Here is a 57,671-nt window from a genome sequence, read left to right as displayed (position 1 = left end):
CCGTATCGCGTTTTTTATTGCCGGCTTCGGCATCGCGGCCTGGGCACCGTTGGTCCCCTATGCCAAGGCCCGCGCGCAGCTCAACGAAGGCACCCTGGGCCTGTTGCTGTTGTGCCTGGGAGTGGGGTCGATCATTGCCATGCCAATGGCCGGCGCGCTGGCGTCACGCTTCGGCTGCCGCCGGGTGTTGAGCGCCGGGACGCTGCTGCTCTGCGTGGCCTTGCCGATGCTGGCCACGGTCAGCTCGATACCCTTGCTGATGGCCGGATTGTTTCTGTTTGGTGCAGGCCTGGGCACGGTGGACTCCACCGTCAACCTGCAGGCGGTGATTGTTGAGCGGGCCAGTGGCAAAACCATGATGTCGGGCTTCCATGGGCTGTTCAGCCTGGGGGGGATTGTGGGGGCGGCAGGTGTCAGTGCGCTGCTCGGCCTGGGGCTGTCACCGCTTTCGGCCACCCTGGTGGTTATCGTGATTACCCTGGGCGCCTTGCTCAAGGCGGCCCCGCACTTGTTGCCCTACGGCAGCGAAAGCTCCGGCCCGGCCTTCGCCATCCCCCATGGGGTGGTGCTGTTTATCGGCTGCCTGTGTTTTATCGTATTCCTGGCAGAGGGTGCCGTGCTCGATTGGAGCGCGGTGTTTCTCAGCGACGAACGCGGCCTCGACGAAGCCTACGCGGGCCTGGGTTATGCGGCGTTTGCCTTGACCATGACCCTCGGCCGCCTGACCGGCGATGCCATTGTGCGCCGCCTGGGTGCCAAACGGGTGATCGTGATCGGTGGTTTGCTGGCCACCGCCGGCATGCTGCTGGCCACCCTGCTCCCGGCATGGGAAACCGCCCTGCTGGGTTATGCCCTGGTCGGTGCCGGCTGTTCGAATATCGTGCCGGTGCTGTACACCGCGGTGGGCAAGCAAACGGTCATGCCGGAGCACATTGCGGTGCCCGCCATTACCACCCTGGGATATGCCGGTATTCTCGCAGGCCCCGCGCTGATTGGTTTTATCGCCCACGGCAGCAGCCTGAGCGTGGCCTTTGTGTTGATCGCCGTGCTGCTGTTGGCGGTGGCGATCAGCGGCAAAATACTGCGGGTGTAAGGCCCCCAGGCGCTACAGGTCTCTAGTGTTTTCAAGCCAGCCGTCAAGGTCTTTGTTGCTCAGCCATCCCTTCTGGTAATGACTACCGTAAATACGTCGCCAGCCAGAATGGATGCGTTCCAGGGAACTCAAAAGCCTGGGACGGTCCACCAAGTTTTTTGACATATACACCAGTTGTTCGCTGTACATTTTTTTCGGTAACCCCGTGGCAGGGTCTCGGATAACGGCACCGTTCTGGTCCGTTTCATCCGGATCCTTACTGATTGACACAAGCCGTTCGATCTGGACGTAGCCGACACTCTCAAAAAAGCCCGTGCGGTCCCGGGATCTGTCACGCAGTTCATCAAAAGCGGCCCTGAACGCCAGCACCAACTCGACATTGGTCTTGGCGTGAAAAGGATCCGGACTGAAGGCATTGGGGTCGCTGTTGCCAAACACACCCTGTACCGCCCGCTCCAGGCTTTGCCGCGTTATAAACCCCTCTTCGTCAAGGATCGCGTCGATCAACCGCGGGCGCTGGACCAGTGCCCTGGCCAGCAGAATGGCGTTGTTGAGCGCCGGTGTGTCAGTCATTTTTGCACTGGCAATTCGCCGCAGCGACGACAGTTTCAGTCCTTCATTTTTCATGAAAATTTTCCAGCACGGAAAAATGGTCACCCAGCGCCTTGACTAACTGGCGGTCCGGCAATTGGGTGTAGGGGTTCACATTGGGGGTACGCGTCGAGGGCGCGTTTCTCAGCTCCTGATGATGCAGCATGACCTCATCGGGCGTGGCCCACCGCAACGGGCGGCGGAATCCCGAAGAGCGGATAGTGCTGGGCAAAGGTTGATTATCGGCCTGCCAGCCACGCGGCGTGGTCTCGCTTGAAGCAGCATGAGCTTTCTGTTGTGCGTCATCCGGTATCGCTTCATGGCGGCTCGTAACATCGGGCCGCAGGAGAGGTACCCCACCGTCAATTGCCATGTTCATATCCACCTTTTCTAGATCCATACTCAGACCGGCTGCCACCACCGTCAGTGCAAGGGTGGGTTTCCAGCAAGCGCAAAGTATGTGGCCAACCACCGGCAATGGTTCCGGGGCACCCGATCAATTTCGATGTCTGTATGTAAACAATGATCAGTCCTGGGCGCGGCCCTCAGTCAGGTTCTCGGGACGACAATGCTCCTGATCGGGAACCGCCCAGCAAGGCTTTTATGGCATTGATCAACCCGCTCGTCGTACCCGCAGACGTCTGCATGGTGGTGGTCGGGACGGCAGTGGCGCGGTAAGACTGCATGCCTTTGGCGAAGTCATCCGCCGCCGGGGCCTTGAAGGTGTACTGGCCGGAAAAATTCCTTACCCGTTGGGCTTCGGTGCCTTCCCCTCCCGGCACAGCCTGATTCTGGGCATCGAAAAGTTGTCTCTGCGTCGTGTTTTCGCAAGGTGGAGCAAGAAGGGATTGCGGCAGGCCGGGAGTTTGAGTTCCAAACGACGTTGAAGTCATGTCAACACCCTCTCTGTGAGTGAAACTGCCGGCGTCATAAAGGCCGTCAGATACACGTTATGTGGCAAACCGCTGAAAACAGTTCCTGATCAGCGAAGTGGCAGGCGATAAGTGGACACGTGCAGCCCCAGCCAGAGCGATCATCCGCAAGACTGGCAACCCTGGTCGAACCGGGAAATACCGCGAAAGACTCGCGGCGCTTCCCGGTTGTGTGTTCCCAGTGCAATACCGGCGGTTTAATGGGACAACTTCTTCAACCCACGCTTGCTGATCCTGCCGTCATAGTCGGGGCTAGCGACGTTGTCCATTTGTTGCAGCAGGTTGGAGCGGTTGAAGACCTCCCTCGCCAGGTGGGTGAGTTGGTCCCGATGAGGGTTACCTGTCAACGGGCGCTGGGCCCTGGCATTGAGATCGGCGACCTTGATGTCTTTGCTCCAGAAACTGCCTTTGAGCTGATTGAAATTCTTCAGCATGTCCTTGGCGAGTTGTTCATCGTCCTTGTACTTCAAGGGGTTGTCAGAGCGGATGACGTCATAGATGTTTTGACGGCTGATCTGAGCATCCAGCCCCCCCGTACGACCATCACGGTCAAGCGCTTTGAGCAGGTCCGGACGCTTCATGATTTCCCTGGCCAGCCGGATGTCCTGATTCTTGTGCGGGTACTTTGTCAGGGGTGTTTCAGCCTTTGCTTTCAACCCCTGCGGCGTAATGTAGTCCGGGTTTTTCGGATCGTTGAACGCCTTGAAATTATCCAGAAGTTGCTGGGCCAACTGATCATGGCTGCGCTTTGAATAGATCGGATCGGGTTGCTGCGGGAAGGGCCTTGGCGGCGGGCTCCCAGGGAGCGGGGGCCTGCCCCCCCGGGCGGCATCGGCCTGTACGCCGGCGGCGCCTTGTGCCATCGGCTGCGCAGCCGCAAACACCGGCCCAGATTTGCTCTCTGGCCCGTTGAAACTAGGCCCCTTGGCGGCTGGCCCGGCGGCCGACGCCGCAGCGCCCGTGGTGTTGGCCTCGGCCTCGTGACGCATGGCGTCATTCGGTAGATTGACGACAGGCTGATTGAACGCAGGTACCGACATAATGTTCTCCAGTGCGGCTTGTTGACACGATGTACCTCACCGTCCGAAGCACCCAGGCGATAAATTGATCACCGGATGTCTGTGCACAGTGGGCTAATTGTGTCTGTGGCGGACTGGGGGAGTTCGGTTCCGGAAAGCGACGAAAATCGCCTAAAAAAGGTAGGAAGCCCGCCAACGTCCCCTTCAACCTCGGCTGAAGGATCGTAAGGAGCAAGAGAAAGGCCAAGAGGAAAAGCGCGTGGAAGGGCGTCAGCAGCGACGCCCCCCATCAATAGAAAAATCGTCGCCGGCAGGCGACGATTCCCCGTCAGAACCCCACGCTCGCCTGTACAAAGAAGGTGCGTGGCTCACCCAGGTAAATCCCGGCGTTGTTGTCGCTGGAACGGGTGAAGTGCTGCTGGTCAAACACGTTTTTCACCCCGACACCCAACTTCAGGTTCGACAGTTGCGGGCCGAAGTCATAGCCACTGCGCACATTGACGGAAACATACCCCGGGATATCCCCGTACTGGCCGTCGGCGGTCGGTTCGGTGATATAGGTGTTGGTGGTGCCTGGCGCGCGCTGGCCGGACTGGGCATACGCGTCCAGGTTATGGGTCCAGTGATTGACGGCATAACGCAGCCCCAGGGTCGCCACTTGCCGGGAGTACAACGGCAGGTCACGGCCCTTGAACGCCACATCACCTTCAGCGGTCGCCTTGGTGTAGGTAAAGCCGGCATTGGCACTCAGGCCCTCCAGACGTGGGTCGAGGTCGGCCAGGTCGTAATGGGCCGAAGCTTCGATACCCGTGTGTTTGGTCGCGCCCAGGTTGGTCCAGCCCACGTCATTGCTGACGTATTGCAACTCATCGGAGAAGTCGATGTAAAACAGCGTCACTTCGCCGCCCCAGACGTTGTCGTTGTAGCGGGTGCCGATCTCGTAGGTCTTGGCCTTTTCCGGTTGCAGGCCGTTGGCCGTCTGGTCGCCATTTCCGCCCTGGCCCAGCTGGAAATACTGCAGGCTGCCGAAGGATGTTTCATAGTTGGCGAACAGCTTCCAGGCATCGGACACGTGGTACATCACGCTCAGCGCCGGCAACGGTTCGTTGTTCTTGATCGCGCGGTGCTTCTCCTGGGTGCGGGAACCATTGAGCGCCACCACCGGGCGGTCATGCCATTGGGTGCGGATGCTTTCAAAGCGGATACCGGGGGTAATCGTCCACTTGCCCACGTCGATCTTGTCATCAATATAGAACGCGTTGGCCTCGGTGCCACCGGTGCGGTCCTGGTACACATGGCCGTCACTCTGGCCACCCGGCGTCGGCACGTTGTTGATCAGGTTGAGACTGGTGGCCTGCTCGTGCATGCCTTCTTTCAAGTAGCGATAGCCGATACTGGCTTCCTGGGTGGTCGGGCCCAGCTCGAACACATGGGACACCCGTGGCTCGATGCCGAACGTGTGGTAGGTCCGCGGGTAGGAGCTGAGGGTTTTCAGGTCACGGTTGGCGATGTTGCTGCCCCGGAAACTGTCGGAATAATAGGTCAGCACTTCGGCCTGGGTGCGGTCGTCGATCTGGCGGATGTACTTGAAGGACACATCCTTGCGCCGGCCGCTGAAGTTGTCCCAGTCGCGCACCGACTGGTAAGGGTTGGCGTCGAACTGCTTCTGGGTCAGGCCGCCGGGCATATCGGCGCTGGCGTCGTAGTAATGGAAATTGAGGGTGAAATCGTCTTGATCGGTCGGCGCCCAGTGGGTCTTGAGGATCACATCGTCAATGTCGTTCCCGTTGTTGCTGTCGCGATAACCGTTGCCATTGACCCCGGAATACAGGAGCGCCATGCCAATGCCGTTGTCTGCGGTGCCGCCGATAAATGCGTTGTCGACATGTTTCCAGCCGCCATGGGACGAGGTCTGCAGGGTGGTGCCGACCTCACCGGAAAAGGTCTCGGGGATCGCCCGGGTCACGAAGTTGATCACGCCGCCGACGTTCTGTGGGCCATACCGCACGGAACCGGCGCCGCGTACCACGTCGATGCTCTCCAGGTTACCGGCGGAAATCGGTGCCATCGACAACTGGGGCTGGCCATAGGGTGCGAACGCCGCAGGAATGCCGTCGATCAACACTGTGGAGCGCGGCGACAAGCGCGATGTCAGACCGCGTACGCCGACGTTGAGGGAAATATCGCTGCCACCGGTACCGTTGGATTCCTGCACCTGCACCCCAGGCACCCGGCGCAGCACGTCACCGACGTTCATCGCGCCCTGCTCTACCATAGCCTCGCGCCGGATCACGGTACGCGCGCCGGGATGGTTCTGCACCACTTCGGCGTTGGCATCGCCCAGCCAGTCGCCCACCACCTGGATCGCGGTCGTGCCAAGTTCCAGGGGTGAACCGGCTTCACCGGTGCCAGTGGCGAGGGGATGCAATGTCACCGAGCCCGAGTCGATCTGGTAGTCCAGGCCGCTGCCTTGCAGCAACTGGCGCAGGGCCTGCTCCGGCGACAGGTTGCCATCGACGGCCGGGGCTTGTTTGCCGGCCACCATCGGCGGGCTGAAAAACACTTGCAGTGAGGTTTGCTGGCCCAATTGGCTCAGTGCCGCCCCCAGTGGCTGGGCCTTGATGTGGATGGCATCGTCGGCATAGGCCGCAGTACTGATCGCCAGGGCCAGGGCCAATGGCGCCCAGCGGGCAGTTTTATTGTTGTTCGCAGCGAGTTTTGTCACGTCGTAATCCCAAGAAAGCGCGGCTGTTAATGCAAACCAGTTGCAGTTGGACAAGAAGACGAAGAACTCGGAAAAAACCTGAACCTAGCGTGAAATTATTTCCTGGCTACCGTCGGGCAGCGTGCGCAGGGCCACCGGCAGAATGTGCGGCAGGGCCTTGAGCAAGGCATCGGTGTCATCGGATTTGAACACGCTGGTCAGGCGCAGCTCGCTGGCGGCAGCGCTGACCCGCAAGGGTTTTTCGCGGTAGCGCGAGACTTCCCGGGCCACCTCGGCCAGGCTGGCATCGTTGAACACCAGCTTGCCGGTCTGCCAGGCCAGCAGTGCCTGGGCGTTGACCGGGCGGGCCGCCGCGACCGCGCCCTGACGGTCGATCGAGGTACTGAGGCCGGCGGTCAGGGTGACCGCCGGCTGGGCAGCCTGCCCTTGTACCTTGACCGTTCCGGCCTCGACCACCACGCGGGTCTGGTCATCGTCGCGGCGCACGTCAAACCGGGTCCCGATGACCGTCACCTGCCCTGCCCCGGCCTGCACCACAAAAGGCCGGTGGGTGTCGTGCTCAACGCTGAACAGCGCTTCACCCTGCTTGAGTTCGATCCCACGCCGGCCCTTTTCGTAATGCACCGCCACCACGCTACGGCTGTTGAGGTCCATCAGCGAGCCATCCGGCAGCGCCACCTGTCGACGCTCGCCCAACCCGGTGCTGAATTCCGCATCATAGCCGCCCGGGTGGTCCAGGCCACTGAACAACCCAAGGCCGACGGCCACCGCCAACACGCTGGCCGCCATGGCATAGCCCACGGCCCCGCGACGCTTGCGCGGCACAGGCGTATCGAGCAGGGCCTGCAAACGCACCTTGGGCAGCAGGTCGGCGGCGCTCCACAGCCCCTGCAGCACCTCGAACTCATACTGGTGCGCGGGATGCTCCCTACACCAACTGTCAAAAAGACCCTGGTCCTCAACGCTCAGGGGCGGGTCCTGCAGACGCACAAACCACTGCGCCGCCTCGTCGCGCACCGTTGCGCTGCCACAGGCACACTCGCGGGTATCCATCATGGAAGGTCCTGTTTCAAAGCGGGCATTGGTCATGGGGCCAGCGCATCCAGGCGCTCGCGCAGATGCCGCAGGGTGCGGATCATATACTTTTCCACCATGTTTTTAGAAAGCCCCAGGCGCTCGGCGATTTCCTGTTGGGTCATGCCTTCGATTTTTTGCCAGATGAAAATCCTGCGGCAATTGAGGGGCAATTCGGCCAGGGCCCGCTCGATGGAGTCCGCCAACTGGACGGCGTGCATGAAATGCTCCGGGTCGCCACTGTGCGGCGCACTCTGGTCAAGGCCTTGCAGTTCCAGTGCTTCGCGCCGGTCTGCACGCCGATAGGCATCCACCGCGATATTGCGCGCCGTCTGGTGCAAATAGGCACGCGGCTGCTCGACCCGCGCCGACTTGGACTCCAATACCCGCACAAACGTATCGTGGGCCAGGTCCTCGGCCTGCTGGCGATTGCGCAAGCGACGCGTCCAGGTCCCGACCAACTCTTCGTAGTACGCGAAAAAGCCTGGTCTGCGGGGCGGCTGGGGAGTCATCGACGGTGCACTGGGTAGGCGGGGCGTGAATAGTAATGCTTCCTATTAATGGGAGCAATTACTGACCGTCGCCTCCCCCTCTCTAGACCAACCGCTTGATCTGCTTATGCCGCCACACCAACCGGTAATACGCCGTCTGCAACCCCAACATCACCAGGTAAGTCACCGGAAACGCCATCCACACCCCTTCCAGGCCAAAGCGTGCATTGAGCAGGTACGCCACCGGCAGTTCCACGCCCAGCACGCAGAAGATCGAGATCGCCACCGGCATCAGCACCACGCCACTGGCGCGCATGATGCCGCCAATCACTGCCTGGAAGCCGAACACCAGAATGCTCCAGAGCATGATGTGCAGCAGGTGTTCGGCCTGGACCCGCGCCTGATCATCGGTGATGAACAGGCCCAGTAGCCAGTGGGACAAGGCGTAGCCCAGCACGATCAGGCCTCCGGTCAGGCACAGGTTGATCGCAAGCCCGGTGCGCAGGATCGGCCCGATGCGTTCCAGGCGCCCGGCGCCAATGGCTTGGGCGCCGAGGATCGAGGCGGTGATGGCGATCGACAGCGCCGGGAACTGCACATAGTTGACGATCTGCGTCACCGCGCCATACGCCGCCGTGGCCTGGGAGCCGTGGCCGTTGACCAGCGCCAGGATCACCAGCTCCGACAACGACAGCACCACCATCTGCAAGCCGGTGGGCAGGCCGATGCGCAGGACTTTGCCGAGGATCGCCCGGTCCAGGCGCAAGGCCGCCAATAATGCGCGGTCCGGCGCCATCACATGGTTTTTATGGCGCAGGCGCAGCACCAGAAACAGCATGGCCACGGCGTTGGCCACCAGGCCAGCATAGGCCGCGCTCTGGATGCCCATGGGCGCCAGCCCCAGCCAGCCGCGGATCAGGGCCGGGGTCAGCAACAGGCCGACCACCGTTGAAACCATCAGCGCCAGCAACGGCGACACCGTATCGCTCACGCCTCGCAGCAATTGGGTATAGAGGATGAACACCAGCAGTAACGGCATGATCAGCATCATCACCTGGGCATAGCCGACGGCGTCGTCCAGCACATCCAGCGGCGTGCCCAGCGCGTGCATGGCCGGGCGGGCGAACAGGCTGCCGAGCACGGCGGCGAGAATCCCGATCAACGCCCCCAGGGTCAGGGTCGCGCCGGTGATGACCTTGACCAGTGCGGTTTCCCCCGCGCCCCAGGCCTGGCCGATCAGCACCGAGGCGCCCGCCCCCAGGCCAATCACCAGGGCGATAAAAAAGAACACGATGGGAAACATCCCCGACACCGCCGCCAGCGCCTGGGTGCCGAGCATCTGCCCGACATAAATGCCATTGAGGGTGCCGGAAAAACTCTGGAGGAAGTTGGACAGCACCATCGGCGCAAGAAAGAACAGGTACACCTGCCACAACGGGCGTTGCAAAGGGTTCTGCATGAAAAGCGGGGCCTCGGAATGACACAGCGACCGAGGGGTTATAGCGTATTGGATCCGATCATGCAGTGTTTTAAACCGCTACCCACCTATCCCAGCATTTCCCGAAGCCGGTACCACACCATGCCCAGCGCCAGTAACGGCGAGCGTAAAGCCTTGCCGCCGGGAAAGGTCATGTGCGGCACCCGGCTGAAGGTGTCCAGGCCCTGGCTGACACCTGCGTGGATCCCCTCGGCCAGCAGCCGTGCGCACCAGTGCGTGACGTTAAGCCCATGCCCGGAATAGCCCTGGGCGTAAAACACGTTGGGGTACTGCTGCAACCGCCCGACCTGGGGAAAGCGATTGGCGGTAATCCCGATCTTGCCGCCCCATTGGAAGTCGATGGCGGTGTTGGCCAGTTGCGGGAATACCTTGAGCATCTTCGGCCGCATGTACGCGGCGATATCGACCGGGTCACGTCCCGAATAATGACAGGCGCCACCGAACAACAGCCGACGGTCGGCGGAAAGCCGGTAGTAGTCCAGGCCGACTTTCTGGTCGCACAGCGCCAGGTTCTGCGGGATCAGTTCGTCGGCGAGCGCAGCCGGCAACGGTTCGGTGGCGATGATATAGCTGCCGGCCGGCAGCACCTTGCCACTCAGGCGCGGCTCCAGTTCGTCGAGGTGCGCATTGCACGCCAACACCAGGCTACCAGCCCGCACGCTGCCGCCGGCGCAGCGCACCTGCACGGTGTCGCCATGGATCAATTGCAGCACCGCGCTGTGCTCGAAAATCCGCACACCCAGCGCCTCGGCCACACGGGCCTCGCCCAATACCAGGTTCAGCGGATGCAAGTGGCCCGAGCCCATGTCCACCAGGCCCCCGGCGTACAGTTGAGAGCCGACCACCTGCGCCATATCCTGCGCCGCCACCAGGCGGGTTTCAGGCAGGTACCCAAGGGCCGCGAGGCTTTCCTGCTCCCCCTTGAACGCAGCAAATTGCGCCGGTGTATTGGCCAACTCGCAAAAGCCCCAGCGCAGGTCGCAGTCGATCCCATGCTCCCGGATGCGCTCACCGACCAACGCTACCGAGTCGATCCCGGCCCGTTGCAGGTAACGCACGCCCTCCTCGCCCACATGCCGGGCAAAACCCGAGACGTCATGGCCGATCCCCCGGATCAACTGCCCGCCATTGCGCCCGCTGGCGCCCCAGCCGATGCGCCGGGCTTCCAGGAGGATCACCGACAGGCCGCGCTGGGCCAGTTCAATCGCGGTGTTGACGCCGGTAAAGCCGCCGCCGATCACACACACATCGGCGCTCAGGTCCTCGGCCAGCGCCGCGCGCTGGGGCATGGCATTGGCCGACGCCAGGTAATAGGAACGGGCATGGTCTTGGGACTGATTCATCGGTTGGACTTCACTTTGCTCCAGGCCCGGGTCATCACACGCATGATGGCCGGGCTGGGGGTGGTGGAAATGTACAGTTTGTCGAGCACGTCCTGGGGCGGGTACACCTCGGGGTTATTCACCAGTTCCGGCGCCATGAAAGTCTTCGCCGCCAGGTTGGCGTTGGCGTAGCCGACATAGGTGCTGATCTTGGCGATGACTTCGGGGTCCAGCAGGTCGTTGATAAACGCGTGGGCCTGTTTCGGGTTGGTGGCGTCTGCGGGAATCGCCAGCAAGTCGAACCACAGGTTGCTGCCCTCCTTGGGAATTGCATAGGCGATGTTCACGCCATTCTTGGCTTCCTTGGCGCGGTTGGCGGCCTGGAACACATCGCCGGAGTAACCGAAGGCCACGCAGATATCGCCGTTGGCCAGGTCCGAGATGTATTTGGAGGAATGGAAATAGGTGATGTACGGACGCAGGGTCAGCAGCTTGGCCTCGGCCTTGGCATAATCGCCGACCGTCTCGCTGCGCGGGTCCATGCCCATATAGTTGAGGATCGCCGGGAATGCTTCATCTGCCGAATCGAGGAACGCCACCCCGCATTGCTGCAGTTTCTTCAGGTTCTCGGGCTCGAACATCACCGCCCACGAATCAATGTGGTCGATGCCCAGTACTTGCTTGACCTTGTCGACGTTATAGCCGATGCCATTGGTGCCCCACAGGTACGGCACCGCATGGGCATTGCCGGGATCGTTCTGCTCCAGCAGCTTGAGCAACTTGGGGTCCAGGTTCGGGTAGTTGGGCAGTTGCGCACGGTCCAATTCAAGGAACGCCCCGGCCTTTACCTGGCGCCCCAGGAAGTGATTGGACGGCACCACCACGTCATACCCGGTACGCCCCGCCAGCAGCTTGCCCTCCAGGGTTTCATTGGAGTCGAACACGTCGTAGACCACCTTGATTCCCGTCTTGGCCTGGAAGTCGGCCAGGGTGGTCTCGCCGATGTAGTCAGTCCAGTTGTAGACACTGACCGTCGGCGCGGCATGGCTGGCGCTGCTGAACACTGCGGCGAGGGCCAGTGGGAGGAGCTGTTTGACGAGACGCATATCGACACCTTTTTTTATGGTTGATGGTGGAGTCAGACACTCAGCAACAGGAACTCACGCTCCCAGGAGCTGATCACCCGCTTGAAATTCTCATGCTCGGCGCGTTTCACCGCGACATACCCGCGCACGAACTTGTCCCCCAGGTACTGCTTGACCGTGTCGCAGGCCTCCATGCGCGCCAGGGCATCTTCGATGGTGATCGGCAGGCGCAGGTTGCGCCGCTCATAGGCACGGCCTTCCACCGGAGCGCTCGGTTCGATCTTCTCGATCATCCCCAGGTAGCCGCACAACAGGCTGGCGGCGATGGCCAGGTAGGGGTTGGCATCGGCCCCCGGCAGGCGGTTTTCGACGCGCATCGCCTCGGGGCTGGAGGTCGGCACGCGCAGGCCGACAGTGCGGTTTTCTTTGCCCCACTCCACGTTGACCGGGGCCGAGGTGTCGGGCAGGAAGCGGCGGAACGAGTTGACGTTGGGCGCAAACATCGGCAGCAGCATCGGGATGTATTTCTGCAAGCCGCCAATGTGCTGCAAGAACAGCGGGCTCATCTGCCCGTCGGCGTCGACAAATACCGGCTTGCCGGTGGCGATCTCCACCACGCTCTGGTGCAGGTGCATGGCGCTGCCCGGCTCGTCGGCCACCGGCTTGGCCATAAAGGTCGCGGCCACATTGTGCTTGAGCGCCGCTTCACGCAGGGTACGCTTGAACACGGTGATCTGATCGGCCAGGTCGAGGGCATCGCCGTGACGGAAATTGATTTCCATCTGCGCCGGGCCGTCTTCATGGATCAGCGTGTCGAGGTCCAGGCCCTGGGCTTCGCACCAGTCATAGACATCTTCAAACAACGGGTCGAACTCGTTTGCCGCGTCGATGGAAAACGACTGGCGCCCGGTCTCGGCACGCCCGGACCGGCCTACCGGGGTTTTCAGCGGCAGGTCCGGGTCTTCGCAGCGCTGGGTCAGGTAAAACTCCATTTCCGGCGCGACAATCGGCTGCCAGCCCTGGTCGGTATACAGCTGCAGGACTTTTTTCAACACATTGCGCGGCGACAACTCAATGGGGTTGCCCTGCTTGTCGAAAGTGTCGTGGATCACAATGGCGGTGGGCTCGATGGCCCACGGCACCACGTAGGTGGCATTGGCCACCGGGCGGCAGATCATGTCGATATCGGCCGGGTCCAGCAGGTCGTAGTAGATATCGTCGTCGACAAAATCCCCGGTTACCGTTTGCAGCAACACACTTTCCGGCAGGCGCATGCCGCGCTCATGCAGGAACTTGTTGGTGGGCGCAATCTTGCCGCGGGCAATGCCCGTCAGGTCGCTGATCACGCATTCGACTTCGGTAATCTTGTGTTCTTTCAGCCAGGTGGACAGCTGATCGAAAGGGGCATTCATAAAGACCTCGGCATGGGTTGGGTGCTGCGCCGACTTGTACTCCCGGCGCATTGAGGTCTATCTTGGGCCAGCCTTACCCAGGCATCTATCCACTTTGCACGACCCACAACGCACCAATAGAGTGCGCACGGATCACCCATGACACAGGCAACAGCTTTGCGCGTACAGGCCTTCACCACCGGTGATGTGGCCGCCCAATGCAGTGCGACACCCGGTTGGGTACAGCAGTACCAGCAGATGTCCCCGGGACATTTTGCCGGGCAGATCCGCTACCTCGACCTGCAGGGAGTGCAGGTGTACGAAGAGTGCATGAACACCCGCGTCGAGCAGCACTTCAACGCGCCGCCAGGCGCCCTGGCGTTCTGTTTCGACGGCAGCGACAACGCGCTGTACGTGCTCAATGGCGAAAGCCGCAACACCTGGATCACCCCGGAAAACTACCGGGAAGTGGCCGTGGTGTTCGGCCCGCAGTTCGTGCAACGCCATGGCCTGGATGTGGCCAGGCTCGAAGGCCTGTTCATGGCGCCGTTGACCTGCCAACAGAACGCGCTGTTCAGCCGCTGGCTCAGTGGCACCCTGACGCGCTTGTCCAGTGAGATCGACCCGATCAGCCGCGACGCCCTCACCCGGCAACTGCTCGACGATTGCCTGTTTATCCTCGACAACGCCTGCGTGTGCCTGGATCGCTACTCATTGCAGCGGCGCAGTGAAGAACGCCGGCTGATGGCGCGCATCGGCGCGTGGGCGGCGGATGCGCCGGATGAGACCGTCAACCTGCTGCAACTGGCGCAGATTGCCGGCGTGCCGTTGCGCCAGTTGCAACAGGGCTTCAAGACCTACACCGGGATGAGCCCGGCGCAGTGGTTGCGCCTGCGCCGGTTGAACGGCGCACGGCGCGAGTTGTTGAGCTGCGACCAGACCACGGTGGCCGAGGTGGCGATGAATTGGTCGTTCTGGCATTTGGGGCGGTTTTCCAATAGCTACCGCGCATTGTTCAAGGAACTGCCCAGCGAAACCCTCAAGCGTCATGGTTGATACACGGTCAACCCTGTGGGAGCGGGCTTGCTCGCGAAAGCGGTGTATCAGGCAATGAATGTCTGACTGACCCACCGTATTCGCGAGCAAGCCCGCTCCCACATTTGATTGCTATCAGGCTTGAGATTTGAGGAAGAGACTCAGCAACTGATTCACTTGCTCCGCCGCCTCCAACTGCACCATATGCCCCTGCCCCGGCAAGACCTCCACCTGGGCCTGCAACCCCTGGGCATGCCGTACCGGGATAATGGCGTCGTCACTGCCCCAGATCACCAGGCTCGGCTGCTGCCCCACCACCGAACGCAGGTCAAGCATCTGTCGCCCGCCGTCAAACAGCTTGGCATTGAGTTGACGCAACGCCTGATCAACCCCCTCCAGGCGCTTGAACTTGAGCATGTCCTCCAGCATCTGCCGTGTGACCAGCGCCGGGTCGCTGAACAGTTGCACCAACTGCGGCTTGAGCGCGTTGCGGTTATTGGCCTCGGTGAATCCCTGCAGGTAATCACCGTTGATATCCGCCCCCAGGCCGGCGCTGGCGATCAATACCAGGGAGGCGACCCGCTGCGGTGCCTGGCGCGCCACCGTCAGCGAAACCAATCCGCCCATGGAGTGCCCGGCCAGGTGCACCCGGTCGAGCTTGAGGTGATCGAGCAAGGCCAGCACCGCCTGGCTCAATTCCTCAGCATCGCCACTGTGCAAGTGCTTGCCCGACTCGCCATGCCCCGGCAAGTCGAGGGCGATCACTCGGCGCTCGGCGGCCAGGGCCGGATGGTTGAACAGCCAGTTGTTCAAGTCGCCGCCAAACCCGTGGATCAGCACCAGCGGTAGGCCGCCCTCGCCAAGGTCGAGGTAGCGCAGCAGGCGCCCGCCCAGCTCGACTTTCTGCGCACTCGGCCCCGACGCCTGCGCCTCGGCGCTGCTGGAGACAAAGCCGGCATTGAAGCTGTCGATCACGCCGTCGATTTCTGCCTCGGTGGCTTCACCCTCCACCACAATCCCCAGTAATGCACCCACCGGTAAGGTCTCATCGCTCTGCGCCAGCACTCGGCGTAACACCCCACTGAACGGCGCCTCGACACTGCTGGAGATCTTGTCGGTCTCCACGTCGAGCACTTCCTCGCCCTTCTCTACCCGGTCGCCCGGCTGCTTGAGCCAGACATCGACCCGGCCTTCAGTCATCGACAGCCCCCACTTGGGCATGGTCAAGGTATGGATCATGCCGCAGTCCTCTTGTCAGCGATCTTGCGCACCGCGGCCTCGATCTTCGCCGCGTCGGGGATGTACAGGTCCTCCAGGGCATCGGAAAACGGCACCGGCGTATGCGGCGCGGTGACCATCTCAATCGGCGCACGCAGGAAGGAAAACCCACGCTGGGCCACCAGGGCGCTGATATCCGTGGCAATCGAGCAGCGTGGGTTGGACTCGTCGATCACCACCAGGCGCCCGGTTTTTTCCACGCTTTCAAGGATGCTGTCTTCATCCAGCGGGCTGGTGGTGCGCAGGTCCAGCACTTCGCAGTCGATACCCTGGCGCGCCAGGTTGGCCGCAGCTTCCAGGGCCACATGCACCATGCGCCCGTAGGTCACCAGGGTCACGTCGTTGCCTTCGCGCACAAAGTTGGCCTCGCCAAAGGGCACGGTATACAGCTCCTCCGGTACTTCGCCTTGCAGGCTATAGAGCATCTTGTGCTCAAGGAAAATCACCGGGTCGTTGTCGCGGATCGCCTGGATCAGCATGCCCTTGGCGTCATAGGGCGTGGCCGGGCACACCACCTTCAGGCCGGGGATGTGCGTCCACATCGAGGTGAGCATCTGCGAATGCTGGGCCGCAGCGCGCAGGCCGGCGCCGTACATGGCGCGCACCACCAGGGGCGTGGTGGTCTTGCCACCGAACATGTAGCGAAACTTGGCGGCCTGGTTGAGCAACTGGTCGAGGCAGCAGCCAATAAAGTCGACGAACATCAACTCGCACACCGGGCGCATGCCCCGGGTGGCGGCGCCGACGGCCATGCCCACGTAACCGACTTCGGACAGCGGCGCATCCAGCACGCGGTCAGGGAACTCCGGGTACAGGCCCTTGGTGACGCCCAGCACGCCGCCCCAGGCATCCTGCTCGCCAGGGGCCCCGGTGCCGCCGGACACATCCTGGCCGATGATAAAGACGCTCTGGTCGCGGCGCATTTCCTGGGCCAGGGCTTCGTTGATTGCCTGCTGATAACTGATTTTACGAGCCATGAAATTCTCTCCGGGTCTTGTTGTTATGAGCGGTAGGCGACGTAGACATCGCTGAGCAGGTCGGCGGCCTGGGGCTTGGGATCGGACTTGGCCAGGCGCACGGCGTCGTCGATCAACTGCGCGACTTCGGCGTCGATGCGCTCGAACTGCGCCGCCTGCAACCAGCCTTCGGCACTGCAGCGCTGGCGAAACAGCGCCAGGCAATCCTGGGTTTCGCGCAGGTTTTTCACTTCATCGCGGCCGCGATAGGTTTGCGCATCGCCCTCAAAGTGGCCGTAGAAGCGGTGCAGCTTGACCTCGACCAGGGTCGGCCCCTCGCCCTGGCGCGCCCGCGCCACCGCCACGCCCAGCGCTGCGTGGACGGCAAAGAAATCATTGCCATCGACAATCACCCCCGGCATGCCAAAACCCACGGCGCGCTCGGCAATGTCCTTGCACGCCACCGACCAGCCGGAACCGGTGGCTTCGGCATAACCATTGTTTTCGGCGACGAACAGGCACGGCAGTTTCATGATCGCGGCCAGGTTCATCGCCTCGAACACCGCGCCCTCGTTGGAACCGCCGTCGCCAAAAAACGCCACGGCCACGCCCTGGCTGCCCTTGAGCTTGGACGCCAGGGCCGCACCGGCCGCCAGCGGCGCACCGGCGCCGACAATGCCGTTGGCGCCGAGCATGCCCTTCTCCTGGTCGGCAATGTGCATGGAGCCCCCCTTGCCACCGCATACCCCGGTTTTCTTGCCGTAGATCTCGGCCATCATGCCGAACACATCCACGCCCTTGGCGATGCAATGGCCGTGGCCACGGTGGTTGGAGGCGATGCAATCTTCATCGTTGAGGTGGGCCATGACCCCGGCGGCGCAGGCCTCCTGGCCGGCATACAGGTGCACGAACCCGGGGATCTCGCCGGTGGCGAATTCCACATGCAGGCGTTCTTCGAAATCACGGATGGTGCGCATCACGGTGTAGGCATGCAGCAGTTGATCGGTGGACAGGTGAGTGGACATCTTGTTGTTCTCCAGGTTGTCTCGACACACAAAAGGCTGGCTGTGGCCAGCTGCAACCTGTTCAGCACAGCCTGTGCCAAGGCCCGCTAAAACCTGGCAAAGCCTTGACCCAGAGCAGTGCCGTGCGGTTGTGCCGGTGCGGCATGCCACCGCACAATGAGACGGCGCATTGCAGCGTGCAGGTTGCGTCTCAGGCAGGATGAGACGCTGCGTCTCAAGGCGGGCAGTTGGTCAGGCCGCCCTTGTCCCCCTGCGCCCCTGGGCGCTTAATGGCGGGCATAACAACAAAGATCGAGAACCGGAGGCCTTATGCTCGCCGCGAACTCCAGAGAGCACGTCGACTGCGTCAGTCGCGTGGTCCGCAATGCCGAGCGCCTGCCCCAGGCGCCGGTGCCGTCGCTGATTTTCGATTCATGGCGCCGCTCCATGGAGCAGCACCACCTCGATCCCGGCTCGCTGCAGGGGCCACGGATCCTCACCGAGCCGCTGCTCAAGGAATGCCGCGAACGTGCCGAACTGTTCATGCGCATTGCCAGCGAGCAAGTCAGCCAGTTGCACCACCGCGTGCGCCACGCCGACTACTGCGTGATGCTCACCGATGCCCAGGGCCAGACCATCGACCACCGGGTAGACGCGGCCATCCGCAGCGACTGTCGCAAGGCCGGCCTGTACCTGGGCACTTGCTGGTCAGAGGCCGAAGAAGGCACCTGCGGCGTGGCCACGGTGCTGACCAGCCAGGCGGCGGTGACGGTGCACAAGCGCGATCACTTCCGCGCCGCCTTTATCAACCTGACCTGCTCCGCCGCGCCGATCTTCGACCCCCAGGGCAACCTGCTGGGGGTGATGGACGCCTCGGCACTGCAATCGCCGGATGACCGCCGCAGCCAGCACCTGGTGCGGCAGATGGTGGCGCAGAGCGCCCAGGCCATCGAAAACGCCTTCTTCATGCACAGCGCTGCGCGGCACTGGGTACTGCAGGCCCACAGCACCCCGGGTTATGTCGACAGCCAACCCGACCTGCTGCTGGCCTGGGACCAGGACGGACGCCTGCAAGCCTTGAACAGCAAGGCGCGCCAGGCACTGCGCCGGCGTTTTGGCCAGGTGCCGGTGCATATCGGCGAGGTGTTCGACCTCGATGCCCTACGCGCGGTGACCGATCAATCGGTCCAGCAACTGCAGTGGCGCGGCGAAGCCGGGGTGCTCCATGTGCGACTCAACACGCCGCAACGCCAACCGGCGCGGGTGGCGCCCAACCCCCAGGTCGACCCCCGGGTGGAAGAACACCTGCGCCTGGCGGTGCGCGTCAAGGACCGCAACCTGCCGGTGCTGGTGCAGGGTGAAACCGGGGCTGGCAAGGAAGTCTTTGCCCGCCAACTGCACGCCCGCAGCGCACGCCGCGACGCACCATTCGTGGCGGTGAACTGTGCGGCGATCCCGGAAAACCTGATCGAAAGCGAGCTGTTCGGCTACGTCGCCGGGGCCTTTACCGGCGCGTCCAGCAAGGGCATGACCGGGCTGTTGCAGCAGGCCCATGGCGGCACGCTGTTCCTCGATGAAATCGGCGATATGCCCCTGGCCCTGCAGACCCGCTTGCTGCGGGTGATGGCCGAAGGTGAAGTGGCGCCGCTGGGTGCGGCGAAAACCCGCGCGGTGGATATTCAGGTGATCTGCGCCAGCCACCGTGACCTGGCGAGCCTGGTCAGTGAGGGGCGTTTCCGTGAAGACCTGTACTTTCGCCTGGGCTGCGCCCGCGTCACCCTGCCGCCCCTGCGCGAGCGCACCGACAAACTGGCCTTGATCAACCGGCTGCTGGAGCAGGAAGCGCGCAGCAGCGGGGTCACGGTCGGCATCGGCCAGGCTGCGCTGGAGCGGCTGCTGGGCTACGCCTGGCCGGGTAATGTGCGGCAACTGCGCCATGTGCTGGCGTATGCCTGTGCGGTGTGTGACGGCGGCACGATCCAGTTGGCGGACTTGCCGCTGGAGGTGCGTGGTGAACGGCTGGAGGTCGAGCTCGAGCACAGTATGAGCCCGGAGCGGCAGGTGCTGCTGGATGCGCTGGTACGCCATCGCTGGAAGCCATTGCCGGCGGCGCAGGCGCTGGGGATTTCCCGCGCGACCCTGTATCGCCGGGTCAAGCAGCTGGGCATTGATATGCCCGGTAAACACCCCTGACACAATGCAATCCAAATGTGGGAGCGGGCTTGCTCGCGAAAGCGGTGTGTCAGGTAGCTTGCTTGTTACTGATACACCGCTTTCGCGAGCAAGCCTGCTCCCACATTTTTACCGAGTCGACTCTGGGGTTTAGCGGTAGACGAGGCCACCGTCGATCAGCGGCGCCTGGCCGGTCATGTAGTCCGAATCCGGGCCGGCCAGGTAGGCCACCAGGCCCGCCACATCCTCCGGTGTTTCTGCACGGCCCAGGGCAATGCCATCCACGTACTTCTTGTACGTTGCCCCCACTTGCGCGCCGGTAATCTCGGCCATGCGCTTGTCGATCTCGACCCACATATCGGTGCCCACCACGCCTGGGCAATAGGCATTCACCGTCACCCCGGCGCTTGCCAGTTCCTTGGCCGCTGCCTGAGTCAGGGCACGCACGGCAAACTTGGTCGCCGAATACACCCCCAGCAGTGCAAAGCCTTCGTGCCCGGCAATCGAGCAGGCATTGATGATCTTGCCATTCTGTTTGAGCGCCTTGAATTTATTGCCCGCCGCCTGGATGCCCCACAACACGCCCTGTACGTTGATGCCCAGGGTGCGTTCGACCTGTTCCGGGGTCACGTCCAGCAGCGAGTCAATCTGCGCCACCCCGGCGTTATTGACGATGATGTCAAAGCCGCCCAGGGTCTGGTGCGCATGCTCGACCGCCGCGACCACCTGCTCGCGCTTGGACACGTCGGCGGTAAACACCGAGGCCTTGCGCCCGAGTGCCACGACCTCGGCCGCCACGGCTTCGAGCTTGGCGCTATTGATGTCGACCAGGGCGATATCCGCCCCGTCCCGCGCCAGGCGCAGGGCAATGGCCCGGCCAATGCCCTGCCCGGCGCCGGTCACCAGTGCAACTTTTCCAGCGATACCCATGATGATCTCCTGCAACGATAAGCGAAGCCTTGTCTATCGCAGGTGCGGGGTCACGCTGTCGAGGCCCGGATGAATTGGCGCAGGGCTTGAGACGCAACGTCTCAAGCAGCAGGACTGAGGCGAGTACTTGTAAACACGCGCACTTATGCCTAGCTTATGCGCCCCCGCCCCGCGCTTTAAGGCCTTGCCCCCATGGTTTTGCGTTTTCGCCCCGTCGTCACCTCACATTTGGCCCTCGGCCTGCTGCTCAGCGGCGGCATCGGCAACAGCCTGGCGGCTGAGCTGGAACTGCCGGCGCTGAACATCCAGGGCCAGGATGAGTCCGGTTATCGTGCGCAAAGCGCGTCGGTCGGCGGCTTCAATGAAGCACCGCTGCTCGACACCCCGGCCTCGATCACCGTGATCAACGCCGCGCTGATCAAGGACCAGCAGGCACGCCTGCTCAGTGAAGTGCTGCGCAACGACGCCTCGGTGGGCGAAAGCTACGCGCCGATTGGCTACTACGAAAATTTCGTGGTCCGGGGTTTTTCCCTGAATGCCGCCAGCAGCTACAAGATCAACGGGCGCACCATCACCGGCGAGCAGAATGTAGCCCTGGAAAACAAGCAGCGGGTGGAGTTGCTCAAGGGCCTGGCGGGCCTGCAAAGCGGGATTTCCGAGCCCAGCGGCGTGATCAACTACGTGACCAAACGCCCGGAAGACGTGCGCTCGGTCACGGTGTCCACCGATGATCGCGGCAGCGGCTATATCGCCACCGATGTCGGCGGCTGGTTTGGCAGCGAGCAGCAATTTGGCTTGCGCGCCAACGTCGCCCATGAAGACCTCAATTCCTATGTCGAACATGCCAATGGCCAGCGGGACTTTGTATCCCTGGCCTTCGACTGGAACATCAGCCCCGACGCCGTGCTGCAACTGGATGCCGAATACCAGGACAAACAACAGCGCTCGGTGCCCGGCTACCAGTTGCTCGGCGGCACCGAAGTGCCCCATGACGCCTCGCCGAAAAAACTGCTCGGCCACCAGAGCGGCTCCAAGCAGGTGGGGATCGACTCGCTGAACCTCAACGGCAAGTTCGAGTACCGCTTCAGTGACCAGTGGAAAGGCAGCGTCAGCGCGGCCCGCAGCAAGGTGGTGATTGATGACTACAGTTCGTTTGCCTGGGGTTGCTACGGCTCCCCCAGTTGCGCCGGCGTCAAAGTGCCGAACTACTTCAGCCCGGAAGGCAACTACGACATCGCTGACTACCGCAGCCCTGACGACACCCGGCGCAATGATGAAATCCAGGCGGCCATGACCGGCCTGTTCAGCACGGCCGGCCTGAGCCATGAACTGACCTTCGGCACCAGCGCCTTCCGCCGGGTGATCGACAAGCGCAAGTCGGTCAATGAATACGTCGGCAGCGGCAATATCAATCAGGACCCGGAAACCTTCCCGCCCACCGACAAGCCCCTGAACGACAGTCACCGGCGTCTCGACAGCCGCCAGTACGGGCTGTTCGTCACCGACCGCATCAGCTTCAACGAGCAATGGCAAACCGTGCTCGGTGGCCGCGAAGTGCGCCTGGATGAAAAATCCTTCGATCAACATGGCGTGCAGGAGCGTCACACCCAGCAGTACGAGTTCCTGCCCAACGCTGCGCTGATCTACAAGCCAGTGGAAAACATCTCGTTGTACACCAGCTACAGCAAGGGCCTGTCACTGGGCGGTGAGGCACCGTGGTATGCGAACAATGATGGGGAAATCCTTGCGCCGACCGTCTCCCGGCAGATCGAAGCCGGGGTGAAATACGACTGGCGCCGCATCAGCTTCGCCGCCGCGGTGTTCCAGACACGCCAGGCCTACCAGTACGCCAAGCCCGACAACGCCGGAGGCTTCACCTACGTGCAGCAGGGCCAGCAGAAAAACACCGGCCTGGAGCTGTCAGCCAATGGCTGGGCCACCGAGCGTCTGCAGATTGCGACCAGCGTGGCGGCGATTCGCGCCCGGGTGAGCGGCAGCGGCACGCCGCAATACGAAGGCCACCAGACGATCAACGTGCCCAAGCTGCGCGCCAGTGTATACGCCGACTACGCCCTGCCATGGGTCAACGGCCTGGCGGTACTCGGCGGCGTGCAATACAGCGCCAGCAAGAACGCCAACCGTACCGGCAATGTGGAAGTGGGGGATTATGCGCTGGTCAACATCGGCAGCCGCTACACCACCCAGGTCGACGGCTATGAAACGGTGTTCCGCCTGAGCGTCGACAACCTGTTCGACAAACGCTACTGGCGTGATGCGGGCGAATACATGGGCGATGACTACCTGTTCCAGGGTGCGCCATTGACAGCACGCCTGAGTGCTTCCATCAACTTCTGACCCCCGCCCCAATGTGAAACCTGGCTTATGTGGGAGCTGGCTTGTGTGGGAGCTGGCTTGCCTGCGATGCAGGCGCCTCGGTGAATCAGCAATACCGAGGTGATGCCATCGCAGGCAAGCCAGCTCCCACACAAGCCAGCTCCTGCATTGGCCAGCGCCTACCCTTGAATGTCGTTACTTAGGCATCTTGCGAAAGCCCACCGCCAGGCGGTTCCAGCTGTTGATGGTGGCAATGGCCACGCTCAAGTCGACCTGTTCGGCGGCGCTGAACTCGGCATTGAGCAACGCATAATCTTCGTCCGAGGCGTGGGTCTGGCTGATCAGCGTCAGGCTTTCGGCCCAGGCCAGGGCGGCGCGTTCGCGCGGGGTGAAGAACGGCGTTTCGCGCCAGGCCGACAGGGTGCACAAGCGGCGCTCGGTCTCGCCGCCCTTGCGGGCATCGGCAGTGTGCATATCCAGGCAGAAGGCGCAGCCGTTGATCTGGGAGACGCGCAGGCGCACCAGCTCCAGCAGCGGCAGTTCAATCGACAGTTTGCCGACGGCGGCTTCCAGGGCGAGCATGGCTTTCATCGCATCGGGGGACGCGGTGTAGAAATCAATGCGAGCAGACATGGTGTTACTCCAGGACAGTGGGAATTGGCGCCCAGCTTAATCACCCCACTGCCTCGCACAAATAGCCAATCCTGACGAAGAACAGGTAGCCAATGCCAGGCGCTTCAGGCCCGGCGGCGCAGCCACTGTAAAAAGCCCTTTTTCACCGGCACGATCGGTGCGTCCTGGGTCAGGTGCTGGGCGGTGTGCAGGCGGAAATCCAGGAGGTTCTGCATGGCTTCACTGATATCGTGGCGCGCATCCAGGCACGGCTTGAGGTATTCCTTTTCGATGCGGTAGAGGGTGCAGTAGGTCTTGGCCACAAAGTCCGCCGGCACGCTTTGCGCCCCCAGAATCCCGGCTTCGCCAATCACTTCTCCTGGCCCCATGCGCCCGGCTTCGAACGCGTGCCCGGCCTTGACCAGCATCACCGAAACCACCCCGGACTCGATGATAAACAGGTGATCGCTGACCTCCCCCCTCGGCAGGATCATCTCACCGGCGCGGAAGGTGTGCAGGGTCATGTTCTGGCTGAAGGTTTCCTTCTCTTCCTGACGCAAGGTCGAGAAGATACTCGAGCTTTCCAGCAGTGCCCGTGCGGGTGTAGTGGCCGGCGAGGTCGGGCTTTCGGCGCTCGACAACAGGCTCACACCGGCCGCCTGCAAGTGCCGGTAGGCCAGGTCATAAAGCTGGTTGCGCACCTCGCGCTTGAGGGCCATGGCCGGCACGAAGCCGCTGATTTCATACTCCACGCCACCACCGGTAGAGGTTTTGAAGGCCACGCTCGGCGCCGGCTTGGCCAGCAATTGCCGGCAACCTTGCATGGCCCGTTCCAGGGCTTCCAATACTGTTTGCGGACGCGCATGGGGGCTGACTTGCAGGCTCACCGCCAGGCCGAACATATCCGCCGGGCGTGAGAAATTGATGATCTTGGCCTTGGCCGCCAGTGAATTGGGGATCACCGCCATACTGCCCTGGGACGTTTGCAGGCGCGTGGCGCGCCAGTCGATATCCGTCACCCGGCCTTCGGTGCCGTCGATGGAGATCCAGTCATCCAGTTGGTAGGGCTTGGTGGTGTTGAGCACGATTCCGGAGAACACGTCGCTCAAGGTGCTCTGCAGCGCCAGGCCGACGATGATCGCCACCGCGCCGGAGGTGGCCAGTACGCCCTTGACCGGCAGGTCGAGCACGTAGGCCATGGCCGCGATGATCGCGATCAGGAAAATCACCGCGCCCATCAGGTCTTGCAGCAACCGCCCGGTGTGGCCGACCCGCTGCATCATCAGCGCGCCGAGCAACACCGTCAGGGTGCGCGCGGCAAACAACCACCAGGCGATCTGCAAGGCCGTGGCGGCCAGGTGCAGCGGGGTATTGTCGGCATACGGCGCCAGTTGCATGGGGTTCATGCCGTCGTTGAACAGCACGGCGCTGAACACCGCGAAAATCCCCAGCCGCGCAATCAGCTTCCAGTTGCCGGGGCTGGCCGAAAACAGACGCCAGACGACGATATCGATAAGGATCAGCGCCAAGGCGCACAGCATCGGGTGATCGGAGAGAAAAGACAGCATCCAGGCGACTCCAGGGCGAATGCCCTGAAGATCGCATGAAATGCAGTTGGCGGGTATAGGGCGCCGCCAATCAGCGGGAGGCGCCGTGCATTTGGCCGAACTGGCCGGACTGGAAGTCGGCGAAGGCCTGGTGAATCTCTTGCTCGGTGTTCATCACAAACGGACCGTGACCGACGATGGGCTCGTCAATGGGTTCACCACTGAGCAGCAGCACCATGGCGTCGGCGTTGGACTCCAGGCTGAGCTGATCGCCCTCGCGCTCAAACAGCACCAGTTGCCCTTCGCGTGCCAGTTCCTGGCCGTTGACTTGCACGGTGCCTTTGAGCACCACCAGCGCGGTATTGCGCCCGGCATGCAGGTCCAGGGTCACGGCCTTGCCGCCATTGAGGCGCAGGTCCCACACGTCAATCGGCGTGAAGGTGCGTGCCGGCCCGGTGCGGCCAGCGAACTCACCGGCAATCAGGCGCAGGCTGCCGGCACCATTGGCCAGGGGCAACGACGGAATATCGCCGTCGAGAATGGTCTGGTAGCCGGCTTCGCTCATTTTGTCCTTGGCCGGCAGGTTGACCCACAGCTGCACCATTTCCAGGGCGCCGCCCCGTTTGGCGAAGGCTTCGGAATGGAACTCTTCATGCAGGATCCCTTTGGCCGCAGTCATCCACTGCACATCGCCCGGGCCGATGGTGCCGCCGGCACCGGTGGAATCGCGGTGCTCGACTTCGCCTTCGTAGACGATTGTCACGGTTTCAAAGCCGCGATGGGGATGCTGGCCCACGCCACGTCGCTGCGTGGTGGGGGTGAAATCCGCCGGGCCAGCGTGGTCCAGCAGCAGGAACGGGCTGATGTGCTTGCCCATGGTGTCGTAGGAAAACAGCGTACGAACCGGAAAACCGTCGCCGACCCAATGGCCGCGTGGGCTGGTGTAGATACCAATGATGTTTTTCATGATGGACCTCCAAAGTGCATCCACCTTAAATCCAATACCAATAAGGCACTAGACAGCGGATTTGGCTCGCATCGTTCCATGGATGGGACGACTTAACCGCGGCGCTTCGCAGTCATAGCCCATCCGGTTTCATTGGCGTGGGCGTTGAGACTACAGGCCACCCGCAAAACGCAAAGCAGGCATCTTAATCATCTACGCCCGAACAACCTGGGCAACGTGTGACAACCCAATCCAAAGCAAAGGGTGGATTAAATTATATTTCGGTCGTAATATTTGGCTAAATATTACGCTCGTAATTTTTACTACGCCAACGCCACCAGGAGCCTGAAATGAGCCCACGCCCTCCTCTTCACCGCCTTTTTTCGCCCCTGGCGCTGTTGATCCTGCTCAGCGGTTGCAACAGCCAGGCCGACCCCACCGCCAACACCGCCCCACCGCGCCCGGTGCTGGCGGCCAACGTCGAAGCCGCTGCCAGCCAGCAGAATGCCTATACCGGGGTGGTGGCGGCACGCACCGAAAGCGACCTGGGTTTTCGAGTCAGTGGCAAGGTGATCGAACGCAAAGTCGATCCCGGCCAGCACGTTTCCCGGGGCGACATCCTGCTGGTCCTGGATATCGGCGACTTCGAGCTGGCACTGCGTTCGGCAAAAAACCGCGTCAATGCCGCCCAGGCGCAACTGCGTCAGCGCCGTGATGATGCCAATCGCTACCAACGCCTGGCCAGCACCGGCGCGGTGTCACGGCAGATTTTCGACCAGTCCGCGACTAACCTGCGGGTCGCCGAAGCTGAACTCGCCGCCGCCCAGTCGGACGCCAGCCAGATTGAAAACCGTCGCACCTACTCGGTGCTGCGGGCCGATGGCGACGGGGTGATCACCGATGTGCGGGTGGAGCGCGGGCAGGTGGTGGCCGAAGGGCAGATCGTCGCGCGCCTGGCCCACGACGGTGCGCGGGAAGCCATCATCCACCTGCCGGAAAACCAGCGTGACCGCGCCTCGCAAAAAGCCCTGGCCTTGCCGTTCGGTGCGCCGGACCAGGCGGTCACCGCGACATTGCGTGAACTCTCGGCCAGCGCCGATCCCGTCACCCGCACCTACCGCGCGCGCTATGTGCTGCACGGCACGGTCGAGCGTGTCGCCCTCGGTTCCACCATCACCCTGCGCCTGCAAGGCAACGACCAACCGCCACACACCCGCGTGCCGATTGGCGCCCTGCAGGATACCGGCAACGGCAGCGGGGTCTGGCTGATTGGCGCGGATGACAAAGTCAGCTTCGCTGCGGTCACGGTGGCCAGCCTGGGCCAGGAAGAAGCCCTGCTTTCCAGCGGCGTCAGCCCCGGCCAACGGGTGGTCGCCCTCGGCGCGCACCTGCTGCACCAGGGTGACAGCGTGCGCGTGCTGCCCGCCCAGGCGCAGCCCCTCAACCGCCGCCAGGAACCTTGAGCATGCATGGCCTGAATCTCTCGGCATTGGCGGTCAAGCACCGTGCCGTCACCCTGTTCCTGATCCTCGCGATCCTCGCTGCCGGGATTTTTTCCTTCGGTAAACTGGGGCGCGCCGAAGACCCGCTGTTCACCGTCAAAGTCATGACCATCACCGCCGCCTGGCCCGGCGCCACGGCCCAGGAGATGCAGGAGCAAGTGGCCGACCGCCTGGAAAAGCGCCTGCAGGAGCTGGACGACTACGACCGCGTCGAAACCATCGCCCAACCGGGGTTTGTGTCGATGCGCATGACCTTCCTCGAGTCCACGCGCCCCAATGAAATCCAGGACCTGTTCTACCAGACCCGCAAAAAACTCAGTGACGAAGCCGCCAAACTGCCCAAGGGCGTGATCGGGCCGTTCTTCAATGATGAATATTCCGATGTGTACTTCGCCCTATACGCCCTGGAAGCCGAACACCTGCCCCATCGCCAACAGGTGCAGATGGCCGAAGCAATGCGCCAGGACTTCCTCAGGCTGCCGGGGGTGAAGAAGGTCAATATCCTCGGCGAACAGGCGCAGCGGGTATTTGTCGAGTTCTCCTATGAGCGCCTGGCGACCCTGGGGATCAAGCCCGAGCAGATCTTCGCCGCCCTCGCCGCGCAAAACGCCGTGGCGCCGTCGGGGTTTGTCGAAACCGCCGGCGCCCGCGCTTATATCCGTATCGACGGCGCCTTTGACAGCCTGGCGCTGATCGAAAACGTGCCGCTGCCGGTGGACGGCAAAGTGCTGCGCATCGCCGATGTCGCCACCGTCAGCCGTGGCTATGAAGACCCGCCCAGCTACCGTATCCGCCACCAGGGCGACCCGGCCTTGATGCTGGGCATCATCATGGAAAAACACTGGAACGGCCTGGACCTGGACCAGAGCCTCAAGGGCCAGGAGGCTAAAATCCAGGCGGACCTGCCCCTGGGCGTCAACTTCGCAAAAGTCTCCGACCAGGCGAAAAACATCAGCCTGGCGGTGGATGAGTTCATGCTCAAATTCTTCGTCGCCCTGGCCGTGGTGATGGTCATCAGCCTGTTGGCCCTGGGTTTTCGCGTCGGTTTGGTAGTAGCGGCGGCGGTGCCGCTGACCTTGTCCATAGTGTTTGTGATCATGCTGCTGACCGGCCGCGAATTTGACCGCATCACCCTCGGCGCGCTGATCATTTCCCTGGGCCTGCTGGTGGACGACGCAATCATCGCCATTGAGATGATGGTGGTGAAACTCGAAGAAGGCTTCGACCGCATCCACGCCGCGACCTTCGCCTGGAGCGCCACTGCCGCGCCAATGCTGACCGGCACCCTGGTGACGATCATCGGCTTTCTGCCGGTGGGTTTTGCCCGTTCGGGTGCGGGCGAATATGCCGGCAATATCTTCTGGATCGTTGGCTTTGCCCTAATCGCTTCGTGGTTGGTGGCGGTGGTGTTTACCCCGTACCTGGGGGTCAAGCTGCTGCCCAATATCAAGCCGGTGCCCGGCGGCCACGACGCGATCTATGCCGGCCCCTGGTACCAGAAACTGCGCCACCTGGTGCAAACCTGCGTGCGCCGGCGCTGGCAGGTGACCGGGCTGGTGGTGTCGGCGTTTGTGCTGTGCGTATTGGGCATGGGTGTGGTGAAGAAGCAGTTCTTCCCCAACTCCGACCGTTCCGAATTGATCCTGGAGGTGTATATGCCGCCGGGCAGTGCCTTCAAAAGCACCGAGGCGGTGGCGGCGCAGTTGGAAAAGGCGCTGCTGCAAGAGCCGCAGACGCGCATGGTCGACACCTATGTAGGCGGCGGTGCGCCACGGTTTTTCCTGTCGCTTAACCCTGAGTTGCCTGATCCGGCGTTCGCCAAACTGATCGTGCAAACCGCCGACGCCCATGCCCGCGATGCCTTGAAACGGCGCATGCGCGAGCGCATCGCCGACGGCGAATTCCCCGCCGCGCGGGTACGGGTCACGCAATTGCTGTTCGGCCCGCCGGTGCCCTTCCCGGTGGTGTTTCGCGTGTCCGGCCCAGACTTGAGCCTGTTGCGCAGCCTGTCCGAAGAGGTGCGCCAGGTGGTTGCCGCCAACCCTCTGACCAAGGACGCGTTCCTCGATTGGGGCGAACGCACCAGCGCTTATCGCCTGGTGCTGGACCAGGATCGCCTGCGCCTGCTGGGCTTCACCCCCGACGAGGTGAAATCCCAACTCAACGCCCTGCTCAGCGGGAACCCGATCACCGAAGTACGCGAAGGCAACCGCACGGTGTCGGTGGTGGTCCGTGCCCAGGGCAGCCAGCGTGAAGACCTCGGCAACCTCGACAATATGACCCTGACCAACAGCGCCGGCGTGTCGCTGCCCCTGGCCCAGATCGGGCATTTCCAGGCCGTGATGGAAGAACCGATCCTCAAGCGCCGCGACCGTACGACCACGGTTGAAGTGCGCGCCGACATCATCGACGGCGTGCAACCGCCCGACGTGGAGATGGCTGTCTACAAAGACCTGCAAGCGCTGATTGCACGATTGCCGGCCGGCTACCGCCTGGACATCGGCGGTCCGGTGGAAGAAAGCGCCAAGGCCAACGTGGCCCTGGCGGCACTGTTCCCGATCATGATCCTGCTGACCCTCACGGTGATCATGTTCCAGGTGCGCTCGTTCGGCGTGATGTTCATGGTCTTCGCCACCGCCCCGCTGGGCTTGATCGGCGCAGTGCCGACCTTGCTGCTGTTCAACCAACCGTTTGGCTTCAACGCGATCCTGGGGTTGATCGGGATTGGCGGGATCCTGATGCGCAACACCCTGATCTTCACCGACCAGATCCGCCAGAACCAGGAACAGGGCCTGGCCACCACCGAGGCGATTGTCGAAGCCACCGTACGCCGCGCACGGCCGGTGATACTGACTGCGCTGGCGGCGGCGTTGGCGTTTATTCCGCTGACCTTGTCGGTGTTCTGGTCGTCCCTGGCGTATGTGCTGATCGGCGGGGTGTTGGTGGGGACATTGTTGACGCTGCTGTTCTTGCCAGCGTTGTGCAGTTTGGTGCTGGGCCGGGACAAGGTGCGGGCGGCAATCTCCTAATGTGTCGGTTTGTGTGGGAGCGGGCTTGCCCGCGATGGCGGCGAATCAGTCAACCAAGATGCCGCCTGACACACCGCTATCGCGGGCAAGCCCGCTCCCACATCAACCCGGTGTCTACCGAGCGATTGATGGTGCTTTCAGATCAGCGCTTGGCCAGCTCCATAATCATCCGACTCAACAGATAAATCCGCGGCGCCACACTCTCCACCTCGGCGTACTCCTGCGCTGTATGGATATTGCCGCCGACAATCCCGAAGCCGTCCAGCGTCGGGGTGCCGACACCCGCCGACAGGCTGGCATCCGCCGCCCCGCCACTGCCTTCAATGGTCAGCTTGCGCCCAAGTTCGGCGTAGATGCCTTGGGCGATAGCCACCAACTTGTCAGACTCAGGCGTCTGCGGCATCGGCGGCAAACCCCGTTGCAGGCTGGTGGTGACCTGTGTTTCAGGAATCAGCTTATTGGCGGAAACCCGCGCCAGATCCTTCTCGATCCGATCAAACTCTTCCGGCAGCGCCGCCCGCACATCCGCCTTGGCCGTGGCCTGGTCGGGGATCACGTTGGTGCGATCGCCAGCCTTGAGCACGGTGAAGTTGATGGTGGTTTTTTTCTCGTCATCCCCAAGCTTGCCCAGTTGCAGGATCTGGTGGGCCGCCTCCATCGCCGCGTTACGCCCCAGCTCCGGGGCAACCCCGGCGTGAGCGGCCTTGCCCTTGACCTCAACCACCGCTGTGGCACTGCCCTTGCGCCAGACCACCAGGCCATCGGCCGGACGACCGGGCTCCAGGTTCAAGGTGACATCGTGGGCCCTGGCGGTTTTGCGGATCAGTTCGGAGACGGCCTCGGAGCCGGTTTCTTCGCTGGCATCGAGCAGAAAGGTGATTTGCGCGTAGTCCGTGAAGTGCTGGTTTTTCAGCACTTTCAAGGCATAGATCCCGGCGACGATCCCGCCCTTGTCGTCCATCACCCCGGGGCCATAGGCACGGCCGTCCTTGATATGAAACGGCCGCTCGGCCGCCGAGCCTTCCTTGAACACCGTGTCCATATGCGCCATCAGCAGGATTTTCGCCTTGCCCGTGCCTTTGAGCGTGGCGATTACATGGTTGTTATTGGCTGCCGCGTCCGGCACCTGTTCGATGCTGAAACCCAGTTGTTTCAGTTCATCGACAGCGATCTCGCGCACCTGGGTCAGGCCCGGCTCGTAGCCGGAACCCGAGTCAATATTCACCAGACGCTCCAACAACTTCAAGGCCGGGGCCTTGTACTGCTCGGCATCGGCCTGGATCTGCGGGTGAGGTTGGGCGCTGAAAGCCGGCATGGCGATGCCCAGGGACAACCCCAGGGCAGCGGACAACAGCGTACGGGGGACGTTGAGAGTCATGAACAGATCCTTGTTTTTTATTGGAGAGGGTCTCTCACACCCTACCTGACAAAGGCCACATTGTTCATCCGCAAACCGACAGGGGACTCTTCGCCAGGCACCCCCGAAATATCCCACCCGACTGCCGGATAATCTCTACTTCCAAGCGTTAAAAACCGCTGCAAAGTCCCTCGCCTGATCACACAGCGCAAGGGACCGCCGATGTACTTTCCAATTGATGCCCCGGTCCTGGGGGCAACCTCTTGAATGCCGCCATTGGTTTTATGGTCCTGGCGGCCATGGACTTCAAAACGCGGGACGTCGAAGCGGTTCTCGCCGACTTCCGGCAATGCCTGAACACCTATGACGCCTGGGCCGAGAGTTTCTGGAGCTTTTCGGCGCTGGAGGTCGAGCAGGTCTTCAAGGTGGGCGATGAGGTGGCGCTGGTGGCACCCATTGCGTCCAAAGCCCCCAGCAGCACCGTCGCGATGTGCAAGGCCAGTGGCTCGTTGACCCTGGTGCATATGTTCGAGAGCACACGTTTTGTGCCCATCGGCAACACCCCGGTGATGCTGCAAGCCATCCCCAAGGACGGTGGCCCGCTGGGCGACCCCCTTTACAAAACCATCGGCCCCAGCGGCATTCTCGAAGTCACCGACTGCACCCGCGACCAGCCGTATCGGATCACCTTCTACCCCAATGTTTCCAAAGCCCACGTCCAGGCGTTGTACGCGTCTTACCAGGCCATCATTGCGCCGCTGGAAAGCCAGTTGCGCAAAGACTGGAGCAGTACATTCGAACCTTTGTGGCAGGGCTACTCCGAAGCCAACTTTGTGCAGCGCTACCGCCTGCTGGACCAAGGCTATGCGCAGGGATTTGGCAACGCACTGCATGAGCTGTGGGACAACATCCAACAGCTGTATCAATGGCTGGCGGACCTCAAGCCCAACAGCGAAAAACTCCTGCACTACCTCTCCCAGGCCGAACTCGATGCCCTGCTGGCGCTGAGCCAGGAAGCCATCGCCAATGGCCTGCTGATGCTCAGCGATGAGCCGCTGTTGTTTATCTACCTGTCGGCGCTGGTCAGCTGGATGCGCATGCTGCCGCCGCCGTACTTGAACGAACTGCTGGGGCAAATCACCGCCGAAGTGCTGATCAACCTGTTGCTGGTGTGGGTCACCGCCGGCATGGGCGTGACGGTGCGCCTGGGCGCGCAAGTGCTGGGCAAGATCAAGTCGGGTCGGGTCCGCCAATGGCTCGAGCAGATGGCCAGGCCATTTGCGAAGACCGGCATGGAGCCCCATGCCGAGGCGCTCAGGCCGTTATTGCTGGGTAGCCCTGCAACGCCGATCAAGACGGTGCCCAGCGTGCCGCTGAAAGCCGGCGCAATGGAAGTAACCAATCCGGTGCCCCTGGTGCGGGAAAAATCCGCGCCCAAGACGGCCTTGGTCAAGCATGAGGCGGTCGACGACGCGCCCTCCTCCGCGAAAAACCCCAACGGTGAGGCAACCGCCAGCGCTGATAAAACCGCGACCCACGGTTGCCCGGTGTCCATGGTCACCGGCGAAGAACTGCTGACCCTGACCGATGGCGAACTGGATGGCGTGCTGCCATTTGCCTGGACGCGCCTGTATCGCACCAGTGCCGTGGAGGTGGATTGCGGGTTGGGCTTTGGCTGGAGCCACTCGTTGGCGCAGCGGCTGGAGGTGGTCGGCGGGTCGGTGGTGTGGACGGACCATGAGAACCGCAGTACCACCTTTCCCCTGCCCTCCAGTGCCCGCCCGGCGATCAGCAATAGCCTGGCTGAAGCGGCGATTTATCTGGGCGCGGCGCCGGATGAACTGGTGCTGGCGCAGGGGGCACGCTTCTACCACTTTCACGACGGTGTGCTGACGGCGATCAGCGATGGGTATGACAACCGCCTGGGTATTTCCCGCGATGGCTTGGGGCGGATTCTGCGCCTGGATAACGGTGCCGGTCGCGCCTTGCTGTTGCGTTATGACCGCGGGCATATCGTGGCGCTGGACTACCAGGTGTTTCGCGTGGAAAGCGAATCGGATGACGCCTGGGTTACCGAGCAGAACGTTGTTTCCTACCGCTATGACGAACAGTGGCGACTGCTTGAGGCGATCAATGCCGTCGGCGAAAGCGAGCGCTATCAGTACGACAGCCTTGCGGTAATTACTGAGCGGCAGTTGGCCGGTGGGGCGAGTTTCTTCTGGGAGTGGGAACGGTCTGGCAAGGCGGCGCGCTGTGTGAGGCATTGGGCCAGTTTTGCGCAGATGGATACGCGCTATAGCTGGGATGACGGCCGCGTCACCCTGCTTAACGCCGATGGCAGCCAGGAAGTTTACGTGCATGACCCGCGGGCACGCCTGGTGCAGCGGGTTGATCCGGATGGCGGCGAGCATTTCAAGTCCTACGACGCACAGGGGCGGCTGACGGTTGAACAGGATCCCCTGGGCGCGATCACGGCCTATCAGTACGACGAGGCTGGGCGCTTGGTGGCGCTGTTTCCCGGGGATGACGAGCCCACGGCCTACGAGTATGAGAATGGCTTCGTACGGGTCATGCGCCGAGGTCAGGCGGTCTGGAAGTACCAGCGTAATGATCAGGGCGCGATCACGCGCCAGACTGATCCAGCCGGCAATGTCACCGAGTACAGCTATGACAAGCGAGGGCAGCTTTTAGCGGTTTGGTACCCGGACCACAGCTGTCAGCGCCTGACGTGGAACGATCTTGGCCAGTTGATTGGCGAGCAACTGCCCAATGGCGGCGTACGGCGTTATCGCTATGACGACCTGGGCCGGCAGATTGCCCGCGAGGATGAACATGGCGCGCTGACCCAGTATCACTGGGACGCGGTGGGCCGGCTGATCAAGGTGGTAATGCCAGGCGGCGCCACCCGCGAATTGAGCTACAACCCCTACGGAAAAATCACCGCCGAGCGCGATGAACTGGGGCGTGTGACCCGGTATGAATATGCCGATGGCTTGCACCTGATCAGTCGCCGGATCAACCCCGATGGCTCTCAACTCAAGTACCGCTACGACAACACCCGCCTGCTGCTGACCGAGATCGAAAACGAGGCAGGTGAGCGCTATCAACTGGAGTACCACGCTAACGGCCTGATCCAGCAGGAAACCGGCTTCGACGGCCAACGCACCGCCTACGTCTACGACCTCAACGGCCACCTGCAGGAAAAAACCGAGTTTGGCGACGATGACCGTCAGTTGGTTACCACCTACCAGCGCGATAACGCCGGCCGCCTCGTCCGAAAAAACCTGCCCGATGGCAGCACCGTGGATTACACCTACGACCGCCTCGGCAATCTGCTTAGCGTCGACGACGGCCACTGGCCGCTACAGTACGAATATGACGCGCAAAGCCGCCTGACCGCCGAGCACCAAGGCTGGGGCACCCTGCGTTATGGCTACGACCACTGCGGCCAACTCGAAACCCTGCGCCTGCCGGACAACAACCGCCTGACCTTCAACCACGACAAGGGCGGCCACCTTGCCACTATCGACCTGAATGGCCGGACACTCAGCTCGCACCTGTTCAAAGCAGGCCGCGAACACCAGCGCCAGCAAGGCCAACTGCTGAGCCACTACCACTACGACGACCAGGGCCGCCTGGCACAACACGAACACCGCCACGGCCTTCGTCGCTACACCTACGACAACAGCGGCAACCTCACCCGCCTGCTCGACAGCCGCAAGGGCCAGCACGACTACCACTACGACCCCCTCGACCGCCTGACCCGCGCCGACCATTCCCAGGATCCCACCGAACGCTTCGCCCACGACCCGGCGAACAACCTGCTGATGCAAGACCGCCCAGGCCCCGGCATCGTCGTCGGCAACCGCCTGTTACTGCAAGGCGACCGGCATTACGACTACGACGCCTTCGGAAACCTCATACGCGAACGCCGTGGCCGCGCGCAGCAGTTAGTCACCGAATACCGCTACGACTGCCAGCACCGCCTGATCGGCGTGACGCAACCGGACGGCAGCCAAGCCAGTTATCGCTATGACCCGTTTGGGCGGCGCATCAGCAAAACCGTGGCGGGCAAAACCACCGAGTTTTTTTGGCAAGGCGACAAAGTCATCGCCGAGCACACGGCGGGGCAGCATCGCAGCTATCTCTACGAGCCTGATAGCTTCAGGCCGCTGGCCTTGCTGGAAGGGTTTGGTCCGGCCAATACCCAGGCGTTTTACTACCAACTGGACCATCTGGGTACGCCCCAGGAACTGACGAACACGGACGGCAAAATCGTCTGGTCAGCCCATTACCAAGCCTACGGAAAAATCACCCGGCTGGACGAGAGCACTGTCGATAACCCGCTGCGTTTTCAGGGGCAATACTTCGACCGGGAAAGCGGGCTGCACTACAACCGGCATCGCTACTACAATCCGGATAACGGACGCTACCTGACGCCCGACCCGGTGAAGTTGGCGGGTGGGGTGAACGGGTATTTGTATGTGCCCAATCCTACGGGGTGGGTGGATCCGTTGGGGTTGAATGCGTGTCCGGGCGAAAAAAAATGTGAGCCCGGATCTGAAGTCCAAAACCCGTCCGCCGATACGAAGACCGACGAGAGCGCTCCTTCCCTTCCAGCCCCCGCAACGAAAAAGCAATATCTTTACCGGGGAGACTCCAGGCATCCACGTAAAATCTTCAAAGAGGGGTTTAAGAGCAGAGGAAAAAGCACGGACCTACTCTTGCACTCGAGAGACAATATGGATCCACCAAGCAATTTTGTACCCACCTCGACTTCAAGGGACGTAGGTATAATATTTGCAACACGTTACGGATTAGAAGATGGCTTTTTGTACACTTTAAAAAAGATACCCGGCCGAGACGTCAACAAAGAACTAGGAATACTATCCGACTACAAAAGGGAAAAAGAAATAGCCATCCCCGACCGTATTCATCGAAAAGACATATTAGGTGCAACCCCAATAAACGAAGATGGCACATCCGCAAACTACAGCCTAATAAACCCTTATAGAAAGTAAATCATGAAAAATATAGAAATAAGCATACTCAATCGAGGCAACATTGAAAAAGCAAAAATAGAATACGATCGAAACACATGTGCGCTTTTTATAACCTTTTCCGACCAAACAAAAAAAACGTACTCCGGACTGGATGTTTTTCGCTCATTTGGTTTGTTGCGAAAGGAATTTAGCGAAGTAAAATTTTTGTGCAAAGGCTCAAAAATCAATGTTTTCCCTTCTGCTATGTCATCTTCGATGTCTAGTGGCCTCGTAGCCTATGAAATGAAGTTAGGTGAGCCTGAACCAGAGATGGTGCGTATATTCGATTACGAAGAACATGACCTGACTAACGATATCGAGGAACAAATTGAATTTCGCGTGCGCTGGGGAGACTCGCTAAGATAATCAGAACAGATCTATTTAGGAGTCCAAAATATTACAAAAAACCAACTAATAACCACTATTGATGCTCATTGATAAAGTCGATATGCCCTTACCGGGGAGGGTGATGGATTTAACACCGCAGCAACTGAGGCAAACACGATCCCTGTGGCGAGCGGACTTCCCACAAAAAAGCAGTACCAAGATTCCCCAAGGCCCTTCAAACCGACCGCACCCACCCTCCCTGCATCGACCGCACCCGATTGCGCCCGCCGCTTTTGGCCTCATACAACGCCTGGTCGGCGTCATTCAGCCAACTGGTCGCGTCGTCGTGGGAGGCTTGGTACGGTGCCAGGCCGATGCTCAGGCTGGCGCGCAGGGTGGGGTCCTGGGCGTATCCCAGGGAGCTGAAGCGGTCGCGCAGGGCGTCCATTACTTCGGTGGCGTGGCCCAGAGGCATGTCCGGCAGGATCACGCAAAATTCATCGCCGCCGTAACGCCCGGCCAGGTCAGTGGCGCGCAGGTTCTGACGCAGGATCTTGCTCAACTGGCGTAGCACGATATCGCCGGTGACGTGGCCGTAGGTGTCGTTGATGGTCTTGAAATGGTCGATATCAATCAACGCAATGGCGGCCCCCTGCTGGCCGCCCCGGCAGCGGGCGAATTCGATTTCCAGCTGGTCTTTCCACGCGCCGTGGTTAAGCAACCCGGACAGGCTGTCGGTGCGGCTCAGGGCCAGGAGTTCGCGTTTATGCCGGGCCAGGGTGATGGCCTGGCGATAACAGATCCAGCCCAGGACCAGCGGATAGAGCATCAGGATCGGCAAGCAGGCGTAGAGTTGGGCGGGCGTGGTCAGGGCGATATAGGCCGGGGCGAACAGCAGCAGCGCCACCCCGATGCCCAGTGCTTGGGCCACCCACCCCATCACCATAAATCGGAGGCCACCGATGGCGACGTTGTTCATGGTCATCATCGACAGGGTGGTGACGCTGGGCAGCGGGTTGAAGTGCATGGCAGCGACCCAGAAGCCGCCACAAAACGAGTCCACCAACAGGTGGCGGCGCTCGGCGCGCAGGGAGTTTTCGGCGCGGCGCGCCATTTGGTAGGCCAGGTGCGGCCAGGCGAAGGCGTTGATCAGCATCCAGGCCCAGACCCAGCCAGGCGGGTCCAGTGGGTACATGCCGGCCGATACACAGACAAAGCCGAGCGTCAGCCCCAGGGTCCGAGATTTGTACAGGCGTTTGGCGAGCGGAAGTCCTTTTCCTCCTGCGGCTGACATGATCTGGCTGATCCTGGATGAATGCTGAAAGTCTATCAGGGCAAAGGCAAATAGCCAGTACCGCTCAGACAGTTACTGCAGACGCCAATCGCCTTGCCAAACCCTTGACGCCAGCGGACTAGCTGGAGAAACCCCGGGCCAACAACATCGCCACCGCCAGCAGCAATACTGCCGTGACCTTCTGCAACAGCACGCGTTTGCGCGGCGACTCGAGCACATGCTTGATGCGTTGGCCGAAGTAGCAATACAGGCAGCCGCTGGCGAATTGCAGGATCAGGAATGTCAGGCCGAGGATGGCGATGTCACCGGCGGCGCTGTCCTGCCCGACGGCGGCAAACTGCGGGAACACGGCGCTGAACAGGATGATTGCCTTGGGGTTGGACAGGCCGGTCAGCAAGCCCTTGCCGAACAGGCCGCGGGGCGTCTCCGGCCCGTGCCCGGCGGCGGTGATCTGCACGCCGCTGCTGGTCCACTGCTTGTAGGCCAGGTACAAAATATAGGCCACGCCCACCAGTTGGATGCCCTGGGTAATCAGCGGGTATCCCTTGATCAGCTCGGAAAAGCCCACGGCAAAGACCAGGATCGAAATCAGGTACGACACGCTGGCGCCGAACTGGGCCGGCAAGGAGTGCCGCAGGCCGTCCTTGAGACCCAGGCTCAGCAGCAGCAAGGTCATCGGGCCGGGGCTGAACGCCAGGGTGCTGCACAACACCAGGAAATACAGAAAGGAAGACAGCGTAAGGGCGGTGACCATGGTGGGTAATTTCGCGGCGGGGAGGAATGTTGCGCAGTCTAGGGCGCGAATTCCGTGTCGGGCAGGTAAACTCGGCGGTTATTCACGCAGGCTTTACCGGCAAAGTGACCGGCAAACTTCAGGACGTCGCGATGGCCCTTCCGCAGATCCACTTTCATGAGCACGCCCCCAAGGTCCAGCAGATCGTCGAGGCATTCGCCCGTGCCATCGAACAAGGCGAATTGGCCGCTGGCAGCAAACTGCCGTCGGTGCGTGAGCTGGGAGCGCAGTTTGGTGTCGGAAAATTCACCATCAATGAAGCCCTGGACCGTCTGCGCGGCCAACATCTGCTGACCTCGCGCCAAGGCCGTGGGCACTTTGTGGCCCAGCGCCAGACGCAGCCGTCGTCGAGCAACTGGGTGGACCTGCTGCCCCAGGATTTGCTCAGTGTGCTGCGCCGCCCCATGCTGACCGGCCAGGGCGAACTACGCCCCGGTGGCGGGCATCTGCCCGAAGACTGGCTCGACTCCGAGGCCATGCGCCAGGCCCTGCGCAGTGTGGTGCGGGCCCCTTCCCTGCGGGTTGCCGGCATGGGCACGCCAGCGGGTTTCCTGCCCCTGCGCCAGGCCCTGCAACAAAAACTGCAGGGCGATGGCCTGGCAGTGCCGGTGGAACAGATCATCACCACGCCCAGCACCCTGCAAGGCCTGGACATGTTGATGCGCCTGCTGGCGCGCCCCGGTGACACAGTGCTGCTGGATGCGCCGTGCTATTTCAACTTCCACGCCAACCTGGCACTGCACGGGGTCAAGGTGCTGACACTACCGCGCGGCCCGGACGGGCTCGACCTGGCGGCCCTGGAGCAGTTGCTCGCCGAGGCCCGGCCCAGCCTGTATGTGACCACCAGCATCCTGCACAACCCCACCGGCCATTCCTTCAGTGCAGCCCAGGCCTTTGGCTTGCTGCAACTGATGCGTCAGTATCACTGCCATATCATCGAGGACGACCTCTACGGCGACCTGCACCCCAACCCGCCGCCCCGCCTGGCAGCACTTGCCGGGTTGGAGCAGGTGACCTACCTGTCGGGCTTCTCGAAAACCCTCAGCGCCAATACCCGGATGAGCTATGTGGTGGCCGCACCGCAACTGGCGGCCAACCTGACCAATATGAAGTTGATGAGCGGCGGCGTGACCTCGGAGCTGTTCGAGCAACTGGTCTACCGCCTGCTCAGCGAGGGCAGCTATGCGCGGCACCGCAAGCGCATGGTCCAGCGCCTGCTGGAAGCCGGTGCGCGGGTGGAACAGTGGTTGCGCCGCTGTGGCTGTGAACTGCCCATGGGGTATGAGGCCGGGATGTTTCTCTGGGCGCGCCTGCCGGCCGGGGTTAACGCTGAACAATTGGCCGAGGCCGGGCTCAAGCGCGGCATGGTGTTGGCGCCGGGGGCGTTGTTTGGGTATGAGTCGGGGATGGGCGAGTTTATGCGTTTCAATGTGGCGCACTGTGACGATCCACGGGTCCGGCAAGCCATCGAGCCATTGTTGCGCTGATCCAGTGTGGGAGCGGGCTTGCTCGCGAAGACGTCGGCCCAGCAAACATTGATGTTGACTGACCTACTGCTTTCGCGAGCAAGCCCGCTCCCACAGGGGATCTGCGCTTAACTGACGGGCATTAGGGCTTGCCGGCTCCCACAGTCGTGACAATTGAGTGCACACAAAAACGCAACACTGCACCGCTTCGAATGTGATGGTCGCTGCCCCCCAGGGTTTATATAGTCGGGTCCAACAGCCACCCGCCATGAGCCCCAGGGCCCATCACCAGGAAGCGCTCAATGACCGACCTTCACGACCTCACGGCCGCGCAATTGCTGGCGCATTTCGCCAGTCGCCAGCTCTCCCCCATCGACTACTACGATCACCTGCTGGGCCATATCGACCGCTGGGAGCCGCAGATCCGCGCCCTGTATGCCTTCGATCCCGAGCAGGTGCGCCGGGAAGCCCAGGCCTCCACCGAGCGCTGGAACAAAGGCCAGCCCAATGGGGTGCTCGATGGCGTGCCCGTGACCATCAAGGAACTGGTGGCTACCGAAGGCACACCGATCCCCCTCGGCAGCGCCGCCACCCGCCTGACCCCGGCCCTCAGGGACGCCCCGCCCGCCGCGCGGATGCGGGAAGCCGGGGCGATTGTGCTGGCCAAGACCACTGTCCCGGATTTCGGCATGCTCTCCTCCGGCCTGTCGAGCTTCCATGGCATCACCCGCAACCCGTGGAACACTGCCAACAACACCGGCGGTTCCAGCTCGGGGGCTGCCGCTGCGGCCGCCGCCGGTTACGGGCCACTGCATATCGGCACCGACATCGGCGGCTCGGTGCGTTTGCCCGCCGCCTGGTGCGGCCTGGTGGGGTTCAAGCCGACCCTGGGGCGTATCCCGATTGACCCTTACTACACCGGGCGCACCGCCGGGCCCATGACCCGTACGGTGGACGACTGCGTGCTGATGATGCAGCACCTGGCCCGCCCCGATGCCCGCGACGCCACCAGCCTGCCGCCGCTCACCAGCGAGTGGAGCAACCAGCCGCTGTCGGTCAAGGGCCTGCGCGTCGGCTTGATGCTGGAACCCGGCGCCGGCCTGCAACCGGAAGGTTTCGTGTGTGAGGCGGTGGAACACGCCGCGCGCCTGTTCGAAGCCCATGGCGCCAAGGTCACGCTGATCCCGCCGATCATGGACCGCGCCCAGCTCGACGGCCTCGACCAATTCTGGCGCGCCCGGCAATGGGGCGACCTGTCGGCGTTGAGCAGCGAGCAATTCGATAAGGTCTTGCCGTACATCCGCGACTGGGCCGCGCCCGGTGCCGACATCAGCGGCGTGCAGGCGGTGCAGGGGTTCAACCAGACCTTCGAGATGCGCCGCCGCGCCGCCCAGGCCTTCAGCGACCTGGACCTGATCCTGTCGCCCACCAACCAGGTCAACGCGTTCCCCGCCGAATGGCCGTCACCGAGCAATGACCCGCAATTACCGTTCGAACACATCGTGTTCACCGTGCCCTGGAACATGGGCGAGCAACCGGCGCTGTCGATCAACTGTGGTTTCGCCGCCGATGGCATGCCCATCGGCCTGCAGATGATCGCACCGCGTTTTGCCGATATCTGGCTGCTGCAAATCGCAAAAACCTATGAGAGCTGGCGTGGCGCAATCCACCAATGGCCGAACCCGAACTGACCTTGACGCTGTAACTGAACTGCCCACCCACACGCCCGTTCCCTGGCCCCAAGGCCGGGGTCTGGACGACCTATAACTAAAATCGAGGGGCTGGTATGCACACTGAACAATTGACTCGCGAGGGTCCCGAGCACACACCCGAAACGCCATCGCCGGACGCCGGTCGCAAGAGCATCTTCGCTGTGGTGTTGGGTAATGCCGTGGAGTTTTTCGACTTTGGGGTCTATGCGACCTTCGCGGTGATGATCGGCCATACGTTTTTCCCGTCCGACAGCGCCTTCGTCAGCTTGATGCTCTCGGTCACAGCCTTTGGCATCGGCTTTATCGTACGGCCCCTGGGCGCGGTGCTGATTGGCGCCTACGCCGACCGCGTGGGGCGCAAGCCGGCGATGTTGTTGACCCTGGTGATGATGGCGGTGGGCACCGGCAGTATTGCGATATTGCCCGGCTACGAGACCATCGGGATTGCCGCGCCGATCCTGCTGGTGGTCACCCGCATGATTCAGGGCCTGGCCTGGGGCGGTGAAGCCGGCCCCGCCACCACCTATATCCTGGAAGCCGCGCCGCCGCACAAACGCGGCACCTATGCCTGCTGGCAAGTGGTCGCCCAGGGCGTCGCCGCCATGGCCGCCGGGCTGGTGGGTTACACCCTGACCAAAGTCATGTCCCCCGAAGACCTCAACAGCTGGGGCTGGCGCGTGCCGTTCGTGTTTGGCCTGCTGGTGTTGCCGATTGGTATCTATATCCGCCGCAACCTGGCCGAGACCTTCCACGGCCAGGGCGAAACCACCAGCACCGGCGACCTGGTGCGCGAAGTCTGCGGCAAGCATCGACGCGCGCTGGTCCTGGGCCTGCTGATCCTTTCGGGCAGCACCATCACCCAGTACTTCCTCAACTACATGACCACCTTTGCCCTGACTGAGCTGAAGCTGCCCACCAGTATTTCCATGCTCTCAACCCTGGTGGCCGGTGCGGCCATGGCGGTGTGCGCAGTGGCTGGCGGCATGTTGTGCGACCGTTTCGGGCGCCGGGTGATCCTGATGACGCCCCGGGTGGTGCTGTTGCTGATCCTGTTCCCGGCCTTGCAATTGATGACCGAACACCCCAGCCCGTCGACCTTCCTCCTGACCCTGGCGCTGCTGTCCGGCCTGCATGGCATGAGCGGCGCGGCGTTGATCGTGTTGCTGGTGGAAAGCTTCCCCAAATCCGTGCGTTCCACCGGTTTCTCCATCGTCTACGCCTTCGGTGTGGCGGCGTTTGGCGGCACCGCACAGATCATCATCACCTGGCTGATCGGCACCACGGGCGACCCGATGTCACCGGTGTGGTACCTGCTGATCGCCAACCTGGTGTGCCTCACCGCCGCCTGGTTCGCCAAGGAAACCCGGCCTGTGCTGCCCGGCACCCCGGCCCGCGAAACCCGGCTCAGAGAAGCCCCGGTTCGCTGATCGCTTTATCCCTACTGTGGCAAGACCACTTGCCACAGGTACTGTGCCCGGCCTCAGCGGTCGCCTTACTCTTCTTTGTGTGGGGATTCACCATGTATCCACGTCTTTTCCTGGCCGCCGCCCTGGCGTCCGGTACCCAGGCTTTTGCTCAAGAAAACGCCCAGGCCAGCGCCCCCGGCTTTATCGACGGCAGCAGCCTGGACCTGAACCTGCGTCACTACTACTCCAACCAGCACACCCAGCGCAGCACCTACCTGAGCATCCAGAAACCCGCCGGCATCGAACGCACCCGCGTGCGTGAAACCTGGGTGCAGACCGCCATGCTCAAGTACAGCTCCGGCTACACCCAGGGCGTGATTGGCGTGGGGGTCGATATCGGCGTATTCAGCGCGGTCAACCTGCAGCGCGGGCATGGCAAGGTGGCCAATGGCGGTGACCGCGTGCTGGTGGACAGCGACGGCGATGCGATCCCGACCTGGAGCCGGCTGGGGGTGGGCGATGTGCGGTTTCGCCTGTCCAACACCGAGCTCAAGGCCGGGCGCTTGATGACCGATAACCCGATCCTGCGCTACAAGGACAACCGCGCCCTGCCCTCCAGCTTCCAGGGCGTGGGCCTGTACAGCAACGAACGGGACTGGCTGTCGGTGCAGGGCGGCAGCTTCGACCGGGCCATCCCGCGCACCGGCACCGGCGCCGAACGCCTGACCACCACCTTTGGCAACCGCGCCTACAGCGGCGCGCGCATCAGCTACCTGGGGGCCACGCTCAAGCCGGGCTACGGCCTGGAAGCCAGCCTCTACGGCTCGCGCTTCGAGGACATGTGGGACCAGTACTACCTGGGGCTGACCCACCGTATCGGCGACAAAAACGCGGTGGCGCTCAAGACCGCCCTGCACTACTACCACACTCAGGATTCCGGCCAGCAGCGCCTGGGTTACATCGACAACGACGCCGCCAGCCTGGCCGTGACCGCCAACCACCAGGCCCACAGCCTGACCCTGGCCTGGCAACAGGTGTTCGGCAACGAGTACTTCGACTATGCGTGGGAGTCCACCGGCAACTACATGGCCAACTCGCTGTACTCGGACTACAACGGCCCCAACGAAAAATCCTGGCAACTGCGCTACGACCTCGACCTGGCCACCTACGGCGTGCCCGGCCTGACCGCCAGCCTGTGGCACGCCAAGGGTTGGGGCATCGACGGCACGCACTACGAGGGGGATCGCAATGGCCACAACACCGGCTATAACGTGCGCGGCCTGGATAACGCCAAGCACAATGAAAACGGCTTGATGCTGGCCTACGTGGTGCAATCGGGGAAATTGAAGAACACCGTACTGCGCACCATCGTCTACAACCACCGCGCTAGCGGCGGTCAAATTGACGGCAGCTACGACGAGTTCCGGATCGTCGGCAACTTCCCCATCAACCTGTTCTGACACCCGCCCGTCGGCACCAGTCAATGCCGACGGGTAATATTCAGAATTCTTACACCCTGCATGAGACTGCTCCGGCATTGGCTCGCCGCTGCGCTTGGTAAAAAGCCTGTCCCCTACGGACGGTTACCCAGGAACGCGGATGAAACCTTTGAAAGCAGCAGCGCTTTGCATCATCAGTGGATGGTTAATGCTCTTGAGTTCCCCCGGCCATGCCGCACCGCCGGGTATCGAGTGGCTGGTGGATTGCCCGCGCCTGCCCGGGCGGGCCCTTGACCAGGAGGTGATGGCACGCACCCAGTGCGGCATCGTCACCGTGCCGCAAAACCATCAGGCCGCGGACGCACGCACGTTGCGCCTGACCCTCACCCGGGTCGGTGCCCGTCAGCCTCTGGAGCGTCGGGGTGTGATCTTCACCCGCCCGGCTACCGCACAAGCGGATTTGCGCGGGGTGTTCGCGGTGCACCTGGCCACAGTCTGGAAGTACTACAACACCGAGGCGTACCGGACGCTGACCCAGTTCTACGATGTCATCGAGTTGAGCCCGCGCAACGCCCGCACAGCAGCCGACAACGAGCAATCGGCCTGGGACATGGATTTCGTACGCCAGCAACTGGGTGAGCAACGGATCAGCTTCCTGGGCATCGCCCAAGGCAACGTGCTCGGTGCCGGGTACGCCGGGCTGTTTGCCGATCGCATCGAACGCATGGTGCTGGTAGAGCCCGATGAGGCTGCCACCCCGGCGTTCGAATCCCTGCCCGCCACATTGCGGCTCAAGGGGCCTTATCTACAGGGCAGTTCCGTCGTCGATGCCAGCCGCTGCGTAAATCGTTGGGCGGGTGTCTACCTGGCACACGGCAGGCAGCCACCGCCGGCAAGCGACTGCCTGGGCAACTGAGGCTTCAGTCCACCAGCGCACAACGCTGCATCGCGCTGGCCAGCATTTCCTGGCACTTGAGCACCGCCACCGAGCGCGGCCGGTTGCGGTACCCGCACAGGTCGATGCGGATTCGCCCCAGGTGCTCATCGGCAATCGGCACCGCCACCAGGCCATCGCCCAGGTCGCGGGCGTCGGCATCCACCTGGGGCAGGATCAACACCGCCGCCCGTTGCCGGGCCAGGCTTTTCTGCACTTCCAGGGAGCTGGTGGTAAACACCGGCTGGATCGTCACTCCGCGTTTTTTTGCTGCCATCTCCAGGGCCTGGCGCACGCCGTACGCCGAGTCAGGAATGGCCAGGGGCTGGCCTTCAAGTTCGCGCAGTTCGATGCTGTCGCGCTGGGCAAAGGGGTGCTCGGCACTGACCAGCACCCGGTGCCACAACTCGCATTGTGCGGTGACTTCCACGTCGGCCCGTTCCTGCAGATAGAACGCCAGGCCCAGGTCGGCCTCGCCACTGCACAGGGCGTCGAGGGTGGCCGAGGCGCTGGCGATCACGATATTGAAGGTGACCTTGGGGTGCGCCCGGTAAAACGCCGCAAGCACCGGCGCCAGCACTGTGGAAACGATACTTTCTGACACATGGATGCTGATGTTACCCGCCACCTGACTCTGCCGGCTGGCGATCACATCGCGCACCTGATCGAGGCCGCGCAGGGTGCTGGTGACCTGCTCGGCCAGGCACTCACCCTCCACCGTCAGGCGGATACCGCGCGGGCCGCGCTCAATCAGGGCGGCGCCAAAGAAGTGTTCGAGGTGTTCAATCTGCCGGCTGACGGCAGTGGGCGTGACGTACAAACGCTCGGCCGCCTTACGCAACGAGGCGCAGCGCGCCACCTCGTGAAAATACCGCAAGGCTCGTAATTGCATGCTCGGGTGCTCCTGCACAAAGACTGGAGCGCTATGGCAGGCAATTACTGCGCCAGGCTCAAATTTTATGAGCACGACACATCAACTGTGGGAGGGGGCTTGCTCGCGAATGCAGTGGGTCAGTGATGGATATGTCGGCTGATACACCGCATTCGCGAGCAAGCCCGCTCCCACATGGGGGCATGGACGTGGTTTACGACCTGTTTTAACTGAAAACGACCCCTGCCGTTGACGCCCCGCCCCAACCCCTATTAAGTGCTATTTATCCGCATTAATACGATAAATAGAAAACCATGCTCAGCCGCCCCCTGCGACGCAAACGCCAGAAGCTTTCCGATGTGATTGTCGAGTCGGTCAAGCGCTCGATCGTCACCGATGCCTTGAAGCCCGGCGACCGCTTGCCCACCGAGCGCGAATTGATGGAGAGCTTCCAATGCTCCAAGGGCTCGGCCCGCGAAGCGCTCAAGGCCCTGGAGGTCGAAGGCCTGGTCAGCACCCGCACCGGCCCTACCGGTGGCGCGTACCTGAACCAGGCCGGCACGGAGCCGGCCAGCCGCGCCTTGCGCAACTACCTGCACTTCCAGCACCTGGATGGCGAGCAGGTGTACCAACTGCGCAAGGTAATCGAGGTGGAACTGGCAGTGTCAGTGCTGGGCCGCTTGAGCGAAGACGACTATCGCGCCCTGCAAGACAACGTGGACTTTTGCAGCGCGCCGGAAGACAGCGAGGCCGGCCAGCGCGAGCAGCGCCTGGCGGAGCTGGAGTTCCACAACCTGCTGGCCAGGGCCTGCCCCAATCCGTTGCTGAGTTTTATGGCGCAGTTCCTCAACGACCTGCTGCGCGACCTGGTGGTGCTGAAAAAAGCCTACAAGCCCAAGCGCAAGCAATTCGACGCGGCCAACCTGGACTATCACAAGCAACTGCTGAGCGCGTTTCGCGCCAACGATGAAGCGGCCGTGCGCAGCCTGATGCATGAACACATGTGCGACGCCGAACACCACATGACCGCGCTGGAAGGCCAGGTCAGCCCACACTTTTTGCTGGAGTTCGACCACTCCTGAAAACACCCCAAATCCCCTGTAGGAGCTGGCTTGCCTGCGCCTACAGTTTTGACCGTGTTTCACCTCAATAAAAAAGGCCTGCCCACAGGCCGTGCTCCACCGTATCGCCATTGCCACTCCTGCCAATAACTAAACCAGGGAGTCACCCCATGCAGCGTCGTACGTTGTTGAAAGCCAGCCTCACCGCCGCCGCCGCGCTCAGCCTTCCGCTGAGCGTGCGCAGTGCATTCGCCGCCGAACCGTTTACCTTTTACGGCCTCAAGTCCATGTCTGGCGCCTTTGCCAGCTATGGCAAGTTTGCCGACATGGGTTCACGCTTGGCGGTGGCCCAGTACCCCGAACTTCTCGGGCGCCCACTGAACTACAAGGTGATCGACACCGAAGGCAACGCCGGCAAGGCGGTGCGCAAGGTCCAGGAGGCGATCGGCCAGGACGGCGCGCGGTTCTTCCAGGGCTGCACCCTGTCGTCCTCGGCACTGGCAGTGGCCAAGGAAGTGGACAAGGTTGGCGGTGTGTTCATGACCCCGGTGGGCGCTGACGAAGTCACCGGCAAGGACTGCAACAGTGCGACCTTCCGCTGGTCGGTGCCCACCTATGGCGCGATCCGCGAAACCCTGGTGCCGCTGATCAAGCTGCTGCCCGAGGCCAAGCGCTGGTACACCATCACCCCGCAATACGTGTTCGGCGAAGCCTTGCTCGAAGGCGCCAAGAGCGTGCTGGCCGAAAACGGCCTGGAGCATGTGGGCAACAGCTATCACTCATTGCAGGAACAGGAATTCTCCGGCTACCTGACCAACGCCATCGCCGCCCGGCCCGACGTGCTGGTGTTGCTGAATTTCGGCAGCCAGTCCTCCAACACCCTGCGCCAGGCCGTCAACTTCGGTATCAAGGAGCGCATGAAAGTGCTGCTGGTGTGGTCCGCCGGCCTCGACCAGTTCCAGGAGCTGGGCAGTGATGTACTCGAAGGCGTGTACCTCGGCGCGCAGTATTGGCACCAGGTCGATACCCCGCTCAACCGTGAGCTGGTCAAGCTGACCCAGGCCAAATACGGGATCAACCCCACCTACCCGCTGGCCGCTGACTACATCAGCACCAAAGTCATGCTCGACACCATCAAGGCCACCGGCAGCTTCGACGGCCCCACCGTGGCCAAGGCCATGCAGGGCCTGAGCTACGACGGCCCGACCGGCAAGGAAACGATCCGCGCCGGCGACCACCAGGTGATCAAGGATTACTACCTGCTGGTGGGCAAGGCCACGGGCGACATGGCCGACAAGGATGACCTGGCCAAAGTCCTCAGCTCCGGCCAGTCGTTCCCACCGGTAGAAGCCACGGGCTGCAAGCTCGGCTGATCCGCCCACTTTCACCGGTAACACACGACAGGGTCGTTGACCGCGGCCGCCTGTTGGAGGATTCCTGCATGCTCAATCTTTACCTGTTCCAGATTCTCAATGGCCTGGGCCTGGGGATGATCTACTTCCTGATTGCGGTCGGGCTGACGATCATTTTCGGCCTGCTGAACTTCGTCAACTTCGCCCACGGCGCGTTTTTTTTGCTGGGGGCGTACATCTGCTACACCGCCGTCAGCCTCACCGAAAGCTTCTGGCTGGCCCTGCTGATCGCGCCGCTGGTGGTGGCCGCGCTGGCGTGGCTGATCGAGCGATTATTGATCCAGCGGATCTACCACCTGCCGCACATGTTCCAGATCCTCGTGACCCTGGGTATCGCGCTGATCATCCAGGAAGCCAGCGTGATGATCTGGGGCCCAGTGGGCAAAAGCGTCGCCGTGCCGGAACTGCTGCGCGGGGTGCTGGTGGTCGGCGACTTCGTGTACCCCTACTACCGCCTGTTTTTGATTGTGTTCTCGGGGCTGGTGGGCCTGGGCCTGTGGCTGCTGCTGGAGCGCACGCGCTTTGGCGCCCTGGTGCGGGCCGGCAGTGAAAGTACCGAGACCGTGTCGCTGCTGGGCACCAATATTTTCCGCCTGTTCTCCATGACCTTCGCCCTCGGCGTGGCCCTGGCCGGGATCGCCGGGGTGCTGTTTGCCCCGTTGCGTGGCGCCCAGCCCTTTGTCGGCCCGGAGATCCTCGGCATCGCCTTTGTGGTGGTGGTGATCGGTGGCATGGGCTCGTTCGGCGGCGCCCTGGTGGGCGGCCTGCTGGTGGGCGTGGTGCAGAGCCTGATGACCACCCTGTGGCCCCAAGGCGCGAGCCTGATGATCTACGGCGCCATGGCCGTGGTGATTCTGGTACGCCCTTACGGCCTGTTCGGGAGAGCCTGACATGAGCGAGAAAAATCCCCTGCCGTTTGCTAAAACTCAATCCAAGGCCATGTTGCTGTGGGTGCTGGCGGTACTGATCGGCCTGCCGTTGATCCTGCCCTCGGCAACCCTGGCCACCGAGATCCTGATCTTTGCCCTCGCCGCCCTGGCCTGCAACCTGTTGCTGGGCTACACCGGACTGCTGTCGTTCGGCCAAGGCATCTTCTTCGGCGCCGGTGCCTATTGCGCCGCCTTGCTGATGATCCACTTGCAACTGGGCCTGTTCAGCGCGCTACTCGGCGCGGCCCTGGTCGGCGGGTTCCTGGCCTTCCTGGTGGGCGCCCTGGCGATCCGCCGCACCGGCATCTATTTCGTGATGCTGACCTTGGCCTTCAGCCAGATGGCCTACTTCCTGGCCTACACCCTGAGCGACTGGACCGGTGGCGACAACGGCCTGCTCAGTGTGCCGCGCCCGGAAATCCGTATCGGTGACACAGTGCTGCTGTCCCTGGCCGACGCCCGGGTGTTCTATGGCTTTGTCGCGGTGCTGTTCCTGCTGATCTTTATCGGCGCGCGCCGGGTGATCGCCTCGCCGTTCGGCAGCACGCTGATGGCGATCCGCGAAAACGAAACCCGCGCCTCGGCCATCGGCTACGACACGCGCCACTTCAAGATCCTGGTGTTTGTGCTGTCTGGCGCGGTCACCGGGATCGCCGGGGCGCTGTACGCCATGCTCCTGCACTTTGTGCCGCTGTCCAACATCGACCTGGTGATGTCGGAAAACATCCTGATCATGACCATCGTCGGCGGCACCGGCTCGCTGTTCGGCTCGTTGCTGGGGGCCGGTTCCATCGTGCTGCTGGGGGACTTTCTCTCCGACCTGTGGCCGCGCTGGCTGATGCTGCTGGGGGTGATCCTGATCCTGGTGGTGATCTTTATGCGCGGAGGCTTGTGGGGCGGCCTGTCGGCGCTGTTCGAACGTGTGCGTGGCAGCCGCAAGGCCGCCGCCGTGACCAAGGAGGAGCTGCTATGAGCATCCTGTTGGAAACCAAAGACCTGGAACTGGCCTACGGCGCCTTCCATGCCGTCAACGGCGTCAACCTCAAGGTCGAAGCCGGCACCATCCACACCATTATCGGCCCCAACGGCGCCGGCAAGACCAGCCTGTTTCACTGCCTGACCGGCGAACGCCAGGCCACCGCCGGGGCGATTCATTTCGACGGCCAGAACCTGATGCGCAAGCCGGCCCACAGCCGCGTCGGCCTGGGCATGGCGCGTTCGTTCCAGCTCACCAGCCTGTTCCAGAACCTCAGCGTGCGCGAAAACCTGCGCCTGGCCGCCCAGGGCCGTGACGGCGCACGCGCCCTGAACTTCTGGCGCCGCGTGGACAGTAAGCGTGAACACCTGGAGATGGCCGACCAGGTCCTGGAGCGTCTGCAACTCACCGCCCGCGCCGAGACCCTGGCCGGCGAGCTGTCCCACGGCCAGCAGCGTGTGCTGGAGGTGGGCATGTCGATTTGCTCCAAGCCCAAGCTGTTGATGCTCGACGAGCCCACGTCGGGCATGGGCATCGACGACATCCCAATCATGACCCAACTGATCAGCGACCTGGGCCGCGACCATACGGTGCTGCTGATCGAGCACAACATGAGCATCGTCATGTCCATCAGCCAACGCATCACTGTGATGAGCCACGGGCAGATCCTGGTCGAGGGCACACCGGAATTCGTGCGCGCCGACGAGCGCGTGCGCAGTGCTTACCTGGGGGAGGCCGCCTGATGCTGACCGTCGACAATATCCATTCCTACTACGACAAGAGCCACGTCCTCGAGGGCGTGTCCCTGACTGTCAATCCCGGCGAACTGGTGACCCTGCTCGGCCGTAACGGCGCCGGCAAGACCACCACCCTGCGCAGCATCCTGGGGATTATCTGCCCGCGCCAGGGGCAGATTCACTTCAACGGCAAACCGCTGGTGGGGCAGAAAATCTTTGAAATTGCCCGCCAGGGATTAGCGCTGGTGCCGGAGAACCGCGGGATTTTCCGCCTGCTTACGGTCGAGGAAAACCTGCGCATTGCCGTGCGCAAGACCAGCCGTTGGCAGATGGAGGACGTGTACACGATGTTCCCGCGCCTCAAGGAGCGGCGCAAAAACGCCGGGCATGCGTTGTCCGGTGGCGAGCAGCAGATGCTCGCCATCGCCCGCGCCCTGCTCAACGATCCCAAGCTGCTGATCCTCGACGAACCCACCGAGGGCTTGGCCCCGGTGATCGTCGACGAACTGGTGAAGATCCTGCGCAAGATCAAGGACGACGGCCTGCCAGTGCTGCTGGTGGAGCAGAACCTGTTGGTCTGCGACAAGCTCGCCGACCGCCACTACGTACTCGAACAGGGCCGCGTGGTCTACGAAGGCAGCGCCGAGGCGTTTCGCGCCGACCCGACGATCAAGAACCGCTACCTGGCCCTGAGTGCCTGACCGGAGACTGCTGATGAATAGTTTTGCGCAACCGCTCCAGAGCAACGCCCCGCTGATCAACCGCGACCGCCTGTGGCAATCCTTGATGGACCTGGCCCAACTCGGCGCCACGGCCAAAGGCGGCGTGTGCCGCCTGGCCCTGACCGACCTCGACCGCCAGGCCCGCGACCTGTTTGTGCAGTGGTGCACAGCGGCCGGGTGCAGTGTCAGCGTGGATGCGATCGGCAATATCTTTGCCCGCCGCGCCGGGCGTAACCCCAACCTGCCACCGGTGATGACCGGCAGCCACATCGACACCCAGCCCACCGGCGGCAAGTTCGATGGATGCTATGGGGTGATGGCCGGCCTGGAAGTGATCCGCACCTTGAATGACTTGGGCGTGGAAACCGAAGCGCCGATTGATGTGGTGGTGTGGACCAACGAGGAAGGCTCACGCTTCCCGCCGTGCATGATGGGCTCGGGAGTGTTTGCCGGCAAATTCGACCTGCAGGAAACCCTCGACAAACAGGATGAGCAAGGTCTGTCGGTGGGCGCCGAGCTGCAGCGCATCGGCTACGCCGGCCCGCGTGCGGTGCTCGGGCACCCGGTGGGCGCCTACTTCGAGGCGCATATCGAACAGGGCCCGGTCCTCGAAGATCAGGCCATCACCCTCGGCGTGGTCATGGGCTGCCTGGGCCAGAAGTGGTTCGACCTGACCTTCACCGGCGTCGAAGCCCACGCCGGCCCCACGCCCATGCGCCTGCGCAAGGACGCCCTGGTGGGTGCCGCGCAGGTGGTCAGTGCGGTCAACCGCATTGCCCATCAACAGCAACCCCACGCCTGCGGCACGGTCGGCTGCCTGACCCTGCATCCGGGCTCGCGCAACGTGATTCCCGGCCAAGTGCAGATGACCATCGACCTGCGCCACCTGCATGCCGACAAGCTGCAGGCCATGGTCGATGAAGTGCGTGAAGTGATCGAAGCCACAGCCAAGCAGCATGGTTTGAGCTATGAATTGACGCCCACCGCCGACTTCCCGCCGCTGGACTTTCATCCGACCTGCGTCAACGCCGTGCGCGATGCCGCCCAGGTGCTGGGCCTGAGCCACATGGACATTGTCAGCGGCGCCGGGCACGACGCAATTTTTGTCGCTGAACTGGGCCCGGCCGGGATGATTTTTGTGCCGTGCGAAGGCGGTATCAGCCACAACGAAATCGAAAACGCCGCGCCGGATGATTTGGCCGCCGGCTGCGCGGTGCTGCTGCGGGCCATGGTCAATGCCGCGCAACAGGGAGGTGACGCAGCATGACGCAGATCGCCAACCTGACGGCTGTAGAACTGCTGGCACGCTACCGGAATAAGAGCCTGTCGCCGGTGGAAGTGACCGAAGACACTCTGCTGCGCATCGAGCGCTACAACCCGGTGGTCAACGCGTACTGCCATGTCGACCCCGAGGGCGCCTTGAACGCCGCACGGGCTTCGGAGCAGCGCTGGTTCCAGGGCGCGCCCTGCGGGGCATTGGACGGGGTGCCGGCGTCGATCAAGGACTTGACCCTGACGGTAGGCATGCCCACACGCAAGGGCTCACGCACCTCCTCCGCCACCGGGCCGTGGGACGTTGACGCGCCGTTTTCGGCGTTTATGCGCAAGGCCGGCGCCGTGTTGCTGGGCAAGACCACCACCCCGGAATTCGGCTGGAAAGGCGTCACCGACAACCCGCTGTACGGCATCACCCGCAACCCCTGGGACACGCGCACCACAGCCGGTGGTTCGTCCGGCGGCGCGGGTGCAGCGGCGGCGCTGAACCTTGGCGTGTTGCACCAGGGCAGCGATGCTGGCGGCTCGATCCGCATTCCCTGCGCCTTTACCGGCACCTTCGGGATCAAGCCGACCTTTGGCTACGTACCGCAATGGCCGGCCAGCTCGATGACGATCCTCTCGCACCTGGGGCCGATGACCCGCACCGTGGAAGATGCAGTGCTGATGCTGCAAACCGTGGCCCAACCGGATGCCCGGGACGGCCTGATCGGCGCGCCGCGCAACACGCCATGGCTCAAGCCGGGCACGGACCTCAAGGGCCTGCGCATCGCCTACAGCCCGGATTTTGGTTACGTGGACGTCGATCCGCAGGTGGCCGAGGTGGTCGCCCAAGCGGTCGCGGGCCTGGTGCAACTGGGAGCGCATGTCGAACAGATCGACCCGGGCTTCAGCGATCCGCTGGAGGTGTTCAGTACCCTGTGGTGTGCCGGCGCGGCGCGCCTGACCGGGCAGTTGACCGACGCCCAGTGCGAGCTGCTCGACCCCGGCCTGCTGCGCATTGCGCAACAGGGCGAACGCCTCGGCCTGGCCGACTTCAGCGCCGCCCTGGAGGCCCGGGCGGCATTGGTGGCGCGCATGGCGGCGTTCCATGAGCACTACGACCTACTGGTCTCGCCGATGCTGCCAATCACCGCCTTTGACGCCGGGCATAACGTGCCACCGGGCTCCGGGCTGGGCGAGTGGATGGAGTGGACGCCTTTCAGCTATCCGTTCAACCTCACCCAGCAACCGGCGGCCTCGGTGCCGTGCGGGCTGGCGGCCAATGGTTTGCCGGTGGGCTTGCATGTGGTGGGGGCGCGGTTTGCCGATGAGCAGGTGCTGCGGGTGTGCCAGGCGTATGCCAGGGCGTTCCCGACCCAGCATTTGCAAGCACCGCATACGCCCACCTGAAACGCGATCACCTGCAGGAGCCGGCTGACCGGCTCCGACTACAGGTTGCTGCGGGCTTAGGCTTTGATATCGGAGCCCTTCAAAGGCTGCTCACTATCAATCTTGAGCAGGAAGTCGGCGCGACGATCACCGTTCAGGTCAATCTGCAGCGTGGACTGATGGGCTTGAGCGTCGTACTCCAAAATGGCCTGTCGACCTTCACCGGTAAACCGGCTGACGAACCTCATGGGTTTTTCCGCAATGTCACGCCTCGGCGCTGATTCAACTCCATGCAGCGCTTCATCAACCACTGAAACGTCACGCTCATCCACATAAGTAGCCTCTGGCCCCGTCGCCCGCAGGTTGGACACGTCGATCTTGTCCTTGCCCGACACGAAGTCGGTGATTCGATCAGGACTCTGCGGTGTCGATTGCTGCGCATTCAAGAACAGGTAGGAGTTCCTGCCACCGCCGCCAGTCAATATGTTCTGGGTAAGGTTGCTGATAAAAATATCGTTTCCCGCCCCACCCTTGGCGTTTTCGATGGTCGTGCCCTTGGCAATGAATACATTCTTTTTCATCCCGCCGACATCCGACGGTGCGCCTTCGTTGAGATTGATCACCTGATTATCGTTAAACCCAGAAAAATCCAGCGTGTCTACACCACCACCGTCCCAGACTGTAAACACCGGAGCGTCTCTGGATGAACTCAAACGATAAGCCTCACGGTCGGCATTGGAGTTGAAGCCATAGGTGTTATCGCCCGTCCGGGTTTCGTGGTTCGCCCCGTAGAGTTTCTGGATGGCGGCCATGTCATCCACCATCGGTGTAGAGGGCTGGTAGTTGATGCCGTTTTTTACGAAGGACTGGCCAGTATGCTGCTCACTCCAGTAGCTCATGATGCTATGCCCGCTGGTGTCCTCCGCGTAGGTAGCCGTCGCGTAACTCGAACCTGTAGGAAGGCTTCTGAACGGGTGCGACAACCCCAGGGAATGCCCCAGTTCGTGGGCGGTGGTTCTGTGCCCGTCGTTGGAATGGCTGGGGGCTGTATGGACCTCATCCGATCCGGCCAGCCATATTTCAGAGGCTGCACCGAACCGTGGAATACGCGGGTTTGCCGCCAGATATCGCTGTGTCGTTTCAGAAGGCAGCGTCGTCGCGAAAGCGTTTTTGCCGTCAGCGCTTTCATTGAAGTTTCCAAAGTTGATATTGCCCTCACTCACCGCTCCCTGAGCCTGTTCGGTGAAGCGCACATTCGCCACATCCGACCATTGGTCCATGGCCTGCCGCGCTGAATCCTTCTGGGCCTGATTGAATTCACTGAACCCACTCAGGCCCAATGCCCGAAAAAACGGCCCGGCCGTCGTTCGAAACTGGTAGGTGACATCAGTTTTTCCATCACCATTGGTATCGTGCCAACGAGAATTGTCACGGGTTATCTCATCGGCGGCCTGCTCGACGGTATATGAAGGTTTGCCGTTGATTGTGCGTTCGCCACCGCGTTGATCGTGGTGAAGGACACGATCCAAGTGAGTCACGGTATTGCTGGCAAAGGGAGAAAGGTTAAACGTTGTTGAAGTCGACATGTTGCGTCTCCTTTTCACTGGTGCAGTGAAGTGGTGAGAAATGCCGGGGGACGAGCCCGCCTGGGCACATCCCAAACTAGCCCTGCACACAGCGAGCAGACATAGGCCTTTCCTTAAGGAAAGCGTGAGCCCACGCGCACGCGCTGAGCCCTGGAGCAACGCACTCATCGAAGAGGCGCGTGGTATCGTTGACACTTTTCGCGAGCACGCTCGCTCCTGCCTCGGAGCCGACATGGACATCGAACTGGCACGCACTTTCCTGGAAATCACCCGCTGCGGCAGCCTGGCCGCAGCCGCCGAGAAACTGCACGTTACCCAGACCGCCATCACCGCCCGGGTGCAAAAGCTCGAAAGCCAGCTCGACAGCACCCTGTTTGTGCGCAACCGCGCCGGGG

At 62.4% G+C, this 57,671-nt stretch carries 45 protein-coding genes (2 of these 45 cut by a window edge); 22 read left to right on the top strand and 23 right to left on the bottom strand.

From position 1 onward, the window contains the following. Positions 1-1,093: the 3' portion of an MFS transporter gene (locus JFT44_RS17465; protein WP_057959079.1), read on the top strand. The gene continues 59 nt to the left of window position 1, outside the view; only the last 1,093 of its 1,152 coding nucleotides appear in the window; its start codon lies off the left edge, out of view; it ends in the stop codon at positions 1,091-1,093. 12 nt (positions 1,094-1,105) lie between these two features. Here JFT44_RS17465 and JFT44_RS17460 read toward each other — a convergent pair whose 3' ends face one another. The 11 genes from JFT44_RS17460 to JFT44_RS17410 form a co-directional block, all read right to left on the bottom strand. Continuing rightward, on the bottom strand, positions 1,106-1,720 hold the full coding sequence (locus JFT44_RS17460; protein WP_057438498.1) for a hypothetical protein: 615 nt from the start codon (positions 1,718-1,720) through the stop codon (positions 1,106-1,108). Continuing rightward, positions 1,710-2,084 (bottom strand): hypothetical protein, encoded by a 375-nt coding sequence (locus JFT44_RS17455; RefSeq protein WP_152987925.1) that lies wholly within the window; start codon positions 2,082-2,084, stop codon positions 1,710-1,712. Before JFT44_RS17455 ends, JFT44_RS17460 begins: the two co-directional genes overlap by 11 nt. A 145-nt stretch (positions 2,085-2,229) precedes the next feature. Then, positions 2,230-2,466: a hypothetical protein gene (locus tag JFT44_RS17450; protein ID WP_198830963.1), complete on the bottom strand. Its 237-nt coding sequence runs from the start codon at positions 2,464-2,466 to the stop codon at positions 2,230-2,232. A 347-nt stretch (positions 2,467-2,813) separates the two neighbouring features. After that, the gene (locus JFT44_RS28740; RefSeq protein ID WP_225923797.1) at positions 2,814-3,656 is read right to left on the bottom strand and encodes a hypothetical protein; all 843 of its coding nucleotides are present in this window, start codon (positions 3,654-3,656) and stop codon (positions 2,814-2,816) included. Positions 3,657-3,963: 307 nt separating this feature from the next. Continuing rightward, a complete protein-coding gene (locus JFT44_RS17440) occupies positions 3,964-6,360 on the bottom strand; it encodes a TonB-dependent receptor (RefSeq protein WP_128593787.1) in 2,397 nt (798 codons plus the stop codon). Between the two features lie 84 nt (positions 6,361-6,444). Further along, on the bottom strand, positions 6,445-7,413 hold the full coding sequence (locus JFT44_RS17435; protein WP_057959099.1) for a FecR family protein: 969 nt from the start codon (positions 7,411-7,413) through the stop codon (positions 6,445-6,447). Positions 7,414-7,445: 32 nt separating this feature from the next. Beyond that, entirely contained in the window at positions 7,446-7,946 is a 501-nt protein-coding gene (locus JFT44_RS17430) for a sigma-70 family RNA polymerase sigma factor (RefSeq protein WP_057438495.1), read from the bottom strand. An 82-nt stretch (positions 7,947-8,028) separates the two neighbouring features. Continuing rightward, entirely contained in the window at positions 8,029-9,384 is a 1,356-nt protein-coding gene (locus tag JFT44_RS17425) for an MATE family efflux transporter (protein ID WP_057959075.1), read from the bottom strand. 86 nt (positions 9,385-9,470) lie between these two features. After that, the gene (locus JFT44_RS17420; protein ID WP_057959074.1) at positions 9,471-10,766 is read right to left on the bottom strand and encodes an FAD-binding oxidoreductase; all 1,296 of its coding nucleotides are present in this window, start codon (positions 10,764-10,766) and stop codon (positions 9,471-9,473) included. After that, a complete protein-coding gene (locus tag JFT44_RS17415) occupies positions 10,763-11,851 on the bottom strand; it encodes a polyamine ABC transporter substrate-binding protein (protein ID WP_057438494.1) in 1,089 nt (362 codons plus the stop codon). Before JFT44_RS17415 ends, JFT44_RS17420 begins: the two co-directional genes overlap by 4 nt. Before the next feature lie 32 nt (positions 11,852-11,883). Continuing rightward, positions 11,884-13,242 carry a glutamine synthetase family protein gene (locus JFT44_RS17410; RefSeq protein WP_198830962.1) on the bottom strand — a complete coding sequence of 453 codons (1,359 nt, stop codon included), beginning with the start codon at positions 13,240-13,242 and terminating at the stop codon, positions 11,884-11,886. 138 nt (positions 13,243-13,380) lie between these two features. On the opposite strand from JFT44_RS17410, the gene JFT44_RS17405 reads away from it, so the two are divergent. Further along, entirely contained in the window at positions 13,381-14,277 is an 897-nt protein-coding gene (locus JFT44_RS17405; protein WP_198799573.1) for a helix-turn-helix domain-containing protein, read from the top strand. 114 nt (positions 14,278-14,391) lie between these two features. Here the strand turns inward: JFT44_RS17405 and JFT44_RS17400 are convergent, their stop codons facing one another. The 3 genes from JFT44_RS17400 to JFT44_RS17390 are packed head-to-tail and all read right to left on the bottom strand — an operon-like array spanning position 14,392 to position 17,515. Beyond that, positions 14,392-15,495: an acetoin dehydrogenase dihydrolipoyllysine-residue acetyltransferase subunit gene (locus JFT44_RS17400; RefSeq protein ID WP_128593790.1), complete on the bottom strand. Its 1,104-nt coding sequence runs from the start codon at positions 15,493-15,495 to the stop codon at positions 14,392-14,394. Next, positions 15,492-16,511 carry an alpha-ketoacid dehydrogenase subunit beta gene (locus tag JFT44_RS17395; RefSeq protein ID WP_057438491.1) on the bottom strand — a complete coding sequence of 340 codons (1,020 nt, stop codon included), beginning with the start codon at positions 16,509-16,511 and terminating at the stop codon, positions 15,492-15,494. The genes JFT44_RS17400 and JFT44_RS17395 overlap by 4 nt, the downstream gene beginning before the upstream one ends. A 23-nt stretch (positions 16,512-16,534) precedes the next feature. Continuing rightward, positions 16,535-17,515: a thiamine pyrophosphate-dependent dehydrogenase E1 component subunit alpha gene (locus JFT44_RS17390; RefSeq protein WP_057445001.1), complete on the bottom strand. Its 981-nt coding sequence runs from the start codon at positions 17,513-17,515 to the stop codon at positions 16,535-16,537. Between the two features lie 309 nt (positions 17,516-17,824). Here JFT44_RS17390 and JFT44_RS17385 point away from each other — a divergent pair, with 309 nt between their 5' ends. Next, on the top strand, positions 17,825-19,687 hold the full coding sequence (locus tag JFT44_RS17385) for a sigma-54-dependent Fis family transcriptional regulator (protein ID WP_198830961.1): 1,863 nt from the start codon (positions 17,825-17,827) through the stop codon (positions 19,685-19,687). Positions 19,688-19,816: 129 nt separating this feature from the next. On the opposite strand, the gene JFT44_RS17380 is transcribed toward JFT44_RS17385, so the two are convergent. Then, positions 19,817-20,596, bottom strand: coding sequence for an acetoin reductase (locus tag JFT44_RS17380; RefSeq protein WP_198830960.1), 780 nt, complete (start codon positions 20,594-20,596; stop codon positions 19,817-19,819). Positions 20,597-20,788: 192 nt separating this feature from the next. Here JFT44_RS17380 and JFT44_RS17375 point away from each other — a divergent pair, with 192 nt between their 5' ends. After that, positions 20,789-22,951, top strand: coding sequence for a TonB-dependent siderophore receptor (locus tag JFT44_RS17375; RefSeq protein WP_170060509.1), 2,163 nt, complete (start codon positions 20,789-20,791; stop codon positions 22,949-22,951). A 174-nt stretch (positions 22,952-23,125) separates the two neighbouring features. Here the strand turns inward: JFT44_RS17375 and JFT44_RS17370 are convergent, their stop codons facing one another. The 3 genes from JFT44_RS17370 to JFT44_RS17360 all read right to left on the bottom strand — a co-directional run bounded on the left by JFT44_RS17370 (position 23,126) and on the right by JFT44_RS17360 (position 26,056). Beyond that, the gene (locus JFT44_RS17370; protein WP_057438487.1) at positions 23,126-23,563 is read right to left on the bottom strand and encodes a carboxymuconolactone decarboxylase family protein; all 438 of its coding nucleotides are present in this window, start codon (positions 23,561-23,563) and stop codon (positions 23,126-23,128) included. A gap of 104 nt (positions 23,564-23,667) precedes the next feature. Beyond that, positions 23,668-25,110: a mechanosensitive ion channel family protein gene (locus tag JFT44_RS17365; protein WP_057959068.1), complete on the bottom strand. Its 1,443-nt coding sequence runs from the start codon at positions 25,108-25,110 to the stop codon at positions 23,668-23,670. A gap of 70 nt (positions 25,111-25,180) precedes the next feature. After that, on the bottom strand, positions 25,181-26,056 hold the full coding sequence (locus tag JFT44_RS17360) for a pirin family protein (protein ID WP_198830959.1): 876 nt from the start codon (positions 26,054-26,056) through the stop codon (positions 25,181-25,183). Between the two features lie 329 nt (positions 26,057-26,385). Between JFT44_RS17360 and JFT44_RS17355 the strand changes: the two genes are divergently transcribed. Both JFT44_RS17355 and JFT44_RS17350 read left to right on the top strand, forming a co-directional pair. After that, positions 26,386-27,498: an efflux RND transporter periplasmic adaptor subunit gene (locus tag JFT44_RS17355; protein ID WP_169961234.1), complete on the top strand. Its 1,113-nt coding sequence runs from the start codon at positions 26,386-26,388 to the stop codon at positions 27,496-27,498. A gap of 2 nt (positions 27,499-27,500) precedes the next feature. After that, the gene (locus tag JFT44_RS17350) at positions 27,501-30,566 is read left to right on the top strand and encodes an efflux RND transporter permease subunit (RefSeq protein ID WP_198830958.1); all 3,066 of its coding nucleotides are present in this window, start codon (positions 27,501-27,503) and stop codon (positions 30,564-30,566) included. 142 nt (positions 30,567-30,708) lie between these two features. Here JFT44_RS17350 and JFT44_RS17345 read toward each other — a convergent pair whose 3' ends face one another. Continuing rightward, a complete protein-coding gene (locus JFT44_RS17345; RefSeq protein WP_198830957.1) occupies positions 30,709-31,944 on the bottom strand; it encodes a M20/M25/M40 family metallo-hydrolase in 1,236 nt (411 codons plus the stop codon). A 278-nt stretch (positions 31,945-32,222) separates the two neighbouring features. Between JFT44_RS17345 and JFT44_RS17340 the strand changes: the two genes are divergently transcribed. After that, entirely contained in the window at positions 32,223-36,944 is a 4,722-nt protein-coding gene (locus JFT44_RS17340) for an RHS repeat-associated core domain-containing protein (protein ID WP_169990070.1), read from the top strand. Positions 36,945-36,947: 3 nt separating this feature from the next. Continuing rightward, positions 36,948-37,331, top strand: a complete 384-nt coding sequence (locus tag JFT44_RS17335; RefSeq protein ID WP_169990049.1) for a hypothetical protein — start codon at positions 36,948-36,950, stop codon at positions 37,329-37,331. A gap of 196 nt (positions 37,332-37,527) precedes the next feature. On the opposite strand, the gene JFT44_RS17330 is transcribed toward JFT44_RS17335, so the two are convergent. Both JFT44_RS17330 and JFT44_RS17325 read right to left on the bottom strand, forming a co-directional pair. Continuing rightward, positions 37,528-38,586, bottom strand: coding sequence for a diguanylate cyclase (locus tag JFT44_RS17330; protein WP_169990048.1), 1,059 nt, complete (start codon positions 38,584-38,586; stop codon positions 37,528-37,530). Between the two features lie 118 nt (positions 38,587-38,704). Next, positions 38,705-39,340 carry a LysE family translocator gene (locus JFT44_RS17325; RefSeq protein WP_057441594.1) on the bottom strand — a complete coding sequence of 212 codons (636 nt, stop codon included), beginning with the start codon at positions 39,338-39,340 and terminating at the stop codon, positions 38,705-38,707. Between the two features lie 131 nt (positions 39,341-39,471). Here JFT44_RS17325 and JFT44_RS17320 point away from each other — a divergent pair, with 131 nt between their 5' ends. From JFT44_RS17320 to JFT44_RS17300, 5 genes are all read left to right on the top strand, one after another. Beyond that, entirely contained in the window at positions 39,472-40,866 is a 1,395-nt protein-coding gene (locus JFT44_RS17320) for a PLP-dependent aminotransferase family protein (RefSeq protein ID WP_169990069.1), read from the top strand. 281 nt (positions 40,867-41,147) lie between these two features. Further along, positions 41,148-42,536, top strand: coding sequence for an amidase (locus JFT44_RS17315; protein ID WP_057444291.1), 1,389 nt, complete (start codon positions 41,148-41,150; stop codon positions 42,534-42,536). A gap of 95 nt (positions 42,537-42,631) precedes the next feature. Then, entirely contained in the window at positions 42,632-43,984 is a 1,353-nt protein-coding gene (locus tag JFT44_RS17310; RefSeq protein ID WP_057960099.1) for a citrate-proton symporter, read from the top strand. 92 nt (positions 43,985-44,076) lie between these two features. Then, positions 44,077-45,423 (top strand): OprD family outer membrane porin, encoded by a 1,347-nt coding sequence (locus JFT44_RS17305; protein ID WP_198830956.1) that lies wholly within the window; start codon positions 44,077-44,079, stop codon positions 45,421-45,423. Positions 45,424-45,610: 187 nt separating this feature from the next. Further along, the gene (locus JFT44_RS17300; protein ID WP_120733572.1) at positions 45,611-46,318 is read left to right on the top strand and encodes an alpha/beta hydrolase; all 708 of its coding nucleotides are present in this window, start codon (positions 45,611-45,613) and stop codon (positions 46,316-46,318) included. A 4-nt stretch (positions 46,319-46,322) separates the two neighbouring features. Here the strand turns inward: JFT44_RS17300 and JFT44_RS17295 are convergent, their stop codons facing one another. Beyond that, on the bottom strand, positions 46,323-47,228 hold the full coding sequence (locus JFT44_RS17295; protein ID WP_057960102.1) for a LysR family transcriptional regulator: 906 nt from the start codon (positions 47,226-47,228) through the stop codon (positions 46,323-46,325). Between the two features lie 293 nt (positions 47,229-47,521). Here JFT44_RS17295 and JFT44_RS17290 point away from each other — a divergent pair, with 293 nt between their 5' ends. From JFT44_RS17290 to JFT44_RS17255, 8 genes are all read left to right on the top strand, one after another. Then, positions 47,522-48,289, top strand: coding sequence for a FadR/GntR family transcriptional regulator (locus JFT44_RS17290; RefSeq protein ID WP_057441603.1), 768 nt, complete (start codon positions 47,522-47,524; stop codon positions 48,287-48,289). 149 nt (positions 48,290-48,438) lie between these two features. Continuing rightward, a complete protein-coding gene (locus JFT44_RS17285) occupies positions 48,439-49,641 on the top strand; it encodes an ABC transporter substrate-binding protein (protein WP_186625944.1) in 1,203 nt (400 codons plus the stop codon). A gap of 68 nt (positions 49,642-49,709) precedes the next feature. Next, a complete protein-coding gene (locus JFT44_RS17280) occupies positions 49,710-50,570 on the top strand; it encodes a branched-chain amino acid ABC transporter permease (protein WP_057960104.1) in 861 nt (286 codons plus the stop codon). 1 nt (position 50,571) lies between these two features. Continuing rightward, on the top strand, positions 50,572-51,582 hold the full coding sequence (locus JFT44_RS17275) for a branched-chain amino acid ABC transporter permease (protein ID WP_115128584.1): 1,011 nt from the start codon (positions 50,572-50,574) through the stop codon (positions 51,580-51,582). After that, complete coding sequence (locus tag JFT44_RS17270) at positions 51,579-52,328, top strand: ABC transporter ATP-binding protein (RefSeq protein WP_057441609.1); 750 nt, start codon at positions 51,579-51,581, stop codon at positions 52,326-52,328. The genes JFT44_RS17275 and JFT44_RS17270 overlap by 4 nt, the downstream gene beginning before the upstream one ends. Then, entirely contained in the window at positions 52,328-53,023 is a 696-nt protein-coding gene (locus JFT44_RS17265) for an ABC transporter ATP-binding protein (RefSeq protein WP_120733574.1), read from the top strand. Before JFT44_RS17270 ends, JFT44_RS17265 begins: the two co-directional genes overlap by 1 nt. Positions 53,024-53,036: 13 nt before the next feature. After that, the gene (locus tag JFT44_RS17260; RefSeq protein WP_198830955.1) at positions 53,037-54,311 is read left to right on the top strand and encodes a Zn-dependent hydrolase; all 1,275 of its coding nucleotides are present in this window, start codon (positions 53,037-53,039) and stop codon (positions 54,309-54,311) included. Continuing rightward, positions 54,308-55,711 (top strand): amidase, encoded by a 1,404-nt coding sequence (locus JFT44_RS17255; RefSeq protein ID WP_198830954.1) that lies wholly within the window; start codon positions 54,308-54,310, stop codon positions 55,709-55,711. The genes JFT44_RS17260 and JFT44_RS17255 overlap by 4 nt, the downstream gene beginning before the upstream one ends. Before the next feature lie 56 nt (positions 55,712-55,767). Here JFT44_RS17255 and JFT44_RS17250 read toward each other — a convergent pair whose 3' ends face one another. Then, positions 55,768-57,276 (bottom strand): M10 family metallopeptidase C-terminal domain-containing protein, encoded by a 1,509-nt coding sequence (locus tag JFT44_RS17250; protein ID WP_198830953.1) that lies wholly within the window; start codon positions 57,274-57,276, stop codon positions 55,768-55,770. 232 nt (positions 57,277-57,508) lie between these two features. On the opposite strand from JFT44_RS17250, the gene JFT44_RS17245 reads away from it, so the two are divergent. After that, on the top strand, positions 57,509-57,671 hold the 5' end (the start) of the coding sequence (locus tag JFT44_RS17245; protein ID WP_057960108.1) for a LysR family transcriptional regulator. Its footprint extends 701 nt past the window's final position; 163 of the gene's 864 nt are visible here — the first part of the coding sequence; it begins with the start codon at positions 57,509-57,511; its stop codon lies beyond the right edge, outside the window.

Source organism: Pseudomonas sp. MF5691, assembly GCF_016405645.1.
GTDB lineage: Bacteria > Pseudomonadota > Gammaproteobacteria > Pseudomonadales > Pseudomonadaceae > Aquipseudomonas > Aquipseudomonas shahriarae.
Note: the sequence above shows the minus strand (reverse complement) of the source record. Positions and strands in the feature narration are given on the sequence as shown.

Excerpts from the sequence above, each read along its gene's own strand:
- JFT44_RS17460 (WP_057438498.1), bottom strand. The coding sequence starts at position 1,720 with ATGAAAAATGAAGGACTGAAACTGTCGTCGCTGCGGCGAATTGCCAGT.
- JFT44_RS17455 (WP_152987925.1), bottom strand. The coding sequence starts at position 2,084 with ATGGATCTAGAAAAGGTGGATATGAACATGGCAATTGACGGTGGGGTA.
- JFT44_RS28740 (WP_225923797.1), bottom strand. The coding sequence starts at position 3,656 with ATGTCGGTACCTGCGTTCAATCAGCCTGTCGTCAATCTACCGAATGAC.
- JFT44_RS17435 (WP_057959099.1), bottom strand. The coding sequence starts at position 7,413 with ATGGATACCCGCGAGTGTGCCTGTGGCAGCGCAACGGTGCGCGACGAG.
- JFT44_RS17430 (WP_057438495.1), bottom strand. The coding sequence starts at position 7,946 with ATGACTCCCCAGCCGCCCCGCAGACCAGGCTTTTTCGCGTACTACGAA.
- JFT44_RS17425 (WP_057959075.1), bottom strand. The coding sequence starts at position 9,384 with ATGCAGAACCCTTTGCAACGCCCGTTGTGGCAGGTGTACCTGTTCTTT.
- JFT44_RS17420 (WP_057959074.1), bottom strand. The coding sequence starts at position 10,766 with ATGAATCAGTCCCAAGACCATGCCCGTTCCTATTACCTGGCGTCGGCC.
- JFT44_RS17415 (WP_057438494.1), bottom strand. The coding sequence starts at position 11,851 with ATGCGTCTCGTCAAACAGCTCCTCCCACTGGCCCTCGCCGCAGTGTTC.
- JFT44_RS17410 (WP_198830962.1), bottom strand. The coding sequence starts at position 13,242 with ATGAATGCCCCTTTCGATCAGCTGTCCACCTGGCTGAAAGAACACAAG.
- JFT44_RS17405 (WP_198799573.1), top strand. The coding sequence starts at position 13,381 with ATGACACAGGCAACAGCTTTGCGCGTACAGGCCTTCACCACCGGTGAT.
- JFT44_RS17400 (WP_128593790.1), bottom strand. The coding sequence starts at position 15,495 with ATGATCCATACCTTGACCATGCCCAAGTGGGGGCTGTCGATGACTGAA.
- JFT44_RS17395 (WP_057438491.1), bottom strand. The coding sequence starts at position 16,511 with ATGGCTCGTAAAATCAGTTATCAGCAGGCAATCAACGAAGCCCTGGCC.
- JFT44_RS17390 (WP_057445001.1), bottom strand. The coding sequence starts at position 17,515 with ATGTCCACTCACCTGTCCACCGATCAACTGCTGCATGCCTACACCGTG.
- JFT44_RS17385 (WP_198830961.1), top strand. The coding sequence starts at position 17,825 with ATGCTCGCCGCGAACTCCAGAGAGCACGTCGACTGCGTCAGTCGCGTG.
- JFT44_RS17380 (WP_198830960.1), bottom strand. The coding sequence starts at position 20,596 with ATGGGTATCGCTGGAAAAGTTGCACTGGTGACCGGCGCCGGGCAGGGC.
- JFT44_RS17375 (WP_170060509.1), top strand. The coding sequence starts at position 20,789 with ATGGTTTTGCGTTTTCGCCCCGTCGTCACCTCACATTTGGCCCTCGGC.
- JFT44_RS17370 (WP_057438487.1), bottom strand. The coding sequence starts at position 23,563 with ATGTCTGCTCGCATTGATTTCTACACCGCGTCCCCCGATGCGATGAAA.
- JFT44_RS17365 (WP_057959068.1), bottom strand. The coding sequence starts at position 25,110 with ATGCTGTCTTTTCTCTCCGATCACCCGATGCTGTGCGCCTTGGCGCTG.
- JFT44_RS17360 (WP_198830959.1), bottom strand. The coding sequence starts at position 26,056 with ATGAAAAACATCATTGGTATCTACACCAGCCCACGCGGCCATTGGGTC.
- JFT44_RS17355 (WP_169961234.1), top strand. The coding sequence starts at position 26,386 with ATGAGCCCACGCCCTCCTCTTCACCGCCTTTTTTCGCCCCTGGCGCTG.
- JFT44_RS17350 (WP_198830958.1), top strand. The coding sequence starts at position 27,501 with ATGCATGGCCTGAATCTCTCGGCATTGGCGGTCAAGCACCGTGCCGTC.
- JFT44_RS17345 (WP_198830957.1), bottom strand. The coding sequence starts at position 31,944 with ATGACTCTCAACGTCCCCCGTACGCTGTTGTCCGCTGCCCTGGGGTTG.
- JFT44_RS17340 (WP_169990070.1), top strand. The coding sequence starts at position 32,223 with ATGGACTTCAAAACGCGGGACGTCGAAGCGGTTCTCGCCGACTTCCGG.
- JFT44_RS17335 (WP_169990049.1), top strand. The coding sequence starts at position 36,948 with ATGAAAAATATAGAAATAAGCATACTCAATCGAGGCAACATTGAAAAA.
- JFT44_RS17330 (WP_169990048.1), bottom strand. The coding sequence starts at position 38,586 with ATGTCAGCCGCAGGAGGAAAAGGACTTCCGCTCGCCAAACGCCTGTAC.
- JFT44_RS17325 (WP_057441594.1), bottom strand. The coding sequence starts at position 39,340 with ATGGTCACCGCCCTTACGCTGTCTTCCTTTCTGTATTTCCTGGTGTTG.
- JFT44_RS17320 (WP_169990069.1), top strand. The coding sequence starts at position 39,472 with ATGGCCCTTCCGCAGATCCACTTTCATGAGCACGCCCCCAAGGTCCAG.
- JFT44_RS17315 (WP_057444291.1), top strand. The coding sequence starts at position 41,148 with ATGACCGACCTTCACGACCTCACGGCCGCGCAATTGCTGGCGCATTTC.
- JFT44_RS17310 (WP_057960099.1), top strand. The coding sequence starts at position 42,632 with ATGCACACTGAACAATTGACTCGCGAGGGTCCCGAGCACACACCCGAA.
- JFT44_RS17305 (WP_198830956.1), top strand. The coding sequence starts at position 44,077 with ATGTATCCACGTCTTTTCCTGGCCGCCGCCCTGGCGTCCGGTACCCAG.
- JFT44_RS17300 (WP_120733572.1), top strand. The coding sequence starts at position 45,611 with ATGCTCTTGAGTTCCCCCGGCCATGCCGCACCGCCGGGTATCGAGTGG.
- JFT44_RS17295 (WP_057960102.1), bottom strand. The coding sequence starts at position 47,228 with ATGCAATTACGAGCCTTGCGGTATTTTCACGAGGTGGCGCGCTGCGCC.
- JFT44_RS17290 (WP_057441603.1), top strand. The coding sequence starts at position 47,522 with ATGCTCAGCCGCCCCCTGCGACGCAAACGCCAGAAGCTTTCCGATGTG.
- JFT44_RS17285 (WP_186625944.1), top strand. The coding sequence starts at position 48,439 with ATGCAGCGTCGTACGTTGTTGAAAGCCAGCCTCACCGCCGCCGCCGCG.
- JFT44_RS17280 (WP_057960104.1), top strand. The coding sequence starts at position 49,710 with ATGCTCAATCTTTACCTGTTCCAGATTCTCAATGGCCTGGGCCTGGGG.
- JFT44_RS17275 (WP_115128584.1), top strand. The coding sequence starts at position 50,572 with ATGAGCGAGAAAAATCCCCTGCCGTTTGCTAAAACTCAATCCAAGGCC.
- JFT44_RS17270 (WP_057441609.1), top strand. The coding sequence starts at position 51,579 with ATGAGCATCCTGTTGGAAACCAAAGACCTGGAACTGGCCTACGGCGCC.
- JFT44_RS17265 (WP_120733574.1), top strand. The coding sequence starts at position 52,328 with ATGCTGACCGTCGACAATATCCATTCCTACTACGACAAGAGCCACGTC.
- JFT44_RS17260 (WP_198830955.1), top strand. The coding sequence starts at position 53,037 with ATGAATAGTTTTGCGCAACCGCTCCAGAGCAACGCCCCGCTGATCAAC.
- JFT44_RS17255 (WP_198830954.1), top strand. The coding sequence starts at position 54,308 with ATGACGCAGATCGCCAACCTGACGGCTGTAGAACTGCTGGCACGCTAC.
- JFT44_RS17250 (WP_198830953.1), bottom strand. The coding sequence starts at position 57,276 with ATGTCGACTTCAACAACGTTTAACCTTTCTCCCTTTGCCAGCAATACC.